We start from the raw sequence: 57496 nt of genomic DNA, 5'->3' as shown, positions 1-57496 counted from the left end.
ATGTGGCCGAAAACTGTATTGTGGTTGTATGTCTTCGTGCTCCTTCTCTCCTTGTTCCCGTTCAAAGAAGGATCGTTTGCCTATATCGCCGTGTTGAACTTATCGTATGTGTTGCAGCTGGCGATGATCGTGCAAGGATTTTCGTTTCTTTACTACGCCGCTTACAAAAAAGGGGTTGGCAAAGGTGTGGTGGCGGCAGGGACGGTTGTTTGCTTATTCCTGCCTTTTCTACTTTATCTTGTGGCGATATTCGGTATAATTGATTTAGGATTTGATTTGCGCCGCCGCATATGATAATTGGATCAGGCGAGTCATTTCTTCAGTGTAGGAGCTGACTTGAATGTCCCATTTTTATGAAAGGAAAGCGTATCGCTATCCGTTATATGCGTTAGCCGCCTTGGCGGTGCTTATGGCGATCGGCTTGTTTTACTTCCAATGGCTGCTTGGCCTCGTCGCCCTTCTTGGCGTCGGGTTTGTGCTTTATTATGTCATTGGGGCGCAACGCTCCTTGCATAAAGAGTTGGAGCACTATATTTCCAATTTGTCGCACCGGGTGAAAAAAGTAGGCGAGGAAGCGTTGATGCAAATGCCGATCGGCATTATGCTCATCGATGAAGGGGGAGAAATCGAGTGGTCGAACCGTTTTTTGGCCGCCTGCTTTAAGGAACAGACGCTTGTCGGCCGCTCTCTCGCCGAGCTTTCCGAATCGTTGGCCGCTTTTGTGAAAAGGGGAAAAACGGACGAAGAGATCGTCGAATTGAACGGAAAGCAACTGAAAGTGGTCATTCGCCGCTCGGAACGGCTTCTTTACTTTTTTGATGTTACGGAGCATTTGGAATTGAAGCGGCAGTACGAAGCGGAACGGCTGGTGCTCGCCATTATTTTTCTTGACAATTATGATGAAATTACGCAAGGGATGGACGATCAGGCAAAAAGCCAACTAAACAGCCTCGTCACTTCCGTGTTGAATCGGTGGGCGAACGACTATGGCATTTTTTTGAAGCGGACGTCATCCGACCGATTTATTGCCGTATTGAACGAACATATTCTTGGGCGGCTCGAGAAAAGCAAATTTTCCATTCTCGACGAAGTGCGAGAGCAGACGGCAAAACATCATGCCCAGCTGACGCTGAGCATCGGCATCGGCGCCGGCGTGTCCCAGCTCCCGGAGCTCGGGGCGCTCGCCCAATCAAGCTTGGACTTAGCGTTGGGGCGCGGGGGCGACCAGGTCGCGATTAAGCAAGGAAATGGAAAAGTGAAGTTTTACGGCGGCAAAACGAACCCGATGGAAAAGCGGACGCGCGTCCGCGCCCGCGTTATTTCCCATGCGCTTCGCGAACTGATTGCAGGAAGCGACAAAGTGCTCATCATGGGCCATAAATATCCCGATATGGACGCCATGGGAGCGGCGATCGGCGTTTTAAAAGTCGTCCAATCGAACCAAAAGGAAGGGTTTATCGTCGTCGATCCGGCCAAAACGGATGCCGGGGCGCAACGGTTGCTTGAGGAAATGAAAAAACATGCTGAATTATGGTCAAGATGCCTAAAGCCGGAGCAGGCGCTTGAGCTCGTCACCGAGGATACGCTTTTGATCGTCGTCGATACGCATCGTCCGTCGCTCGTCATTGAAGAGCGGCTATTGTATCGCACCGACCATATCGTCGTCATTGATCACCATCGCCGCGGCGAAGAGTTCATTGAGGCGCCGATTCTCGTCTATATGGAGCCTTATGCTTCTTCGACATCGGAACTCGTCACCGAGCTGTTAGAGTACCAACCGAAACGGATGAAGCTGACGATGCTCGAAGCGACCGCCCTGCTTGCCGGCATCGTCGTCGACACGAAAAGCTTTACGCTCCGCACCGGCTCGCGGACGTTCGACGCCGCGTCATACTTGCGCGCCCAAGGAGCGGATACGGTGCTTGTGCAAAAATTGCTGCGGGAAAGCATCGCCAACTACGTCAAACGGGCGAAATTGATCGAACGGGCGGTGATCGATGAGCATGGCATCGCCATCGCCAAAGGCGGCGAGAACGAGGTGCACGACCAAGTGTTGATTGCGCAAACGGCCGATACGCTTCTCACTTTAAGCAGCGTCGTTGCTTCGTTCGTCATTTCCAAGCGGTCCGACGGGACGGTCGGCATCAGCGCCCGCTCGCTCGGCGATGTCAACGTGCAAGTCATTATGGAACGGCTTGGTGGAGGCGGACATTTGACAAACGCCGCCGCCCAATTGTCCGAAGTGACGGTGGAAGAGGCGGAGCGGCAGCTGCGTGAAGCCATTCATGACTATTTCGAGGGGGGGAAGCCATCATGAAAGTCATTTTTTTAAAAGATGTGAAAGGAAAAGGGAAAAAAGGGGAAATCAAAGACGTCGCCGACGGTTACGCAAACAACTTTTTGTTCAAACAAGGGCTCGCCATTGAAGCGACGCCGGCGAACATCAAAGCGCTCGAGGCGCAAAAACAAAAAGAGCAGCGCCAAGCGGCGGAAGAATTGGCCAATGCGAGAAAACTGAAAGAAGAGCTCGAGAAGCTGACGGTGGAAATTCCGGCGAAAGCGGGCGAGGGAGGCCGTTTGTTTGGCTCGATCACGAGCAAGCAAATCGCTGAGGCGCTTCAGGCCCAGCACGGCTTGAAGCTTGACAAACGGAAAATCGAGCTTGCTGATGCCATTCGCTCCCTCGGATATACGAATGTGCCGGTGAAGCTCCATCCGGAAGTGACAGCGACCTTAAAAGTGCACGTCAAGGAACAAAAATAACGGTAGCGACGATGCCCCCGCCCGCTATGGCGGGGGCATTATCGACGGAAATGAAACGGGGGAAAAGGCGGTGAGACGATGAGCGAACTTTTTTCAGAACGAATTCCTCCGCAAAGCATTGAAGCCGAGCAGGCCGTGCTTGGCGCTGTGTTTTTGGATCCCACTGCGCTGACGCTCGCCTCGGAACGATTAATTCCCGAAGACTTCTACCGCGCGGCCCATCAAAAAATTTTCCACGCCATGCTTCGCGTCGCTGATAAAGGCGAGCCGGTCGATTTAGTGACGGTGACGGCGGAACTGGCCGCTTTGGAGCAGCTGGAGGAAGTGGGCGGTGTCTCCTACTTAAGCGAGCTTGCTGATTCTGTGCCGACAGCGGCCAACGTCGAATACTACGCCCGCATTGTGGAAGAAAAATCATTGCTTCGCCGCCTCATTCGCACGGCGACATCGATTGCCCAAGATGGCTATACAAGGGAAGATGAAATTGACGTTTTGCTCGATGAAGCGGAACGGAAAATTATGGAGGTTTCCCAACGGAAACATTCAGGCACCTTTAAAAATATTAAAGATGTTCTCGTACAGACGTATGACAACATTGAAATGCTCCATAACCGGAACGGGGACATCACCGGCATCCCGACCGGATTCACGGAACTCGACCGGATGACGTCCGGATTTCAGCGCAGCGACTTGATTATCGTCGCCGCCCGGCCATCGGTCGGGAAGACGGCATTCGCATTAAACATCGCCCAAAATGTGGCGACGAAGACGAACGAAAATGTCGCGATTTTCAGCTTGGAAATGAGCGCCCAGCAGCTTGTGATGCGGATGCTTTGCGCCGAAGGCAACATCAACGCCCAAAACTTGCGCACTGGCAAGCTGACGCCGGAAGATTGGGGCAAGCTGACGATGGCGATGGGCAGTTTGTCAAACGCCGGCATTTATATTGACGATACGCCGAGCATCCGCGTCAGCGACATTCGCGCCAAATGCCGCCGCTTGAAACAGGAAAGCGGCCTCGGCATGGTGGTGATCGATTATTTGCAGCTCATTCAAGGAAGTGGGCGCAACCGGGAAAACCGCCAGCAGGAAGTGTCGGAAATCTCCCGTTCGTTAAAGGCGCTCGCCCGCGAGCTCGAAGTGCCGGTCATTGCTTTGTCACAGCTGTCGCGCAGCGTTGAGCAGCGCCAGGACAAGCGGCCGATGATGTCCGATCTTCGCGAATCGGGGAGCATTGAGCAAGACGCTGATATCGTCGCCTTTTTGTATCGCGACGACTACTACAACAAAGATTCCGAGAACAAAAACATCATCGAAATCATTATCGCCAAACAGCGGAACGGCCCGGTCGGGACGGTGCAGCTCGCCTTTATTAAAGAGTACAATAAATTCGTCAACTTAGAGCGCCGTTTCGATGAGGCGCAAATTCCACCGGGGGCGTAAGACGGACCGCGCTGCCGGCGTCGAGCGCCTTTTTGTTCTTTTGGTCTTTGACTATTTCCCCGTTTACACCCGCGGCGTTGAAGAGGGAGCCTTCCTGATCATTAATAAACGAATAAAAAAGACGATATTTTCTTTTAATGTTCGTGTTTAATTGACTTTATGGCTGAAAACTGGTACACTGACAATGTTTAGACCGAGGAAACTGGAGGTGCTCGCCATGTCGTCAGTCGTTGTTGTCGGCACGCAATGGGGCGATGAAGGAAAAGGGAAAATTACAGACTTTTTATCGGAAAACGCGGAAGTCATTGCCCGGTACCAGGGAGGGAACAACGCCGGACACACGATCGTGTTTAACGGGGAGCGGTATAAGCTTCACTTAATCCCGTCGGGCATTTTTTATAAAGACAAAATTTGCGTCATCGGCAACGGCATGGTCATTGATCCGAAAGCGCTTGTCGCCGAGCTTTCCTATTTGCATGAGCGCGGCGTTTCGACCGATAATTTGCGCATCAGCAACCGCGCCCATGTCATTTTGCCGTATCATTTGAAATTGGACGGACTCGAGGAAGAGCGGAAAGGCGCCAATAAAATCGGCACGACAAAAAAAGGAATCGGGCCGGCGTACATGGATAAAGCGGCGCGAATCGGCATCCGCATCATCGATTTGCTCGACCGCGATGTGTTCGCGGAAAAGCTGGCCCGCAACTTGGAAGAGAAAAACATGTTGTTCGAAAAAGTGTACGGTACCGAAGGGTTCCGCTTCGAGGACATTTTTGAAGAGTATTACGAGTACGGCCAGCAAATCGCCCAATACGTCTGTGACACATCTGTCGTATTGAACAATGCGCTCGATGAAGGGCGCCGCGTCTTGTTCGAAGGAGCGCAAGGCGTCATGCTTGATATTGACCAAGGAACGTATCCGTTTGTCACGTCGTCGAATCCAGTCGCTGGCGGGGTCACGATCGGCGCCGGTGTTGGGCCGACGAAAATCAAGCATGTCGTCGGGGTGGCGAAAGCCTATACGACGCGCGTCGGCGACGGGCCGTTCCCGACAGAGCTGCACGATGAAATCGGCGACCGCATTCGCGAAGTCGGCCGCGAGTATGGGACGACGACCGGCCGTCCGCGCCGCGTCGGTTGGTTTGACAGTGTTGTTGTCCGTCATGCCCGCCGGGTGAGCGGCATTACGGACTTGTCGCTTAACTCGATCGACGTGTTGACTGGCATTGAAACGTTGAAAATTTGCGTCGCCTATCGCTACCGCGGCCAAGTGCTCGAAGAATTTCCAGCCAGCTTAAAAGTGTTGGCCGAATGCGAGCCGATCTATGAAGAACTTCCTGGCTGGACGGAAGATATCACCGGGGTGAAAAGTCTAGACGGGCTGCCGGCGAACGCCCGCCATTACGTCGAGCGCATTTCCCAGCTCACCGGCATCCCTCTTTCGATTTTCTCCGTCGGACCGGACCGTTCGCAAACGAACGTCGTCCGCAGCGTCTACGCGTAAGCGGCAACAGTGGACGGTGGCAGGCAGCGTATAAACAATGCAAACGACAGGCATAGATGCGCGCGCGTCTATGCTTTTTTCTTTGATCGGCTCCTCAAAATGGCAATCGGCAAAGGATGATTTCATGTTCATAACATGGTAAATTAGTAATGATAGGATTCCATCGCAAAAGGAAGGATGTGAGCGAGATGGAAAAACGCATTTTAGTCGTTGATGATGAAAAACCGATTGCCGATATTTTGCAATTTAATTTGCAAAAAGAAGGATATGAAGTCATTTGCGCCTACGACGGCGAAGAAGCGCTGCAAAAAGTCGAAGAAACGATGCCGGACTTGATTTTATTGGATATTATGCTGCCGCTGAAAGACGGCATGGAAGTATGCCGTGAAGTGCGGAAAAAGTATGATATGCCGATCATTATGCTGACAGCGAAAGATTCCGAGATTGATAAAGTGCTTGGGTTGGAGCTTGGTGCGGACGATTATGTGACAAAGCCGTTCAGCACGCGCGAGCTCCTGGCGCGGGTGAAGGCAAACTTGCGCCGCCATGCGCAAACGGCCAACCAAGAAGAAGGAGAAAACGAAACAAATGAAATTGTCATTGGCCCGCTCGTCATCCGTCCGGACGCATATGTCGTGCAAAAGAGGGGGGAAACGATTGAACTGACCCACCGCGAATTTGAACTGCTTCATTACTTAGCGAAACATATCGGCCAAGTGATGACGCGCGAGCATTTGCTGCAAACCGTCTGGGGCTACGATTACTATGGCGATGTGCGCACCGTGGACGTGACAGTAAGACGTCTGCGTGAAAAAATTGAGGACAACCCTTCCCACCCGAATTGGATCGTCACAAGACGGGGCGTCGGCTATTACTTGCGCAATCCCGAACAGGAGTCATGAGCCAGCATGAAAAAAGTAGGTCCATTCCGTTCGATTCATTTTAAGTTTGTCATCATTTATGTATTACTGATTCTCGTCGCCATGCAAATCATCGGCGTGTACTTCGTTCGCAAGCTGGAAACGGAGCTTGTGCAGAACTTTAAAAACTCATTAAACGAACGGGTGACGTTGCTCGCCTATAACGTCGAGCAGGCGATGAATCGGGAGCGCGATGAAAAAAGCCCGACATTGGAAGAAGACATCCGTTCGCTTCTTCATGATTTCGTTTCCCAAGACATTTCCGAAGTGCGCGTCATCGATGAGAAAGGGAAAGTGTTGGCAACGTCCAACCCGTATACGCAAAATATCGTCGGGAAGCGGACGACGGAAATTTACGTAAAACGTTCACTTGTTACGGGTGAAATGGTTGACCAGATGCTGCTCGATTCGAAAACAGGACATCGCATGTACATTTCGTCGACTCCGATCAAAACGAGCGGCGAAATCAAAGGTGTCATTTACGTCATCGCCTCGATGGAAAACGTCTTTTCGCAAATGCGGCAAATTAATATGATTTTGGCGACCGGGACGGGGATCGCTCTCGCCATTACCGCCGTGCTCGGCATTTTTTTGTCGCGCACGATCACCCGGCCGATTTCCGATATGCGCCGGCAAGCGCTGGCGATGACGAGGGGAGATTTCTCCCGCAAGGTCAAAGTGTACGGCTATGATGAAATCGGCCAATTGGCGATGACGTTCAATAACCTGACCAAAAAACTGCAGGAAGCGCAGGCGACGACGGAAGGGGAACGGCGCAAGCTCGAGTCCGTCTTGACGCATATGACGGATGGCGTCATTGCGACCGACCGTCGCGGGCGCGTCATTCTCATTAACGATGCAGCGTTAAACATTTTGAATGTTTCACGTGAAACAGTGCTGTCGAGTTCGATCGTCGACGTGCTTGGCATTGCCGACCAGTATACGTTTGAAACGTTGCTTGAGGAGCGCGATTCGCTCATTTTAGATTTCAGCACGGATGAGGAACTATATATTTTGCGCGCGTCGTTGTCGGTGATTCAAAAAGAGGGCGGATTTGTCAATGGGTTGATCGTCGTTTTGCACGACATTACCGAACAGGAAAAAATCGACCGCGAGCGGCGGCAGTTTGTCGCCAATGTGTCGCATGAATTGCGCACGCCGCTCACCACGATGAAAAGCTACTTAGAAGCGCTTGCTGACGGCGCTTGGCAAGATAAAGACATCGCGCCGAGGTTCATTCAAGTCGTGCAAAATGAAACGGAACGGATGATTCGGCTCGTCAACGACTTGCTCCATCTGTCCAAGCTCGACAGCAAAGACTACAAGCTGAAGAAAACGTGGATCAATTTTTCAGCCTATTTCCATAAAGTCATTGACCGATTTGAGTTGACGAAAAGCGACAACATCCGGTTCGTTCGCAAAATTCCGCGCGAGGCGATTTTTATTGAAGTTGATGAAGATAAAATTACGCAAGTGTTAGACAACATTATTTCGAACGCTTTGAAATACTCTCCGCAAGGCGGGACGATTACATTTCGCGTCCGCAAACTTTCTGATGAAATAATTGTCAGCGTCAGCGACGAAGGAGTCGGCATTCCGAAAGCCGACTTGGCAAAAATTTTCGAACGGTTTTACCGGGTCGACAAGGCCAGGTCGCGCAAATTGGGCGGTACGGGGCTTGGGCTGGCCATTGCCAAAGAAGTCGTTCTTGCCCATGGCGGGACGATTTGGGCAGAAAGCAAGGAGCATAAAGGAACGACGATTTATTTTACGCTGCCGCTAGAACGCGAGCAAAAGGATGACTGGTGCGATGTATGAAACGATCAAAACCATCGTGTTGACGTTGCTTGTGCTCATCAGCATTACCTTAACGTTTGCCTTATGGACATATCATCCGAAATACGACGTGTTGCAAAACGACGAATACATTCAACACGTCTCCGTGAGCAATACGCAAGTGGATACAGCGATGGTCGTGCAGCCAAAGCAGATTCTCATTCATAAAAACGGCGTCCCCTATGCTGTGACGAAAGACGAAGAGAAAAATGAAGTGCTGAAAGAAATGAGAAGATGGACGCTTGACGATTTCGAAGATGTTTCGTCTTCTGTTCCGCAAGGGAAGTTTTTATCGTTTTTAAATGGCAAAGAGCGGCTTGAGATCATTTACCCCGATGAGGTGCCGATCGACATATACCGATTGATTTTCACGATCGATGACAGGGGGCTCGACGGCTTGGCGTTTGACCGCCTGCTCGTCCCGCTCGGCGGGAAGGACGAGTTCCCCATCTACTTCATCGCGACCGACAAGCGCAAAATTTACAAAGCGATTGCCAGCGATGCCTCCTTATCGGCGATCGGCCGGCTGGCGAAAGAAACGAGCCATTTTCCGCGTTATTTCGCTTATCCGGTCAGCGAAACGAAGCAGTTGTATTTGCCGGAAAAAGAAGTGGTGCTCAGCAGTCTGCAATATTATACCGACGAGCTGGACGCAGACAAGTTTAAAGAAGCGCTCTTTAGCGATCCAAGCTTTGTCAAAAAAGATTTGATTCCGTTTGGCGAAGAATATACAGACGGTTCGCGGCTGATGGACGTCGATTTTCTTCAACGGATGCTGCTGTATGTGAATCCAGCGGCGCGCGTCTCGAATATGGGACAAACAGAGCAAGAAACCCATATCATCCAAAAAAGCATTGATTTCGTCAATGAGCATGGCGGTTGGACGGATCTGTATCATTTCGCCCGCTGGAGCGAGGAGGATCGAAAAGTCACGTTCCGGCTTGTCGTCAACGGCTATCCAGTCTTTAATGAATACGGCATGTCAGAAATCGTGGAGACGTGGGGAGCGTCCGATTTGATGAAATACCAGCGTCCGCTCTTCCGCCTTGAAATCGCGGATCGCAACCGCACACCAAAAACGCTGCCGTCCGGCCATGAGGTCGTCAACTGGTTCGAACAGACGAAAGGCGTTCGCAAATCGCTCATCAAAGATATCGCCATCGGCTATGAGCTCATCAAAGATCCCGAGCGGGAAAAAGTCATCCGCCTTGAACCGGCATGGTTCTACTTGTACGGACAAACGTGGAAAAAGGTGGACACGAGCGATGAGGCGGGAGGAGGGGGAACAAATGGACTGGAGTAAAACGAAGACGATTTTTATTATCGTGTTCCTCATCCTCGACTGCTTTTTAGGCTATCAGTTTATGGAAAAACGAAACAGCAGCCAGCTCGATGTCATTTTGGAAACGACGATTGAAGAGCAGCTTGAGGCGAACGGCATTACGTATGTGGATCTGCCGAAAGAAGTGACGAAAGCGGCGTATGTCAGCGGCAAAAGCCGCTCATTCACCATGGCGGATGTAAAAAAGCTGCCCGGGCAAAAAGTGAAAATCGAAGGAGAAACGAAAGTCAAAGGGACGTTCATCGATCCGGTTGCGCTGCCGATTGACGATCCATACCAGTTGCGTGAGTTTTTGCAGCGCTACATCATCGGCGGCGGGCAATATGCCTTTTGGTCGTTTGATGAAAAACAAGGAATCTTGACCTGCTACCAAGTGTATGACGGTAAGATGATTTACGGCAATGAAAACAGCAAGCTCGTCATCCATGTCAACGGGAGACGGGAAGCGCTGTCGTATGAACAGACGATGCTCAGCGACTTGGAAAAGTACGAGCGGAAGCAAGATATCGTCCCGGCGATTAAAGCCATTGAGACGTTGTACCGAAAAGGGCATTTGCAGCCGGGCGACCGCGTCACAAAAGTGGAGCTTGGCTATTACGGGCTTGTTCAATTTACTGCATCCCAAGTGTTGACTCCAACTTGGCATATTGTTGTCAATCGGAAGGAAGACTATTTCGTCAATGCGTTTGAAGGGCAAGTGATCAATGATCAAGGAAATGTGCTGGAGTGAAAGAACATGACGATGCGATTTAGTGTGCTGGCCAGCGGCAGCACCGGCAACGCCTTTTACATTGAGACAGACCGCCAGCGCCTGCTTGTTGACGCCGGTTTGAGCGGCAAGCAGCTTGAGGAGTTGTTTGCTGAGATCGGCCGCCATCCAAAGCAGCTTGATGCGCTGCTTGTCACCCATGAACATAGCGACCATATTAAAGGGCTCGGGGTGCTTGCCCGCAAGTATCGGCTGCCGGTGTATGCCAATGAAAAAACGTGGCGGGCGATGGAACAAGCGGTCGGCGACATTCCGCCCGAGCAAAAATTTGTCTTTCCGCTCGGCGCGGTAAGGACGTTCGGCGATGTTGACGTCGAATCGTTCGGCGTCTCTCACGACGCCGCCGAGCCGATGTTTTACGTTTTCCACTATGAAGGGAAAAAGCTTGCGTTGCTCACCGATACCGGCTATGTGAGCGAGCGGATCAAAAAGACGATTGAAAACGCGGATGTGTTCGTGTTTGAAAGCAATCATGACGTCGGCATGCTGCGGATGGGGAGATATCCATGGAGCGTCAAGCGCCGCATTTTAAGCGATGTCGGCCATATTTCGAATGAGGAAGCGGGTTTGGCGCTTGCTGACGTGATCGGCGACCGGACAAAGCAAATTTATTTGGCCCATTTGAGCCAAGATAACAATATGAAAGAGCTGGCGCGCATGACCGTGACGCAAGTGTTGGAACAGAAAGGCTTAGCGGTCGGCGCCCGCTTTCGTTTGTATGATACCGATCCGCGTCGGGCGACGGCACTAGCGTATGTATAAAGCCCGTTTTGCCGAAACTGAGGGAGACACATTTGTTGGATTTTTTCTCCTGTTCATGATTATAATGAGGGATGGAGACGAATGTGGAAAGGAGGGTGAGCATGGGATACTACGACGACCATTATGAGCCGTACGAACAAACGAGGAGGAAGCGGCGCAGCGGATCGTTTGTTTCCGCGCTTGTCGGCGCCGTGTTAGGAGGGCTGCTCGTCCTCATGTCCATTCCGGCGCTTTCCCGTTGGGATATCCTCCCGTATGATGTTGTGCCGAATCAAAGAGCAGAGGAAGAGCCAAAAACAGAGGAAAATGGAACTACACCGATTCGGCAGAGTGTTTCCGTAGATGTGACGACGGCGGTGACAAAGGCGATCGACCAAGTGTCGGATGCGGTTGTCGGCGTTGTCAACATTCAAGAAGCCAGCTTCTGGTCGCAAGGAGGCGAGGCTGGCGTCGGATCGGGCGTCATTTACAAGAAAGCGGGAGGCCGGGCGTTTATCGTCACGAACCATCATGTTGTTGAAAACGCCAGTCAGCTCGAAGTGAGCCTCAAAGATGGGACGAGAGTGCCGGCGAAGTTGCTGGGCAGCGATGTGCTTATGGATTTAGCCGTCTTGGAAATTGACGCGAAGCATGTGAAAAAAGTCGCCCAGTTCGGCAACTCCGATACAGTGAAGCCAGGCGAGCCGGTCATTGCCATCGGCAACCCGCTCGGCTTGCAGTTTGCCGGCTCGGTGACACAAGGCATTATTTCCGGAACGAACCGGACGGTTGAAGTCGATTTGGACCAAGACGGCGCTCCAGACTGGAATGCAGAAGTATTGCAGACAGATGCGGCGATCAACCCGGGCAACAGCGGCGGCGCTCTCGTCAATATCAAAGGGCAAGTCATCGGCATCAACTCGATGAAAATCGCCCAAGAGGCGGTTGAAGGCATCGGGTTCGCGATCCCGATCAACACGGCCATTCCGATCATTTCGGACTTGGAAAAATACGGACAAGTGCGCCGTCCGTATATGGGCGTTGAACTTCGCTCGCTGAGCGACATCCCATCGTACCATTTGCAGGCGACGCTCCATTTGCCGCCGAACGTAACGGAAGGAGCGGCGGTCATTCAAGTCGTGCCGATGTCGCCGGCCGCACAGGCGGGCTTAAAACAGTTTGATGTCATCGTGGCGCTTGACGGCGAAAAAATCCGCAACGTGCTTGATTTGCGCAAATATTTGTATACGAAAAAATCGATCGGTGACCGGATGGAAGTCACGTTTTATCGTGATGGGAAAAAACGCACGGTCACGATGAAGCTGGCGCGCGAGTCGTATTAAACGAAAGCGGATGGAGGGAGCGGAAACGCTCCTTCTTTTTTCCACAAGGAAAGGGGCGAGAATGATGATATTCACATGTGAAGAACATGTCGACATCGCCATTGATCAATATGTAGATGAAACGGAACAGGCGCCGGATCTCCTGCCTGTGGACAACAGCGAAAAACAGTGCTATTTTTGCTCGAAACAAGCTGTATATGTCGTAGGAGGATAACAGTTTTTTCACAACATGTGGATATGTGTTGTGTATATGTGGATAAATCTTGTTGATAAGCTGTTTATAAGGCAGGGGTTGTTTGTGCATATTTCCATTGTCGCTGTGGGTAAATTGAAGGAAAAATATTTAATCGCTGGAATTAATGAATATACAAAGCGTCTGTCCGCATACGCCAAAATCGACATCATCGAAGTCGCTGATGAAAAAACGCCGGAGCGGGCGAGCGAACTTGAGGAGGAACAAATCAAAGAGCGCGAGGGAGGACGGCTGCTGGCGAAAATTCCGCATGACGCCCACGTCATCGCGCTCGCGATTGAAGGGAAGATGAAATCGTCCGAGCAATTCGCCGCCCGTCTCGATGAGCTCGCCACCTACGGCAAAAGCAAAGTGGTGTTCGTCATCGGCGGCTCGCTTGGCTTAAGCAAACAAGTGATGGCGCGCGCCGATGAGACGCTGTCGTTTTCGAAAATGACGTTTCCACACCAGCTGATGCGCCTCATTTTGCTCGAGCAGATTTATCGTGCGTTTCGCATTAACCGCGGGGAACCGTATCATAAGTAAGGGAAATTTCCGTTTATTTACTAATTGAACTGCTTCACCTTAGGTTGCGCTAAGGAAAAGTCAAGGGAGAGCCGCCTAATTTATGCAACTCCCCCGCATTGGGCTGATACTTTATTTTTGCCGCTTTCTTTCGAACGGAGCAATAAATGGTCGGCATAAATGTACGCTTTTTCAATTGACATCGTTCCTTCTGCTTGACAAAAGTAAAGACCGAACGACGACGTATAGGCAATGGGACGTTTCGCCGCCATATAATCGACCAACACGGTGCTGCGGCGCACTGCTTCTCGAATCTCCTCGACAAGCCGGACGCTCTCTTCAAACGTGCGATTACGCAAAAACATCGTAAATTCTTCACCGCCGCTGCGGAACAAAAAATCGCCCTCTTTGAGAAACTGTTTCAAGGTTGAGGCGAAATGGCGGATCACCTCGTCGCCGACGGCATGGTTATACGTGTCGTTGATCGTTTTAAAATTGTCGATATCGGCGACGACGACGCCAATCCATTCACCGGATCCGTTTAGCTTGGCGATCGTTTGATCCATGTAGGCGCGGTTATGGATGCCGGTCAAAAAGTCGGTGTAGGCCATTTTTTCGAAGTGGTCGCGTTCTAGTTTATGCTGGATGCTTTGCGATTTGGAAAAAAACGAGCGGCTGACGAAGTAATTCAGCAAAAATAAGCTCAAAAGCATATCCCACCGCTGTTCTTGCAAAAAGAGAAATAACAGACCGTTTGTCAGCGCCGTTTTTCCCATGTCCATCCAGCTTCTCGTCTTAATAAAATCCAACGCCTCGCGCTGTGTCTGAATGTCGCCGGTTATATAAAAAATGATGATCAGGCAACAGTCAGTCAAAAAGGAAACGACGATGACGAGCAGGAATAAAAGCAGCCAGAAGCCAATGAACGGAATAGACTGAAACAGCGGACCAAGGAGATCGTATAAGGCAAACGCGAGCGAATTGAACGTCACAAACGAACCAATGTTGTACAATGTGTGCAGCCATTCATCGGGTTCCGCTGTTTTCAAATATTTTTTGGCTATATGTTCAGTCAAGCGAAACAACGCTTCAAAGATAAACAGCCCGAACGGGCCGGCAAATAAGCAGAAGGATAAACTGTAGTTAATGCCGTAATCAACGGGAATATTGTTTTTCGTTTTGTCTATGACGCGCAAGTGTGAATACAAGCTGGAAAACAGCCAATAAAACAGCAAAGCGATGACATAGGTGCGATCGAAGAAAGGCGGCTTTGACACAAACACAACAGCAATGGACGCGGAAAAAACAGCAAAAATAATCGGTCGTGCTCGGAGTAACATCTCGGCTCTCTCTCCTATAAATCTGACCTCTGACAACTTCGTCGTTGATGAAGTGATTCCAAAAAGAGGAAGACCGCTCACATGCCAGTGGCTTTCAGCAAAAATACGGATTATAGCAGACGATGGCGAACGGTGAATTTGGAAACCGTCTTTTTTATAGAATCAACATGTTCCCAATTGGAACAAACGAACATATGGTTATATCTATTATAGTACTATATACATAATTGTGAAAATAGACAAAATGGCATTGTTTTTCGCTTTTTTTCCACAAAATTTGACACATGAGGAGGGAAAAAGAATGAAAATCGTTATTGCTCCTGATTCATTTAAAGAAAGCCTTTCTGCGCTCGAAGTCGCCGAGGCGGTCGAGCGTGGGTTTCGCACGGTGTTTCCGGAGGCGGAATACGTTAAGGTGCCGATGGCCGACGGCGGGGAAGGGACGGTGCGGTCGCTCGTTGATGCGACCGGCGGCCGCATCGTCGAAACGGAAGTGACCGGGCCGCTCGGCGAGCCGGTGCGGGCGTTTTTTGGTTTGCTTGGCGATGGGAAGACGGCGGTGATTGAGATGGCCGCCGCCTCAGGGCTGCACCTTGTCCCGCGCGACCGGCGCAATCCATTGGTGACGACGACGCGAGGGACAGGGGAGTTGATCCTTGCAGCGCTGGATGCCGGTGCCACCCACCTCATCATCGGCATTGGCGGCAGCGCGACGAACGACGGTGGGGCCGGCATGGTGCAGGCGCTCGGGGGAAGGCTTTTGGACGAAGACGGCTGCGACATCGGTCCGGGCGGCGGCGCGCTGGCCGATTTGCATGCGATTGACCTTTCCGGTCTCGACCCGCGTCTTGGGGGAGTCCGCATTGACGTGGCGTGCGACGTCGACAACCCGCTTACCGGTCCGAACGGAGCGTCGGCCATTTTCGGTCCGCAAAAGGGGGCGACACCGGACATGGTCGCGGTTCTTGACCGGAACTTGGCGCACTATGCCGACGTCATCCGACGTGATCTCGGCAAACAAGTCGGCGACATCCCGGGAGCGGGTGCGGCCGGCGGGTTGGGGGCGGGACTGCTCGCGTTTCTCCCGGCCGAGCTAAAGCGCGGCGTGGAGATTGTGATCGAGACGGTTCAGCTCGCGGAGCGCGTCAAAGACGCTGACTTGGTCATCACCGGCGAAGGGCGGATTGACGGACAGACGGTGTTCGGCAAAACGCCGATCGGCGTTGCCAAGACAGCGAAACAGTTCGGCGTCCCCGTCATCGGCATCGCCGGGTCGTTGGGCGACGACAGCGCGGTCGTCTTAGACCATGGCATTGACGCCCTCTTTACAATTGTTCCCGGCGTCATTCCGCTCGAGAAAGCGTTGGAGCAGGCGGAACAGTATGTGACGCAAACGGCGCGGCATATTGCGTACGTATACCGTCTTGGCCAACTAGGAAAACAATCCCCCCGTTAATATTTTCGACAAAAAGAAGGGGCTGACCCAAAAAGGCGACGCCCCTTAAATCGAACACAATTTGGTCATTTTGCTGCTTATGGCAATGAGAACGAGTGTCCCGAACCTTTGGGACACCCGCGTTTATTTGCCTTTCCGTGGCCACGACGCGATCGCTTGGAGGGAGCCGCGAATGGTGAAACGGCCGAATTGATGCGGCAAAATGAAATGGTCGCCCCGGCGAAGCGGGTATGTCTGTCCTTCGCGGACGAGCTCACCTTCGCCTTTTAGGATGCTGACGATGAGAAACGGTTTCGTCTGTTCTGACGCGAACGCGTCATGGACGTCCCATTTTTGGACGCCGAAGTAGTCTCCTTCCACGAAGGTCGTCACCGTCGCGCCGGGAAATTCGGCGACATGGGGGTGGACATCGATGTCGCGATGCGGGACGGTCGTGACGTCAATCGCTTTCTCGAGATGAAGCTCGCGCTTCCGCCCTTGGCTGTCGACGCGGTCGTAATCGTAGACGCGGTAGGTTGTATCTGAGCTTTGCTGCGTCTCAAGGACGAGCGTCCCTTCGCAAAGGGCGTGGATCGTGCCGCTTGGGACATAGAAGAAGTCGCCGGGGCGGATCGGCACTTTCCGAAGTAAACGATCCCATTCCCCCGCTTCCATCATCGCGCGCAGCTCTCCTTTCGTTTCTGCATAATGGCCGTAAATCAACTGAGCGCCCGGCTTGCAGTCGATGATGTACCAACACTCCGTTTTGCCGAGTTCTCCGCCTTCATGCGTTTTGGCGTATTCATCGTCCGGGTGGACTTGGACTGACAAGTCGGCGTTGGCGTCCAAAATTTTGGTCAACAGCGGGAAGCGGTCAGACGGGAAGTGGCCGAACAAATCGCGGCGTTCCTCCCATAATTGTCCGAGCGTCATCCCGGCAAACGGTCCGCGGGCGACGACCGTCTGCCCGTGCGGATGGGCGGACACCGCCCAGCATTCCCCTGTTTGCGAAGACGGAATGTCGTAGCCGAATCGTTCGGCGAGCTTCGTGCCGCCCCAAATCCGTTCTTGGAAGACAGGGGTGAGAAAAATCGGTTCAAGGTCCATGCGTCATCCCTCCCGAAAACATCATACAACATGCAGTCCACTCTCATTTTCATCTTATCATGAAATGCGCTATCGGCAAATGAAAACGATAAGGGGGTTAGGAACATACGCTCCCAACCCCCATTGGAACTCAAGGTCGACATGCCGATTGCGACGATGTTCTGCACGCGCCGCCGTCCTGCGTCAGCGCGTCACTTCGCGTCATCAAGTTCAATGCGCGCGAGCGGCTGTTTCGCCGGTCCTTCGATAACATCGCCATCGATCGAGAAGCGCGAGCCATGACATGGGCAGTCCCATGTCCGGTCGCCGCTGTTCCACTCCAGCTCGCAACCCATATGGGTGCACGTCGTGTCGACGACATGGAGCACCCCGGCTTCGTCCTTATAGGCGCCAGCCCGCTTTCCGTTGACCGAGACAACCGCCCCTTCGCCATGCGTCAAATCTTGCGGCCGGCGGACAACCGGTTCGATCTTTCCCTCCAGCAAATGTTTGGCGACGTCAAGGTTTGTCGTGAAAAACTGCTTCATGCTTGGATCAGCGTAAAAGCGCGACGGGGAGTACAAGTCGCGGTATCGGTTGTCGCGGTCGAGGATGAGGTCAGACAAAAGCATCCCGGCGACCGTCCCGTTCGTCATCCCCCACTTCCGGTACCCTGTCGCGACATAAATGTTTGGCGTCCCTGCCGTCATCGGGCCGATGTACGGCACGTTGTCCAGCGTCGTCAAATCTTGGGCGGACCAACGGTAACGGATGTCGTTCACCGTAAACAGCTGCGAAGCGAACGAGGACAGCGCCTCGTAATGACGCATCGTCGGCACGCCTTGGCCGGTTTTATGGTTTTCGCCGCCAATTAGGATAAGCGTCTCGCTGCCTGCCGCTGCGGAGCGGATCGAGCGTTTCGGTTCATCGGCGCTTAAATACATGCCGCCCGGGTACGGTTCAGTGATCGTCACTCCCAATACGTACGACCGTTCAGCGTACATGCGCGAAAAGTAAAACCCGCCGTCGTAAAACGGAAAGTGAGAACAGACGGCGACATGGTCGCACTCAACCCGTTTTTTGTCTCGCGTAATGACTGTCATCCTTTTTCCTTGTTCAATATCCGCCGCTGGTGTGTGTTCGTAAATGGCGCTGCCAGCCTGTGTGATCGAATCGACGAGTTTGGCCAAATATTTGAGCGGATGAAATTGCGCCTGCCTCTTCATCACGACCGCTGCCGCCACCGGCAGCGGGAGCGGGATCGACTCAACGAAGGCGCCGTCAATGCCGAGCCGTTCGTACGCTTCCCATTCTTTCACTAGTTTTTGGAAAGAAGAGGAAGACATCGTATAAATATAGGCATCTTGCTCGCAAAAGTCGCAGTCTATTTGTTGTTCTTCGATCGTGCGGCGGATAAACTGGAGTGCGTCCATGCAGGCGTCATAATAGAGTCGCGCCTTTTCTGCACCGAAATGGTTGAGAAATTCATCATAGACGAGATCGTGCTGGGCGGTGATTTTCGCTGTCGTATGGCCGGTCGTGCCGTTCAGGAGCCGGTCGGCTTCCAGAAGGGCGACGCGCGCCCCTTGCGCCGACAACAAATACGCTGTTGTAATCCCGGAAATGCCGCCGCCGATGACTGCGACGTCGGCGGAAATGTCCGCATCGAGCTTCGGAAACGACGGAAGCGAAACGGAGTCGCGCCAGTAAGGCTCTACGGTGGAAGGAAGGGACGACATGATGACCTCCTCCTTGCATGTCAATGTTGTCTTCTGTAGTTTTCCTTTTATCGGGCGAACTATTCCACATATCCACAACCGTTTTCTTTTTTTGGCAACTATCCGCAAGGAGAAGGAAAGATGGTACAATAGAAAAAGAGAATCAAACTGTTTTGCAAAAATAACGTCAAAGGAAGATCGGGAGTGAATAAATATACAAATTCGTTTCATGAACGCCCCCATGCGCTGGCAGACAGCCTGATTTTAGAGCATTACAGCTTAAGTGAGCTCAATTTCGAGACCGTCAGCCATTACCGCGAGCGGTTTGCTCAGGTGAAACCGGGCCATCCGTGGAACGGGCTCGAGACAAAAGAATTTTTATACAAAATCGGCGCGTGGGGCAAGCTGCGCGACAGCAGCAAAGAAGGGCTGACGCTCGCGGGATTGTTGATGTTCAGTGAGGAGCGGATCATCACCGAGGTGCTGCCGCAATACTTTTTGGAATATCGAGAGCACACTGACGGTGAAGCGGCAGGATGGACGAAGCGGTTCACATCACAAGACGGCACATGGTCGGGCAACATTTATGATTTTTATTTTCGCGTGTTGGCTGAGCTGGAGCGTCACGTTTGGTCGGATGAAGGGCGCGCTCTGCTTGGCGAGGCGCTTGCGAATGCCATCGTTCATGCCGATTATGGGGAGGAAGGCGGCATCACCGTCGAAAAAGAGGATCGTTCATTTCGCTTTGCCAACCCGGGACGGTTTCGCATCCCGATTGAAGCGGCAATGGCGGGGCATACGAGCAATTTGCGCAACCCGAATATTTTTAAAATGTTTTTGCTGATCGACGTATGCAAACGCGCGGGATCGGGCCTCAAGCGAATGTGCGATATGCAGGAACAGGCGCTTGCTTGCCCGATCGATATCTCGCAGCAAACGAATCCAGACCGTACAATCGTTGTGTTGTGTCCGCTGCAATTTCCAGCTGAAATTAGCGCAACAATGGAAACAGAACCGGCTGGACAGCTGGAACAGTCGGAACCCGAATGGCTGGATCCGGACAGCGGACAGGAAACCGAGAGCTTCATAACTAACGAACTAAACTTCGTAAGTATAGACACCAACTCCGTCAACAACGAAGAAAACTCCGTAAATATAACCAAAAACTCCGTAAACATCGGGTCGAACTCCATAAAAAATGAGTCTGACTCCGTAAATAGAACGTCGATCTCTATAAATAAAGAGTTGAAGTTCGTAAATAGCTTGCTTAGCTCCGTAAACAACGACATCAGTATGCATGACAGCAACGAAAAAGGGGAAACGATCGACGAACGGCTATGGAAGATGGCAGAATTGGCACGGCGAAAAAAACGGTTGGCTCCAGCGGTCATGGAACAATTGATCGTTCGGTTATGCCGCGAGCGGCCGCTGCGTCTGAAAGAGCTGGCAGAGCTGCTCGAACGGACGCCGGATGGATTGCGCAACAATTATTTAGGAAAGCTGTTGGAGGAAGGGAAAATCCGCTTAAAATACCCGGATCAGCCGAATCATCCGCGCCAAGCCTACATAGCGGTTGATGAATGAAAGGATTGGAGGGTGAAAGCGAGTCATGATCCAAACGGAAATAGACCGATCGGAAGGATGGGGTCTGCGATTGCACATTTCCTGCTTTTTGTTTTAGAAAGAGGGTGTCCCGCAAGGATGGGGACACCCTCTCTTTTGATCGGACTTGTCATCCAGCTTGCTTTTCTTCGGCTTGGCCATGCTGGCGACGATGCATTCCTTTGGCGAAGTATACTGCCGTCAAAAGCAGCAGCCAGGCTGGGCCGATGATCAAAGCGATGCGCGTATCCGGGAAATACGCCATTAGGGCGGCAACGCCGATCAAAAAGGCAAGCGACACGTATGAGCTGTATGGATAAAGCGGAAGTTTGAACGTGAGACGTTGTGCTTGTTCCGCGCTCAACTGTTTGCGGAATTTCAGCTGGGACAGCAAAATGACCGCCCACGTCCAAATGGCGCCGAATGTGGCGATGCTTGTCACCCATTGGAACACTTTTTCCGATACGTAGTTCAAATATACGCCGACAAGCATGACAAGCGCAGTGGCGATCAAGGCCGCGCCCGGAATGCCGCGCTTTGTCAGCCGACCGAATGCGCTCGGCGCTTCTTGCTGTTCAGCAAGGTTAAACAGCTTGATAATAAATAATATTTTTTGAAAAAGTATTTTTGAAGCGCTTACATTATAATACTAACCGATAGATAAAGAGGTTGTAAATGAGCAATGTTTTCAAGTTATTATATATTTAATAATCTGAATAGTATTTAAAAATACATGAATTGCCTTGGCATCCTGTCATTTTGTACAATGGGAAACACAGAATACGCTAGGCTTGGAAAGGGGGATGCGTTGTGGAAGAACGGGAAGCGACATCATTTTTGGAACAGCTGCGGCAAGAAGGGCTGATCACCGAATCGACGCGTCCGGTTTGGGAAATGATTTTGCCAAGGCGGCTTCGGCGGATGTATGAGGTTTTGAATGAGCGCACCCGCTATATTACCGTCTTGATCGAAGCGGTCGATGACCCGCATAACCAAGCGGCGGTGCTGCGGACGGCGGAAGCGTTTGGCGTTCAAGACGTTCATATCGTGACGGGAAAGGCGCCGTTTTCGCCGAACCGGCTTGTGACGCGCTATGCCGATCAGTGGCTGACGCTCCACCATAAGCCAGATATCAAAACGGCCATTGCCGATTTGAAAAGTCAAGGGTATCAAGTGTATGCAAGCTATCTTGGTGAGGAGACGATTCCGGTTTCCGACATCGATCTGTCCCAACCGACAGCGCTGTTGTTTGGCAACGAGCATAGCGGCGTGTCGGAAGAGGCGCTCCGCTTGGCGGACGGAACGTTTGTCATTCCGATGTACGGCTTTGTGCAAAGCTTTAACATTTCCGTCGCCGCTGCGTTAGCGCTCTATGATGTCACCGAGCGGGCGCGCCGCCAGGCCGGCCGACACTACTATTTATTGCCTGGAGAGAAAAAGGCGTTGTATGAACAATGGATGTGGCAAACGTTAAACCCACGCATTCGCAAACAGTTGCAGCAACAAGGATATGCCATTCAAACGAACGAAGGACAGCTGGGTTCTTTTTCATAAAGAATTCAGCTGTCTTGTTTTATGGCGGGCTTTTCCGCAACTCTCCTTTCTCATCAATATTTCCCTAAACGAGGAAAACAAGTGGCGATTTGTTGAACAATGATTGAACAGTTTGTGACAAATGTTTTGCTGATTTATGAACTTTTTCGCTCATTCGTTTCAAACATTTTCAATTTTGATATGGTAGAGACAAAAGAAAATGCATGGAAGGCCCCGAAATGGTTGGGGCAGAAGAGGGAGGACCGATAGCGATGAAACGGGCGAGATGGCGCGCGGTGCTGGTTTTGCCGTTTTTGTTTTTGCTTGGGGGCTGCGTGGAGCGCACGGCCGTGCTCAATCCGCAAGGGCCGGTGGCGCGCATGCAGTATGATTTGATCATGTGGTCTGTCGGCTTTATGTTGTTCATTATTGTTGTTGTATTTACGTTGTTTGCCGTTTTTCTCATTCGTTATCGCGAGAAGCCGGAAAATGCCGGCTATGAGCCGCCGGATGAGGAAGGAAACACGTTGCTTGAAGTCGTCTGGACGGCCATTCCGATTTTGATTGTCGCTGCGCTCGCTGTTCCAACAGTGAAGGCGACGTTTGCGTTGGAAAAGCCGCCGACCGAGAACGTGAAACCGATCACGATTCATGTGACGGCGGCGAACTGGAAATGGATTTTCAGCTATCCGGAAGAAAACATTGAAACGGTCAACTACGTCCATATTCCGGCCGGTGTGCCGGTCAAATTCAAGCTCACGTCCGTCGGACCGATGAATTCGTTTTGGGTGCCGGAGCTAGGCGGACAAAAATATGCGATGGACGGCATGGAGACAGAGCTGATTTTACAAGCTGATAAACCAGGATCGTATATGGGGCGGAGCGCCAACTTTTCCGGGGAAAAGTTCGCACATATGGAATTTGAGGTTGTCGCCCAAACGGGAACGGACTTCCGCAAATGGATAAATGAAGTGAAACAAACCGCCCCGAAGCTCGATGAGGAAAAATACACACAAATTTTAAAACCGGGGCTTGTTGGGCGAATGACGTTTTCGAACACCCACTTGCAATGGATTGACCATGCGAAACAGAACAGCCATCATGGAGATGGAAAGCCAATGAAAAATGACGATCAACATGATGAAACGATGACAAACGGTCACCATCATGGGGAGTAGGAAAGGAGGAGCGAAAGATGAAATGGAGCGAGTTTTTCGTAACCGGAGAGCCGCTCATTTACGCGGCTGATGTCGCGATCGTTTTAACGATAATCGGCATTGTGTTCGTCTTGACGTATTTTAAAAAATGGAAATGGCTGTGGAACGAATGGCTCACTACCGTCGACCATAAAAAAATCGGCGTCATGTACATTATTTGCGCAGTTTTGATGCTCTTCCGCGGCGGCGTCGATGCGCTTTTGATGCGGGCGCAGCTGACGGCTCCGAATATGAAATTTCTTGATGCCCAGCACTACAATGAAATTTTTACGACGCACGGGACGATTATGATTTTGTTTATGGCGATGCCGTTCATCATCGGCTTGATGAACATCGTCGTTCCGCTGCAAATTGGGGCGCGCGACGTCGCGTTTCCATATTTGAATGCGTTAAGCTTTTGGCTCTTTTTCTTCGGTGCGTTGCTGTTTAACATTTCATTCGTCATCGGCGGATCGCCGGATGCCGGTTGGACGGCGTACTTCCCGCTTGCCGGCAACGAATTCAGCCATGGCGTCGGCAACAACTATTACGCTGTCGCTTTACAAATTTCCGGGATCGGAACATTGATGACCGGGATCAACTTCCTTGTCACGATTTTAAAAATGCGCGCGCCGGGCATGACATTGATGCGCATGCCGATGTTTACGTGGACGATTCTCATTACGTGCGTGCTCATTATTTTCGCCTTCCCGGTATTGACCGTCGCCTTGGCATTAATGACGTTCGACCGCGTATTTGGCACGCAATTTTTCACGATGGCCAATGGCGGCATGTCGATGCTCTGGGCGAACTTGTTCTGGATTTGGGGCCATCCGGAAGTGTATATCGTCATTTTGCCGGCGTTCGGCATTTTCTCGGAAGTGGTCAGCACGTTTGCGCAGAAACGGCTGTTCGGTTATAAGGCGATGGTCGGTTCGATCGTGGGCATTGCGTTTTTAAGCTTTATCGTCTGGGTGCACCACTTCTTTACGATGGGCGCAGGGCCGGCAGTGAACTCTGCCTTCTCGATCACGACGATGGCGATCGCGATCCCGACCGGGGTGAAAATTTTCAACTGGCTGTTTACGATCCGAAAAGGGAAAATTCGTTTTACAACAGCGATGCTTTGGTCGCTGGCGTTTATTCCGAACTTTGTCATCGGCGGCGTGACAGGTGTGATGCTGGCAATGGCCGCGGCCGATTATCAATACCATAACAGCTATTTTCTCATCGCCCACTTCCATTACGTGTTGATCGCGGGTACGGTGTTCGCCTGCTTTGCTGGCTTGCATTACTGGTATCCGAAAATGTTTGGCCATATTTTAAACGAGCGGCTCGGCAAATGGACGTTTTGGCTGTTTATGATCGGGTTTAACGTCTGCTTCTTCCCGATGTATTTCCTCGGGTTGATGGGGATGACGCGCCGCATGTACACGTACTCGGCTGGTCTCGGCTGGACGCCGCTCAACGTCGTCGCGACGGTTGGGGCGGTTTTGATGGGCATCGGGTTCATTGTGCTTTGTTACAACATTTATTACAGCGCCCGCTACGGCGAGCGCGACATGACCGGCGACCCGTGGAACGGACGGACGCTTGAGTGGGCGACCGCGTCGCCGCCGGTGCATTACAATTTCCCGGTGACGCCGGTTGTCGAAGATGTGGACGCGTATTGGGTGATGAAGAAAAAGTATGGCGGCTTCCACGTGAAAGAAGAAGACTTGAAGCCGATCCATATGCCAAGCAACTCAGGACGCCCGTTTTGGATGTCGGTGGCGTTTTTCGTCGCCGGGTTCGGCCTTGTGTTCAAGTGGTTTGCGTTGGCTATCGTTGGTGCGTTGTTCATTGTGCTTGGATTGATTCTCCGCTCATTTGAAGACGATGATGGCTACCATATTCCGGTTGACGAAATCAAACGGATGGAACGAGCGGCGCGGAAGGGGGCGTGACGAATGGGAGAAGCTGCACATCGCTATGAGGAAACGGTGCCGCTGGAGTATCGGACGCAAGAAAGTCGGTTGAACATATTGGGTTTCTGGATTTTCCTCGGGGCGGAAGTCGCGCTGTTTGCGACGCTGTTTGCGACGTATCTCGTCTTGTTCCAACGGACCGGCTCGGGGCCGACGGCAGCGGAGCTGTTTGAGGTAAAAGACGTTTTGATCGAAACGTTGTTGCTGTTGACGAGCAGTTTCACATGTGGGTTGGCCATTTTTGAAATGCGCCGCGGCCGCATGAGCGGGCTGATTGCCTGGCTGCTCGTGACGCTTCTGCTTGGGGTGGGGTTTATTACGGTTGAAATTCGCGAGTTCATCCATTACGTCCATGAAGGAGCGACGATGCAGACGAGCGCATTTTTATCAAGCTTTTTCGTGCTCGTCGGCACGCACGGCGCCCACGTCAGTGTAGGAATTGGCTGGATGATTTTGATCATCATCCAGCTCCTCCAGCGCGGCTTTACGCCGAAAACGGCGCGCAAAGTGTTTATCGTCAGTTTGTATTGGCACTTTTTAGACGTCGTTTGGATTTTCATCTTCACGCTCGTCTATTTGTTAGGGATGGTGATCTAACATGGGCGCAAACAGCCATCGCGAATCATTTCCGTGGAAACATATCATTGGGTTTTTGTTGTCGCTCGTCTTGACGTTTGCGGCTCTTTGGGTGGCGCTCTCGTCTGGGCTGCCGCTTAAAGCCGTGATCGTCATCATCGTCTTGTTCGCGATCATCCAAGCGAGCTTGCAGCTGTTTATGTTCATGCATGTCAACGAAAGCGACAGCGGCCGCATTCAAACATTCAACATGGCGTACAGCTTCTTTATCGCCATTGTCGTTGTCGCCGGTTCGATTTGGGTGATGCAGTTTGTGTTGTAAAGCGAGGCTGGCCGGGGATTCGGCCGGCTTTTTATGTTCAGAAGGACTTTTGTGGTTGTCATAGATGCCTGAAATGGGGGAGCCGTTGACGGAACATTGAAGAGATGGGGAGGCAACATGGTTGCATTATAGGGGGCATGATATGTGCCTAAAAAAAAGTCGTCTTGCCTCGAACAGGCAAGACGACTTTTTACAGCACTTTTGATAAAAACGCTTTCGTCCGCTCATGCTGCGGGTGGTCGAACAAGTCTTCCGGCTTCCCTTCCTCGACAATGTAGCCGCCGTCCATAAACAGGACGCGGTCGCCGACTTCACGGGCAAAGCCCATCTCGTGGGTGACGACGACCATCGTCATCCCTTCATTGGCCAGCTGCTTCATGACCGAGAGCACTTCCCCGACCATTTCCGGGTCGAGCGCTGATGTCGGCTCGTCAAACAGCATGATTTTCGGTTCCATGGCGAGCGCCCGGGCGATGGCGACGCGCTGCGCCTGCCCACCGGAGAGGGAGTCCGGGTAGACATGCGCTTTGTCTTGCAGCCCGACTTTGGCGAGCAGCTCCATCGCCTTCGCTTCCGCTTTTTCACGCGGCCATTTCCGCACTTTCATCAGTGCCAGCGTGATATTGTTCAGCACCGTCATATGCGGAAACAAGTTAAAGCGCTGGAACACCATTCCGACTTCTTCCCGCACTTTATTTAAGTTCGTGTCTTTCGCCTTTAAATTAATGCCGTCAATAATAATTTCACCTTCATCGAAATCCTCAAGCAAGTTTAAACAGCGTAAAAACGTCGATTTTCCCGACCCCGATGGGCCGATGACGACCACGACTTCTCCTTCGCGAATATGGACATCGATTCCTTTTAAAACTTGGAGCGAACCGAACGATTTTTTCAGCTGGCGTACGTCAATCATTGGGTCGAATACTTCCTTTCAAGATAGTGTGACAGTTTGCTTAACGAAAGCGTTAAGAGCAAATAGATGAACGCCACTGTTAAATACGGCTCCCAAACGCGGTAATACTCACCCGCGGCCGCTTTCCCCCAATACATGATTTCCGGGGCGGCGATGACCATCCCAAGCGACGAATCTTTAATTAAGACGATAAACTCGTTCGCAAACGGCGGAATCATTCGCTTTAACGCCTGCGGCAAAATAATGTAGCGCATCGCCTGCGCATGCGTCATCCCAAGCGAGCGGGCCGCTTCCATTTGCCCTTTGTCGATCGACTGGATGCCGGCGCGGAAAATCTCGGCCACATACGCGGCCGAGTTGAGCGACAGCGAGACGGCCAGGGAAGCGACGGCATTTGGCTGGGCGAAAAAGAGCGGCATGGCGCCGAAATGGACGAGCAAAATTTGCACGACAAGCGGCGTACCGCGGAAAAAGTTAATGTACCACGAAAACGGCAAACGAATAATCGGGTTGGACGACATTTTGCCAAGGCCGATGAACAGGCCGAGAATGAGGCCGAACACGATGCCGGCTAATGATACGCCGATCGTTACGAGCAGCCCTTGCCAAAAGTAAGGGGCGTATTCAACAATAATATCAAAACGAAAATCCATCGATCTCACCTTTCTCTACGAAAAATGCGTAACTTGCGGGTAGTTACGCATTTTCTTTGTTCGCACGCTTATTGTTGTTTTAATCGATCAAGCTTCGGTTCTTTTCCAAACCATTTTTTATAGATTTCAGTGTATTTGCCGCTGTTGATGACGTTTTTTAATGCTTCGTCCACTTTTGCTTTCAATTCGCTGTTTTTTGGGAAGATCATACCATAATATTCTGAAGCGAAGTTTTTTGGATCCTCAATGACTTGCAGTTTTTTATTGGGATTGTTTTTCACGTATTCGTTCGCCACTGCATTGTCCGTGATAACAGCATCAACGCCGCCGTTTAGAAGCTCCATAATGGCAACGACTGTTGTTTCGAATTTTTTAATATGAGGGCCTTTCCCAAAAAGCTTTTCTGCTGCTTCTTGACCAGTTGTCGCATTTTGCACGCCGATCGTTTTCCCTTTTAAGTCAAGGGCGTTTTTCACCGGGCTGCCTTGTTTGACTAAGATGACTTGTGTTGCTTCAAAGTACGGAGCTGAGAAATCATAAGATTGTTTCCGCTCGTCCGTAATCGTAATGCCGGAAATGCCCATGTCGATTTCTTTGCTTTGCAGCGAAGCGAACAGCGGATCCCAGCCGATGTTTTTTAATTCATAATCCAAGCCGGCTTCTTTCATCACCGCATCCAAAAGGTCGGCGTCAAACCCAACAATTTTTCCTTTTTGCATATATTCAAATGGTGCAAACGCCGCGTCCGTCCCGACGGTGATTTTTTGCTTCCCTTCTTTTTCAGCGCCTGACGGAGAGCTTGTTTCTGTCGACTTGCCACAAGCGGCGAGCGCCATAAACAACGCAGCAACGACCGCTACGATCAAACCTTTCTTCATTTTTAACATCCTATAAAATCCCCCTTTGGAATCATTGTCGATGAACGATTATCATACTATCAATATTTTTGTTATTATGCAATAGGTTTTATAAAAATAATTGTTTGAACATTTTGGTACTGCCGTATAAATGGGGAAAAGGCGCATTTTTCAATGTTTTTCGCCACATTAACTGAAGGGCATATGGCTAATATCATTTCGTGTGCATTTTTATAAAATAATTTTTTATGTATAAAAAGACATAAACGATTGATTTTTAATTTACAGAATATTATACCAGAAAGAGGGTAGAGTTGGCAAAGGTTTTGTCAATTTGTTTATTATAGCGGTATGGAAAAATAAATACTATTGTGTAAATACTATCAATTTCGTTATGATGAAAGTGGTGACAAGACAGTAGAGGAAGGAGAGTCCATATGGTTTTATTTTCCGTCATTGTGTATTTAGTCGGCATGCTTTGGATTGGCTATTGGGCGTATAAACGGACGTCGAATTTGTCCGATTATATGCTTGGCGGCCGGACGCTCGGGCCGGCGGTGACGGCGCTCAGCGCCGGGGCTTCCGACATGAGCGGCTGGCTGCTCATGGGGCTGCCGGGGGCGATGTATGTCGATGGGGTGAGCGCCGCCTGGATCGTCATCGGCTTGACGCTTGGCGCTTATGCAAACTGGTTGTTTGTCGCGCCGCGCTTGCGCGTCTATACGGAAGTAGCGAACGACTCGATTACGATTCCGGAGTTTTTGGAAAACCGTTTCGGCGATGCGTCGAAATTGTTGCGGATGGCATCTGGGATTGTCATTATGGTCTTTTTTACGTTTTATGTCTCGTCCGGCCTCGTTTCGGGGGGCGTTCTGTTTGAAAACTCGTTTGGTGTCAGCTACCATACGGGCTTGTGGATCGTCGGCGGCGTTGTCGTCGCTTACACGCTGTTTGGCGGCTTTTTGGCCGTCAGCTGGACGGACTTTGTCCAAGGGACGATTATGTTCATCGCGTTGATTTTAGTGCCGGTCGTGACGCTGTTCCATACAGGCGGGCCGGTGGATACGATGGAGACGATTCGCGACATCGATCCCAACTTGTTGAATATATGGAAAGGAACAAGTTTTCTTGGCATCATTTCATTATTCGCCTGGGGGCTTGGGTATTTCGGCCAGCCGCACATTATCGTCCGCTTTATGGCCATTAAGTCGGTGAAAGAAATGAAAAGCGCCCGCCGCATCGGCATGGGTTGGATGATTTTCTCGGTTGTCGGAGCGATGTTGACCGGTCTTTTTGGAATCGCTTACTTTTCGCAGCGCGGCATGAAACTTGATGATCCGGAAACGGTGTTTATTCAACTCGGACACATTTTGTTCCATCCGATTATTACTGGGTTTTTGCTGGCGGCGATTTTAGCCGCGATTATGAGCACCATTTCATCCCAGCTGCTCGTCACCTCGAGCTCGCTGACCGAAGACTTGTATAAAGTCGTGTTCCGCCGCGCGGCTTCGGATAAGGAGCTTGTCTTCGTCGGGCGTTTGTCGGTGCTCCTTGTCGCCATTGTCGCGACAGCGCTGGCGTATACGAAAAACGACACGATTTTAAACTTGGTCGGCTATGCGTGGGCTGGGTTTGGCGCATCGTTTGGCCCCGTCATTTTGCTTAGCTTATGCTGGCGGCGGATGACGAAATGGGGGGCGCTCGCCGGCATGGTCGCCGGGGCATTGACGGTCATTCTTTGGACGCAATCCGCCTACTTAAAAGGGCTGTTGTATGAAATGATCCCCGGTTTTGCCGCCAGCTTGGCAGCGATTGTGATCGTCAGCTTGCTGACGAAGGAGCCAGAAGGGAAAGTAGCTGAACAATTTGATCGATTCAAGCAGTTGCTGTCCTAAAAATAGGCAAAAGGGTGTCCCCTTGCGCAGGGGCACCCTTTTTGTCGTTTAGGACTATTTCACTTGATTCCAATCCGGGTACAAGTCGATGCGCCGGTCGCGCCATGTCGCGACCGATCCTTTTTCCCGCACTTTGCGAAGAAGCGATAAGTCGAGGTCAGCCGTAATGACCATGTCGTCGTTGATCTCGCCGGCCGCAAGCACGCCGCCGGGTGGGAACGGGATGTCGTTGGGCGTGATGACGGCCGCTTGGCCGAAATTGGCGCGCATAAAGTCGACCGTCGGAAGCGACCCGACCGTGCCGGTCGTGACGACATACACTTCGTTTTCGATGGCCCGCGCGTGGCAGCAATACCGTACGCGGTAAAACCCGTGCCGGTCATCGGTGCACGACGGACAGAAGATGACGTCCGCCCCTTTCGCGCGCGCCAGGCGAACGATTTCCGGAAACTCGATGTCATAGCACGTCAAAATGGCGATCGTCGCTTTGTCCGTTTCAAACACATGCACGCCGTCGCCTGGAGCGATATTCCACTCGTTGACCTCAGTCGGGGTGATATGCAGCTTCGCCTGGCGATGGACCGTCCCGTCCGGCGCAAACAAATGGGCGACATTGTACAGCTTGCCGTTTTGGCGGATGACATGCGTGCCGCCGATCAAATACATGCCGGTGTCTTTAGCGAGCGACACAAACAGCTCGGTGTATTTTTCGGTATAATTCGGCAAGTCATCAATCGTCGCTTGCCGTCCGTCGTCAAGCGGAATCGAGAGCAGCTGGGTGGTGAAAAATTCCGGGAACAACACAAACTCAGCGTCAAACTCTTGCGCCGTTTTGACGTAATGCGTCACTTGCGCGGCAAATTCATCAAACGAACGGATGGTATGAAGATGATATTGGACAGCCGAGACGCGCAATGGCGGCACCTTCCTTTCTATTTCTATATGGCATCTATTTTAGCGCCATGCAAATCGTTTGGAGGCATTTGCTTTTTCGGTATGCGCAGGCCTCGCTCCCTTCCTAATTCCAAGGAGGGGAGTTGCGGAAAAAGACAAGGACGAGGCCTTGTCTATTGTTCGCCGTAGCGGCGGTACGCGCCGTGATGCGTCGGCCCGACGTATTCGTTGAGCGGGAACGAGTGGCGGATGGCGGCGGTGATGAACGCTTTTGCCGTCGCAATGGCGTCTTTCACCGGCCGGCCTTTCGCCAGTTCGGCGGCAATGGCGGCCGAGAACGTGCAGCCGGCGCCATGCGTATACGTCGTGTCGATCCGTTCCGATTCAAGCAGTTCGAACGTTTGGCCGTCATAAAGGACGTCAACCGCATAGTCGTGCGGAATTTTCCGTCCGCCTTTGACGATCACATATTGAGCTCCGAGCTCATGAATGCGCCCGGCCGCCTCTTTCATGTCCTCAACCGTTTCAATGCGCGGCAGGCCGGCTAGCTGCGCCGCCTCAAACAAGTTCGGCGTCACGACCGTTGCTTTTGGTACAAGCGTTTCCCGGTAGCACACTGTATTTTCCGGATGGAGCGGCTCGTCCGCCCCTTTGCACACCATAACCGGGTCGATGACGGCGTTTTTCAATCCATGTTTTTCAATGGTGCGCGCCGCTAATTCAATGATATCCGTCGTTGGAAGCATCCCCGTTTTGAGAGCATCAACGCCAACGCCGACGATGATCGTCTCAAGCTGAGCTTCGATCGTCGCCAAGTCCACCGGAAACACTTGATGCGCCCAACGGTTGTGCGGATCCATGGCGACGATTGTCGTGATTGCCGTCATCCCGTAGACACCGAGTTCTTGGAATGTTTTCAAATCCGCCTGCAGCCCGGCGCCGCCGCTGCTGTCTGACCCGGCGATCGTTAACGCTTTTGGCATCGTCATCGTCATCACTCCTTTGTTCTACAAGATTATATCATGAAGCCGCCCTCAAGGACGAAATAGTTGTTCTACATCAACAGAAAAACCGTCAAGCGCGCGCGAATAGGCCATGCCGGTTTCTTTCCAGACGCCGGCTTGTTCATATTGTCCGTCGTCATTGAGCGAGTAGATTTGCACAACAGAGTGCATAGGGTTCACGATCCAATATTCACCGACTCCGTATTGCATATACAAGTTCAATTTGAACACGAGATCATACGCCTGGTTGGAAGGACTTAAAATTTCAATGATCAACGTTGGGACGCCGACAAATTTGCTGTCCGTTAATCCGCTTCGATCGCAGATCACGGTTAAATCAGGGACGACAATTTTCTTGCCTTCGATTCGTTCGTTCTTTAGTTCGATATCAAAAGGGGCATGAAACACTTCACACGGCTTTCCTTCTAAAAAATGGAACAGTTGGACGTACAGCCGTCCCGATAGGCGTTGGTGCTGGGTCGAAGGGGAGGGAGACATCAACACAGCGCCATCAATATATTCTAAAATACGATCGGTTGTTTCCCGCATGCGATAAAATTCTTCAAGCGATACCGCCTGTTTTCCCGGAACGTTCACGAAATCACCTTCTTTCCCGCTTTCTATTTTCATTATACACGGCCTGCTTTGCTGAACGAAAATGATTTGGCATAACGCAACAGGGGGCATACTCCCACCGCCTGCGCTCACTTGCCGAAATGGCGGCCTTGTCGGGTTAGGACGATAAAAAAAGCCGCCCGCTATGAGTGGGCGGTCATGGGAATGGACAATGATGAACAGGCGGCCGGCAGCGCGCGTTGTCGGCCGCGTCCATCACGGTTAGTTGGCGGCCAACGTTTTCCCGAGCGCTTCGCGGGCCGGGACGTAGCGATAGCCGAGGTCGCGGGCGACGGCTTCGTACGTGATTTCGCCGTTGGCGACGTTGACGCCAAGCTCGAGCGCCGGGTTGTCCGTAATGGCTTGGATGACGCCTTTGTTGGCGATTTGCAAGGCGTATGGCATCGTGACGTTCGTCAAGGCGATCGTCGAGGTGCGCGGAACGGCTCCAGGCATGTTGGCGACCGCATAATGGACGACGCCGTGTTTGACGTACGTCGGGTCGTCATGTGTCGTGACGTGGTCGCTCGTCTCGACGATGCCCCCTTGGTCGATGGCGACATCGACGATGACCGAACCCGGTTTCATCGCTTTCACCATGTCCTCGGTGACGAGCTTCGGCGCCCGCGCTCCCGGGATGAGGACGGCGCCGATGACAAGGTCGGCCTCTGCGACCGCTTCGGCGATGTTCATCGGGTTGGACATGAGCGTCGTAATTTGGTTGCCGAAAATGTCGTCAAGCTCGCGCAGGCGATCCGCGTTCAAGTCGATGATCGTGACATCTGCCCCGAGGCCGACCGCGACTTTCGCTGCGTTCGTGCCGACGACCCCACCGCCGATGATGACTACTTTGCCGCGGGCGACGCCTGGGACGCCGCCAAGCAAGATGCCTTTGCCGCCGTACGGTTTTTCTAAAAATTGCGCCCCGATTTGCGCCGCCATCCGCCCGGCGACTTCGCTCATCGGCGTCAACAGCGGCAGCGTGCGGCCGACTTGCACCGTCTCATAGGCAATGGCGATGACGCCGCTTTCTTTTAAGGCGCGCGTCAACTCCGGGTCGGCGGCCAAATGCAAATAGGTGAACAAAATGAGACCTGGGCGGAAATAGCCGTATTCGCTTGGCAGCGGCTCTTTCACTTTCATCACCATATCGGCTTGCGCCCACACATCTTCCGCTCGCTCGATGATTTGTGCTCCGGCACGGGCGTAATCGCTGTCGCTGAAACCGCTTCCAACCCCTGCCTCTTTCTCAATCAGAACCGTATGTCCAGCCTGAACGAATGACAAAACGCCAGCCGGCGTAATGGCGACACGGTTTTCGTTATTTTTGATTTCCTTTGGCACTCCAATAATCATGGATATCGTTCCTCCTCGTCAGAAGTGGCCTTACTTATAGTATAAAAGAGACGGAACGGGCCGGGCATTGTTCAAAAAAGAGAAAGAAGCGCCCGGTTTTTGTGGATTTCCACAAATTCAACCGCGCGCTTCGTATTTCGCTAATTTAATATCAATGTATAATTTGATTTTTTGATTCATGTCATTGAGATCAAGCTCGGCGATGTCGGCAATCCGCTTGAGCCGATAAGCAAGCGTGTTCGGGTGAACGTTGAGGACGTCGGCGGTTTCTTGCGCGTTTTCGTTATGGTCAAAAAACGTTTCAAACGTTTTGACCAAGTCGCTGTGGTGTTTCTGGTCGTACGATTGCAGCTTCGTTAACGCTGGGTTGGTCCATTCTCCTTGCCGCTTTTGTTCAAGCAAAAAATCAAAAAATTGGTAAATGCCAAGCTGGGCATAGCCGTAAACCGACTTGATTTCATCGCCGAGCTTTTCTTTCAGCGCCAGGACGGCGAGCGCTTCGCGGTAGCTTTTTTCAATGAGGCGATAGGCGCCGTACACGCCGCCAAACCCGCACTGCACATCGTGGATGTGAAATCGTTCTTTCATTTTGGCGGCGAACGACTCGATGAATGCATTCAGCTCTTTGAGCGGCTGGTCGGTTTTGGGCGCCGCCAGCAAAATCACATCGCGGCCGTCAGTCGTATAAAGAAGGAGCGGGAGTTGCTGGGTTGTTTGCAATAAGTAGGAAATTTGCCGCTCCATTTCGGCGATCAAATCGGCGGCAAAGCGGAAGACGACAACGGCAAACTGCGGTGCGGTCGGGATTTGCATGGCAGCGAGATGGGCGCGAATCTCGTCTTCGGCCGCGATATGGCTCGTCAGCAACTTCCAAAACAGCTCCTGCACCCGCTCTTCTTTTTTGTTTTTGCGCATATACAGCTGCAACACTTTGTTTTTCGCTGCCTTGGCGGCGAGCTTGAGCCATTCCATCTCCTCAGGCGACAGCGTCCGGTTCGTTTCCAGCACCCAGATGAAACCGATCACCTCATCGTTTTTCCAGATCGACACAGCGACGCGGCTGCCGAGGCCGACGTCATGAATCGGCGGCACGCGCACCGGCTCGCGGCTTTTGAGCAGCGCCGGGATGGCGCCTTGTTTCCATAAGCTGTTGATCACTTTTTCCGGGACGCGCCGGCTGATGATCGTCGCCGTCCGCGCCGGATCGGTGTAATCGTCATGGGCGCTGTAGGCGATGAGCCGATGGTTCGCATCTTCGATCGTCACCGGGCATTTCAGCACGTCGCTGACGCGGTCGGCAAACTCTTCAAGGCTGTCAAATTCGCCGCGGAACGGGTCGGTATAGTGAGACATATTTGTTTCCCCCGCATCGTCCATAGGATTGTAGTTTGATTTTACCACAAATAAGGGTTGCCATTGTGTATTCTATAACGGAGAGGGTTCGGTGCGCTTTCTGTCGAATTAGGGAAAGGAAATGATTCATCAAGGAGGAGACTGTTGTGAAAAAATGGGAAATCGCCGTCATTCCTGGCGACGGCATCGGCAAGGAAGTTGTGCCCGCGGCGTTGGATGTGTTAAAAACGGTTGCGGATGTCCATGGAGGGATTTCCTTTTCTTTCACTGAATTTCCATGGAGTTGCGACTATTATATGGAGCATGGAAAAATGATGCCGGATGATGGGCTGGAGACGCTGCGGAACTTTGACGCCATTTTCCTTGGAGCGGTCGGCAATCCGAAGTTTGTCCCTGATCATATTTCATTATGGGGATTGCTTCTGAAAATCCGCCGCGAATTTGAACAAGTGATTAACATTCGCCCGGCGAAATATTTCCGCGGCTTATCCTCGCCTCTGACCGAGCCGCGCGACTTTGATTTCATCGTCGTCCGCGAAAACAGCGAGGGGGAATATAGCGAAGTCGGCGGGCGCATTCATCGCGGTGAGGATGAAATCGCCATTCAAAACGCTGTCTTTACCCGCAAAGGGACGGAGCGGGCGATGCGTTATGCGTTCGAGCTGGCGCGGAAGCGGAAACGGCATGTGACGAGCGCGACGAAATCGAACGGCATTTTCCATACGATGCCGTTTTGGGATGAAGTGTTCGCCGACGTCAAGCGCGACTACCCGGATGTCGCGACCGCGTCGTACCATATTGATGCATTGGCCGCCTTTTTCGTGACAAGGCCGCATACGTTTGACGTCGTTGTCGCGAGCAACTTGTTTGGCGACATTTTGACGGACCTTGGCGGCGCTATTATGGGCAGCATCGGCATCGCCCCGGCGGCGAACATCAACGTCAACGGCAAGTACCCGTCCATGTTTGAGCCGGTGCACGGCTCGGCGCCGGACATTTACGGCAAAGGCATCGCCAACCCGATCGGGCAAATTTGGACGGCGAAACTGATGCTTGACCATTTCGGCGAAGAAGAGCTCGGCGCCCTTTTGTTGCAAACGATCGAGGATGTCACCGCTGACGGCATCAAAACGCCGGATCTCGGCGGCACGGCGACGACAAAGGAAGTGACGGAAGAAATTTGCCGGCGGCTGCGCAAACGCGGCTGATGAAGACCGATTGGGTCGGCGCGGTTGGCACTGTCCTTCCGTTTCGGTATACTGAATGTCAGACAAACCGAATAGAAAGGATGACGCCCGTTGTTCAAAAAATGGTTTGGCAAGCAGCAGCTGAAAGAGGAGACGATCACCGCGCCGCTTGACGGAACGATTGTGCCGCTTGAAGACGTGCCGGATCCGGTGTTTGCGCAAAACATGATGGGCGATGGCATCGCCATCGACCCGGCGGATGGGGATGTCGTCGCTCCGGTGGACGGGGAAATCGTCCAACTCTTTCCGACGAAGCATGCTATCGGCTTGCGTTCGGAAGCGGGTGTGGAGCTGCTCATCCATGTCGGCATCGACACCGTGTCGATGAACGGGGAAGGGTTTACCGCCTATGTCAAAGCCGGCGACCGAGTGAAACGGGGCGATCGGCTTCTTTCTGTCGACTTGCCGCTTGTGCGCGAGAAAGCGAAAAGCGCGGTGACGCCGATCATCATCACGAATGGTGATGCGCTTGAAAGTTTGGAGAAAAAAGCAGGGACATCGGCAGCAAAAGGCGAGACGGTCTTATTTCATGTCAAAATGAAATAAGGGCGGCAGGGAGGACATATGGCGTTTCGCATCCATAAGATTTTAAACAACAACGCCGTTGTCGTGCTCGACGAAGGCAAAGAGAAAATTGTCATGGGCCCGGGGATTGCGTTTCAAAAGCGGAAAAACGATCTCATCCCCCCGGGCCGCATTGAGAAAATTTTCGTCATGGAAGAAGAAAATGAGAAGTTCCAGCAATTGCTTCGCACGTTGCCAGAAGAACATATCGATATTGCCGAAGAAATTATCAGCTATGCGGAAGGCAAACTGCAAGCGCCGCTCAGCGACCATATTCATATTGCGCTGACTGACCATTTGTCGTTTGCCATCGAGCGGTTGAAGCAAGGTTACCGCATTCAAAACAAATTGCTCAATGAAATTAAAGTGCTATATAAGGCGGAGTATGAAATCGGGCTATGGGCGAAACAGTTGATCAAAGAGCGGCTTGGCATCGAGATTCCCGATGACGAGGCGGCCCATATCGCCCTTCATATTCATACGGCGAAACTCGATGCCGCCAGCATGAACAAAACGATGCGCGAGACGACGCTCATTCATGAACTCGTTGACCTTATCCAAACGGAGCTCGGCATATCGATCGATAAGGAAAGCATTTCATACCAGCGGCTGCTCACTCATTTGCGCTTTGCCTTAAGCCGCATCGAAAACGGGGAGCCGATTCATTCGATGGATGAGGAGATGCTTGCGCTCATTCAGACAAAATATGCAAGGGAATGGGCGTGTACACAAAAAGCGGCAACCTATGCAGAAAAGGAATATGGCATCCGTTTTCCGGAGGAGGAACTCGCCTATATCGTCCTCCATATCCAACGGTTGCGAAAGCGTTGACAAAAACAGCAAGTTGCCGTATAATGCAAAACAGACAACGAAATATTGCGGGATTGTAACTGCTTCGAGCAGGCAAGACCTAAAACGTATGAAGGGAACGGCAAGTGAGTCATGCCGCTAGATCGCCCTTTGTATGTTTTAGGTCTTTTTTGTTTTTCATTTCACCATCATTCAGAAGGAGAGGAGTTCACCGATGAATTATGAACACATTGCTAAACAACTCATCCCGCTCCTTGGCGGGAAAGAAAACATCATTAGCGTAACTCATTGCGCGACACGGCTTCGCCTCGTCTTAAAAGATGACAAAAAGGCCGAGGCGAAAGACATTGAAAACATTGAAGGGGTTAAAGGGGCGTTTTCCAGCTCCGGACAGTTTCAAATTATTTTTGGCACCGGCGTGGTGAATAAAGTGTATGAAGCGTTTGCCCGGGAAGCAGGGGTACAGCAAGGTGATGCTGATGCCCATCAAGAAGCCATCAAGCAAAAAATGAATCCGCTCGCCCGCTTTGCGAAGACGTTGTCAAACATTTTTGTCCCAATCATCCCAGCCATTGTCGCGAGCGGTTTGTTAATGGGTTTGCTTGGGATGATGAAGGCGTTCAAATGGGTGGCGGCAGACAGCCCGCTGTATATTTTGCTTGATATGTTTTCGAGTGCGGCGTTTATTATTTTGCCGATTTTAATCGGCTTTAGCGCGGCGAAAGAATTTGGCGGCACGCCGTTTTTAGGGGCGGTCATCGGCGGTATTATGACTCACCCGGCGCTATTAAACCCGTGGGGATTGGCCGAGGCCAAGCCAAACTATATGCATTTTCTTGGCTTTGATATCGCTATGGTCGGGTATCAAGGGACGGTCGTGCCGATTTTGCTGGCGACGTATGTGATGAGCAAAGTGGAGCGTGGATTGCGCAGAGTTGTTCCCCATGCGGTCAGTTTGCTTGTTGTTCCTTTTGTGACCGTCATTTTGACGGGATTTATTACGATTTTGGCCATTGGTCCGCTCGGCAATTTGCTTGGCGATGGGATTACGACGGTGTTGAACTTTGTTTACCATTATGGCGGTGCGTTAGCCGGCCTTATCTTCGGCGGATTGTACTCGATGATCGTCATTACCGGTGTGCATCATAGCTTTCATGCCATTGAAGCGAACTTGTTGGCGAAACTTGGGGTCAACTATTTACTGCCAATTTGGTCGATGGCCAACGTCGCCCAAGGCGGCGCCGGTTTGGCTGTATTTGTCAAATCGAAGCGGACAAAAACAAAAGAGATTGCGTTGCCGGCGGCCTTGTCAGCTTTTTTAGGCATTACCGAGCCAGTCATTTTCGGGGTGAACTTAAAATACCGGAAGCCGTTTATCGCTGCGGCCATTGGCGGCGCGCTCGGCGGAGCGTACGTCGTATTTACGAATGTAGTGGCTAATGCCTACGGGTTGACCGGCATCCCGATGATCGCCATCGTTGCGCCGGAAGGGCTCACGAACTTAATGCACTACTTAATCGGTTTTGCCATTGCCGTCGTTTCAGCGTTTGTGGCGACATGGCTCTTGAAGTTTCGCGAAGAGGAAGAGTGAGGGGCGTGTGGATGAAATCCGAACGCGAACAGAAACTTATTGAACAAGCATACGCTGAAGTCGAAAAATATGAGACTCTTGTCAATCGCGACCGGTATCGGCTTCGCTACCATCTCATGCCTCCTGTCGGGTTGATGAACGACCCAAACGGGCTGATCGACTGGAACGGAACGTATCACGTCTTCTACCAATGGATGCCGTTTCGCACCGGCCATGGCGCCAAGTTCTGGGGGCATTATACATCCCCAGACTTGGTTCATTGGCAAGCAGCGCCGATTGCGTTAGCGCCAAGCGAATGGTATGACAAAGATGGCTGCTATTCCGGCAGTGCGATTAGTTGCGATGGAAAGCTCGTGCTGTTTTACACTGGCAATGTGAAAGATGAACAAGGAAACCGCCAAACGTACCAATGCATGGCCGTATCGGAAGATGGCATTCATTTTACAAAAAAAGGCGTCGTCATTACACTTCCGGACGGATATACGGCCCATTTCCGCGACCCGAAAGTATGGCGGTATCAGGGCCATTGGTATATGATCTTGGGGGCGCAAAGCGAAAGCGGCGATGGAAAAGCGGTGCTGTTTCGTTCCGCTGATCTTTGTCATTGGGAGCATCTTGGCCCAATTGCTGGCGGCAACATGAACGGGCTTGGTCCGTTTGGCTATATGTGGGAATGCCCAGACTTGTTTCCATTAGATGGGCAAGACGTGCTCATTGTCTGCCCGCAAGGATTAAAACCGGACGGCATGCGCTACCAAAACGTCTACCAGTCAGGTTATTTTGTCGGCCGCTTCGACTACGAACGGGCCGAATTCCTTCACGGGACGTTTGAGGAGCTTGACCGCGGCTTTGAATTTTACGCTCCGCAAACGATGCTTGACCGACGCGGACGAAGAATTTTAATCGGTTGGATGGGCGTGCCGGACCAGGATGAAGACCGTCAGCCGACAGTGAGCCACCGCTGGGTGCACGCGCTCACCTTGCCGCGCGAACTTCGCCTCACTGGCGGCAAGCTGAGACAGACGCCAGTGGAAGAGCTGAAACAGTTGCGCAAACAAAAAGTAGCATATCCAAGCGCCACTGTGGTGAATGAGCTGAGGTCATGGCCGGGACTCGAGGGAGATGCGATCGAACTTCGCCTCGACAATATCGAACTGTTCGGAAGCATGATGGAAATTTACTTTCGCCATGCGGCTCGCCTTGTTTACAATAGTGACGAAGGGGTATTGACGCTTGAACGGAAAAGCTTTGTGAACGGGCTGACGGAGAAGCGGCAATGTCGATTGCCACGTCTTCGTTCGCTTCATGTTTTCCTTGATACGTCATCGATCGAACTGTTCGTCAATGATGGCGAAGAGACGTTCACTGCGCGGTTTTTTCCGCATCTGGACGACCGAACGATTTTATTTGGAACTCATGGACATCTTCATATGGACATCGAGAAATGGGAATTATAAGACGGGTTGGCACGAGCAAAGCTGCCGAGAGCAATCGCTTTTCGGCGGCTTTTTTATTACTGTTGCGGTTCATTTTGTGAGAAAATGAGCAATACGGGATTGAATTTACTTCCGTCCCCCTCTATAATGAACAGTAGACGATGTCTTTACATCGATAATGACAGGAGGATACACATGAACCAAACCGCGATTTCCCAGCGCAAGCTGTTAGGCATTGCCGGTCTCGGTTGGCTGTTTGACGCGATGGATGTCGGCATGTTGTCGTTTTTGATGGCGGCCTTGCAAAAAGACTGGAATTTGACGGCCAGCCAAGTCGGCTGGATCGGCAGCGTCAACTCGATCGGCATGGCGGTCGGAGCGCTCGTGTTCGGGCTGCTCGCCGACCGGATCGGCCGGAAAAATGTTTTCATTGTCACATTGTTATTATTCTCGATCGGCAGCGGGCTGTCGGCGCTGACGACGACGTTGGCGGCGTTTTTGGCGCTCCGCTTTTTGATCGGCATGGGGCTTGGCGGCGAGCTGCCGGTCGCGTCAACGCTCGTTTCGGAGGCGGTGCCGGCTGCCGACCGCGGCCGGGTTGTCGTGCTGCTTGAGAGCTTTTGGGCGGGCGGCTGGTTGCTGGCAGCGCTCATCTCGTATTTCGTCATACCAGTTTACGGATGGCGGACGGCGTTATGGCTGGCGGCGATTCCAGCGCTGTATGCGATCTATTTGCGCCTCCGCCTGCCCGATTCGCCGCGGTTTGCGGCCGCGCAAAAAGAGGAGACGGTGTGGAGCAATATCGTCAAAGTATGGTCCGCTCCCCATCGGAAAGAGACGGTCATGCTTTGGCTGCTTTGGTTTTGCGTCGTCTTTTCGTATTACGGCATGTTTTTATGGCTGCCGAGCGTCATGGTGATGAAAGGGTTTAGTTTAATTAAAAGCTTTGAATATGTGCTCATCATGACGCTGGCGCAATTGCCCGGCTATTTCAGCGCCGCATGGCTGATCGAGCGGGCGGGGCGGAAATTTGTCTTGGTCACGTATTTGCTTGGCACCGCATTGAGCGCCTACTTTTTCGGCACGGCCGAGTCGCTCGTTGGGCTGATGGCATCCGGCATTTTCTTGTCGTTTTTCAACCTCGGCGCTTGGGGAGCGCTGTATGCGTATACGCCGGAGCAGTATCCGACGTCGATTCGTGCGACCGGCGCCGGCATGGCGGCGGCGTTTGGCCGCATTGGCGGCATTTTTGGCCCACTGTTGGTCGGCTCGCTTGTCGCCCAAGGGGTGTCGGTGACGGCCATTTTCACGCTGTTTTGTCTATCGGTCCTTGTCGCCGTTTTGGCGGTCGCGGTGTTGGGCAGCGAGACGAAGCAACAGGAGCTTGCATGAGTAAAATCGTTGTAAGGGACATTCTAAGGCAGATCTCTAATGAGGGGTTGCGGGCTTTGGTTCGTGGCGCTCGTTAGGGGAGGCAAGACGAAATTGACAAACAAACGGCAGGGGCGGTACCTTAAGGGTAAGCCCCTTTTTTGATTGGCCAAGCTTTTGGTGGGTGTGCGCATCGACGCCCGCGGACGCCAAGGGGAAAACCAGTGCGAGAGGCGGTGAATTGATGTTATGTCCGTCCGTGTCCGTCGTCATCCCGACGTACAATCGCCCGTATCCGCTTGCCGAGCTGCTCGAGTCGTTAAGCCGGCAGACGTACAAGCCGTTTGAGGTCATTATCGTCAACGACGGGGGTGTCCCGGTTCATGATGTCGTCGCCTTGTACCCGGAGCTTGACATCCGTCTCATCGACCGCCGCGACAACGAAGGACATGTCGCGGCCCGCAACATCGGCGTCAAGGAGGCGCGCAACGACCTCATCATGCTTTGCGACGACGACGACTTAGTGTTGCCATGCCATCTCGAGCGGATGGTCACAGCGCTTCGTGACGCTGATTTTGCCTATGCCGATGCGGAAATTGTCCAGTATCGGGTGGAAAACGATCAGCGCGTCCCATCGGCCCGTTTTTTATTTGCCTATGAGTACGATTTGGAGGCGATGCGGACGTTTTCGACGTACGTCCCGTCCGGGAGCGTGTATCGAAAATCGCTCCATGACGAGATCGGCTGCTTTGACCCGACTGTCCACCATTATTGGGATTGGGACTTCTTTTTGCGCGCCGCCTCTGTTTGTCGCGTCACGCGTGTCGCGGCGGCGACGGTCTTGTATGCGTTCAGCCCGGACGGCGACAACGTGTCGCGACATATGAGCGACAAGCGGCGGCATTACTTGCGGCGGCTTTGCGAGAAGCATGGGCTTGGGGACTTGCCGGTGAAAAACTTTTGGCTCTTGCTTGACGAGCCGGAAGTCGCGAAGCGCCGGGCGAAAAGCGAAGTCATCTGGGACGGGAAGCCGATCGTGTCGCGGTTTTGGATGCAAAAAAAGCAGGATGGCGTTGACAAAAGGTTTTGGGGTTTGCTATGATAATGGACAAAATCATATATGGATCGCGATGACGGATCAATAGTAGTTAACCCTCTCTTCCCAAGCGAGCCGGGGACGGTGGAAGCCCGGCGAAGATGGTTAATGAAACGGCAGTCCGGAGCGGAAATGGCAAAAAGGGGATGCGTGATTTGCGCATCAACTAGGGTGGAACCGCGGGAGCTACGCTCTCGTCCCTAGGCGTCAGGCCTAGGGGCGAGGGCGTTTTTGATTGTTGGACATCACATTGAAGGAGGATGAACACGATGGCTGTCACAATGGAAGAAATCGTCGCACATGCCAAGCATCGCGGCTTCGTGTTTCCGGGCTCGGAAATTTACGGCGGGCTGGCGAACACGTGGGATTACGGCCCGCTTGGCGTTGAGCTGAAAAACAACATCAAACGGGCGTGGTGGAAAAAATTCGTCCAAGAGTCGCCGTACAACGTCGGGCTCGACGCCGCCATTTTAATGAACCCGAGAACGTGGGAAGCGTCTGGCCACTTAGGCAACTTCAACGATCCGATGGTCGACTGCAAACAGTGCAAAGCGCGTCATCGCGCCGATAAGTTGATTGAGAAGGCGCTCGAGGAAAAAGGGATCGAGATGATCGTCGACGGTTTGCCGCTGGCCAAAATGGATGAACTCATCAAGGAATACGACATCGCCTGCCCGGAATGCGGCAGCCGCGATTTCACGAACGTGCGCCAGTTCAACTTAATGTTCAAAACGTACCAAGGCGTCACCGAGTCGAGCGCCAACGAAATTTATTTGCGCCCAGAGACAGCGCAAGGCATTTTCGTCAACTTCAAAAACGTCCAGCGCACGATGCGCAAAAAATTGCCGTTTGGCATCGCGCAAATCGGCAAAAGTTTTCGCAATGAAATTACGCCGGGCAACTTTACGTTCCGCACGCGCGAATTTGAACAGATGGAGCTCGAGTTTTTCTGCAAACCGGGCGAAGAGCTGCAATGGTTTGAGTATTGGAAGCAGTTTTGCAAGGAGTGGCTGCTGTCGCTCGGCATGAAGGAGGATAACATCCGCCTGCGCGACCATGCGAAAGAAGAGTTGTCCCACTACAGCAACGCCACGACGGACATCGAGTACCATTTCCCGTTCGGCTGGGGCGAGCTGTGGGGCATCGCGTCGCGCACGGATTACGATTTGAAGCGGCATATGGAATACTCGGGCGAGGACTTCCATTATCTCGACCAAGAAACGAACGAGCGCTACATCCCGTACTGCATTGAGCCGTCGCTTGGCGCTGACCGCGTCACGCTGGCGTTTATGATCGACGCCTATGACGAAGAAGAGCTGGAAGACGGCACGACGAGAACGGTGATGCACTTGCATCCGGCGCTTGCGCCGTACAAAGCGGCTGTCTTGCCGCTGTCGAAAAAGCTCGCGGACGGGGCGCACCGCATTTATGAAGAGCTGGCGAAACATTTCATGGTCGACTATGACGAAACCGGCTCGATCGGCAAGCGGTACCGCCGCCAAGATGAAATCGGCACGCCGTTTTGCATCACGTACGACTTTGAGTCTGAACAAGACGGCCAAGTGACCGTGCGCGACCGCGACACGATGGAGCAAGTGCGGCTGCCGATTGGGGAGCTCAAAGCCTTTTTAGAGGAAAAAATCGCCTTTTGATGCCATGAACGCCGGGGCAGCGACGAAACCCCGGCGTTTTTTTAAGAACGTGTATGGGGATAGAACCGCTTTTTTAGAAAAAAATTCAAAAAAATAGATGGATGTTCGCTGTATATAATGGTAAAATAGAAGTATAGACTAGTTCCTGCAATGGATCAAGGGGGTTCACCATGATGGAAGGAAAACCGATTTACTACGATGGAAGCGGCCATCCGCCTGGCAATGATGAAAGCGTCATCAAAAGCGAACCGTTTACGCTCACCGATGAGATACGAAAACAAATCAGCGGCAACCCGTTTGTCGTGGAACAAAGCGAGTAACATTGCCTTGGAGAAAGGCAATTTTTTTTGCGGTCAAATTGTTTGCCAAGCGTTTCGGACCTTTATATAATTATCTTTTGTTGGAGATATTTGAATTCAAAACAATTGTATGCCGCTTCAACAAAGTGCAAACACTAAAGTGCCGAGATCATCACGAAAGGGAGTATGCATCATGACAAAAGTATTGTACATCACCGCCCATCCGCACGACGACACGCAGTCTTACAGCATGGCGGTCGGAAAAGCGTTTATCGACACATACAAACAAGTGCATCCGGATCATGAAGTCATTCATCTCGACTTATACAAGGAATACATTCCGGAAATCGACGTCGACGTGTTCAGCGGCTGGGGCAAACTTCGCTCCGGGAAATCGTTTGAAGAGCTGTCTGACGAAGAAAAAGCGAAAGTCGGGCGGATGAACGAGCTGTGCGAGCAGTTTATTTCCGCCGACAAATATGTATTCGTCACGCCGATGTGGAACTTTTCGTTCCCGCCGGTGTTAAAGGCGTATATTGACGCCGTGGCGGTCGCCGGCAAGACGTTTAAATATACGGAACAAGGGCCGGTCGGATTGCTTACTGATAAAAAAGCGCTCCACATTCAAGCGCGCGGCGGTTTCTACTCCGAAGGCCCGGCGGCGGAAATGGAAATGGGCCATCGGTATTTAAGCGTCATCATGCAATTTTTCGGTGTTCCGTCATTTGAAGGGTTGTTTGTCGAAGGGCATGCGGCGGTGCCGGAAAAGGCGGAAGAAATTAAAGCGAACGCCATCGCTCGGGCGAAAGACTTGGCGCACACGTTTTAACGGGAGGGCTGGTATTGCGCGGAAAATGGCCGCAAACTTGGCTTGGGAGCCTCTTCATCCGGAGAGGCTCCTTTTTTATTGGACAAACCAAACGGCCGTGACGTTCATATACGCTGGCGGGGAGCCGTATGGTATAGCCTGATCAATAAAGTCCCTATTTCTTCGTGAGAAATTTTCCTCGATAAATACATAAAACCCCAGCACCGAAGTACTGGGGCAAAAACCATGAATTCCCCGCTGACGGGGTGAAATGGCCTGCGACGCGGCAGGCAACTTATCATTAGGTTATGATTCTCTTGGCGATAATATGCAAAGAGAGGAACCATTTAGGCTCCTCTCCGTTGTCAAAACAAACGAATCCACGTTTTTTCACGTGTGAAATGGTCTGTGACGAGACAGACAACTTATTTTGTACTCTAAGTATAGAAAAAACCTAGGGAAATGTCAATACGTCATAAATACGTCGTCAATACATTGTAAATACGTTACAGGTCAAATACCCATTTTACACGGTTCATAATCTTATTTAAGTCATCCTCGTTTATATTGCCGATATGTTGCTTTAATCGTACTTTGTTTACGGTCGTTAATTCTTCTACCTTTACCGCGGAAGTCTGAGCTAAAAAAGGATAAACTTCCTTTCGAAGAAAGTAATGTGTCTTGAAACGAGGCACTACTTTGGTTTTCCCTTTCCGATCTGTAACGGTTTTGGTTTTTAATTTTGTAGATAAAGGAGCTACCTTAACGTTTCCGGATGTGCGGTTAATCCAGTCATTAGAAAGAACAAGCACCGGCCGCTCTCCGTTTTGTTCTGTGCCGATATTTTCCCCGAGTTCACAAGTGAAAATAGCTCCTCGTATGATCGGGCGCTTCATCTGCGTTTGCTCATTCTCAATCCATTCGTTTGCTAAAGCAATCTTCTTTGGATGCCATTCATCTAGTTTTACCTTTTTGTCCACTTTGTTTAAACGTAATCGTTCGCGTTGAATAGCATCTGATTCCATTTTATTCCCCCCTTTCCCTTCGTTTTATACCGCCACGCTCATGATTGTATCACATCTTGTCCTTAAAGTTCGGCCACGCTGCAATATTTTTTTGCGCTATACATTCCCATTATTTTGTCGTTGCAGGATATCTCCCATCACCAATAGAATGGTATTTGTCGAAGGGCATGCGGCGGTGCCGGAAAAGGCGGAAGAAATCAAAGCGAACGCCATCGCCCGGGCGAAAGACTTGGCGCACACGTTTTAACGGGAGAACGGGTATTGCGCGGAAAATGGCCGCAAACTTGGCTTGGGAGCCTCTTCATTCGGAGAGGCTCCTTTTTTATTGGACAACCAAACGGCCGTGACGTTCATATACGCTGGTGGGGAGCCGTATGGTATAATAAACCATATAGAATGAAGAGTGGGGGTTCCTCGTTGGTGAATGAATACGAACGATATCGCCTAGTGCGTCTGCACAGCGCGATGGCCGTGCTGGCGGCCGGAATGTTTGGCTTGCTTCTGTTTGCGGCCGGCCGGCTGCCTGTTTCGCCCGGATTCTATCATTCTATTCATCTTGCCTTAGGGCTCGCCGTGGTGGTCGTTTGCTGGCTTGTTGCCGTGCAAGGGTGGGCCGTGTTTCCGCATACGTTGTCGCTGGAGCGGCTGATGATGGGGGCGCTGTTTTTCTCCTCAGGCTTGTTGTTTTCGCTGCATGTTGTCTTGTCTTTTGCGTCTGACGGCGCGGAGGCGCCGCTCTTTTCGCTTGCGGCCCGATTGACGCTCGCCTGGGGGCTTCTCTTTCTGTTTTCGCGCCGCGATGAGGTGATGGAGCGGAGAAGCGGACAACGGTGGCAAGCGTTTTTCGCCGCTTTTGCTTATGCGGCGGTCGTTGGGCTATTCATCCATTGGACAGCGCCGCTTTGGCCGGGAGACGGGACAAGCCGCTGGCCGCTCTGGTGGAAGGCCGGCGAGGGAATGATCGGGTTGCTCGATGCGGGCGCCGCTTTGCTTGTATGGCGTCGTTGGCGGCAAGGGAGTTCCCGGTCCTCCCTGTACTGGCTGCTGGCGTTATGGTGGTTTGCCCTCGGTCAATGGCTGCTCATGTTTGGCGGCGGCCATGCGCTGTGGGGGCAGCTGTATGAAATGGCCGGATTTTTGTATATCGTGCGTGCAATGTACGTCGAGACGGTCGAAAAACCGTACGTGGAGCTGAAACAGCACGAACAGCAACTGGAAATGATGGCGAACGCCCTTGGCGAGGGATTGATGATGTTAAACCGCGACGGCCGGATTGTTTGGATGAACCCGGAAGCCGGCCGTTTGCTTGGCCTTGATCCGGAGGAAGCGAAAGGGAAGCCGCTGTTTTCCTTTGTCTCGCTCGCCGGGCCGGATGGCGACAAGTGGGACTGGAAGCAGCTGCGCCGTGTTGTCAAACGGCTGAAAAGCGGCGAGGTGATTCGCGTCGAGGAGGAGCCGTTTCGCCGCCATGACGGCGTGTGCCTGCCGGTCGGCTACACGCTGGCGCCGGTGATGGAAAACGGTGCCCTGACAGGGCTTGTCGCTGTTTTGCGCGACATGACGGAGAAAAAAGAGAAAGAGTGGCTCGAGCGCGAGCGGGAACAGCTCGACTTTGAGCTGTCGCTTGCCGCGAATATGCAGCGGGCGCTTTTGCAGACATCATCGAAGGCGGATTTGCCTTCGTACGTCGACATCGGTGTCCTCAGCGTCCCTGCCCGGGTGTTGAGCGGCGATTTTTATCACTTTGCTGTCCATCAAACATCGGTGTCCGTCGGCATTGCTGATGTATCGGGAAAAGGCATTCCAGCGGCGATGCTCATGACGCTGATGAAATTTATTCTGGACCGGACCGTCCATTACGGAACGCAGCCGCACGTATATCTTGACCTGCTGAACCGATTCGCCTACGACTACACCGAGCCGTCGATGTTTGTCACGATGTTTGTCGGCAATTACAACGAAAAAACGCATACGTTCTCGTACGCGTGCGCCGGGCACGAACCGGCGCTTTGGTATCGGGCGAAAACGAAGCAATGCGTGCCGCTAGGCGCCAAAGGCTGCGCGCTCGGCTTGTTTCCGCAATTTTCATTTGAGACCAAATCGGTTGTGCTCGAACCAGGCGATTTTGTGCTGCTGTACACCGACGGGGTGACGGAAAAGCGTACCGAAGAGGCGGACGATGACTTTTCCGTTCTCGCCGCGATGGTCGCCCGCGTCAACCTTGATCAGCCGGCGCCGGAGATCGTGCGCGAGTTGTACGAGCATATTCAAGCGTATCATCAATACGAACAAAAAGATGACCAAACGTTGTTGCTGCTGCGCCGCCGCTAGCATGGGCAGTTCGACCGCTTGATGCGTCCGGCGGCGCGATGTTTGACCGTTATGGCGAATAGGCGGCGAGCTGCCGCTTCAATTTCGCGATGGCCCGCTTTTGAATGCGGCTGATTGTCATTTGCGAGACGCCGAGCCTCTCGGCTAACGAGCGCTGCGTTTCCCCGCGCCGGAAGATGGCGTCGATGACGATTTGTTCTTGCTCGCTCAGTTTGCCGATCGCCTGCTCTAAATCCATTCGCTCGATCAGTGACTCGATTTCGTTCGTTTCATCAGCGACGAATTCACCGATCGTCGTCGCATCCTTTTCCCCGTCTTGCACCGGGGCATCGAGCGAAACGGCTTGGTAATGGTCCCGTCCGGCCAAAATTTCGATCGTTTTTTCGACCGATAAGCCTAAGTGGCCGGCGATCTCATCGAGCGTCGGCGACCGTTCGAGCTTGACGGTCAGCTCATCGATCGCCTGCTGCACTTTGCTTCCTTTTTCTTTCACCTTGCGCGGCACTTGGATGTACCATGCTTTGTCGCGCAAATAGTTTTTCATATAGCCGATCAAGCTTTTCATGGCGTATGACTCAAAGCTTGTTCCTTGTTTAGGGTCGTAATGGTCAAGGAGACGCAAAAACGACAGCCGTCCGATTTGAAACAAGTCTTCGTAAAAGTCAGGGCGGCTGCGCGCCATTTTTTTCGCTGCGGCCGCAATGAGCGGCTCGAAGCGCACGAGCAAGGCGGTCGCCGCTTCTTCCGTTTTTGTTTGTTGATAGGCGGAAATGAGGGCGTCAAGCTTGCTCTTGGACAGAGGAGGGGGATATACAGTCATGGGCATGCTCTCCTTCGCCGCGATGGCGGAATTTCGTCAGGCGGACTTCCGTTCCGCCCTTTGTGGTGACGGTGACATCGTCCATGAGCGCTTCCATCAAAAACAGGCCGAGGCCGCCAGCTTTGACGTCTTCAAGCGGCTTTGCGGACAGGGGCGCTGCTTGTTTGGACACCCGTTTGTAATCAAACCCTTTGCCCTCGTCTTTAATGATGATCGAAAGCGCATCGGCGCGCATCTCAAAGCGAAGATGAATGATGCCACCCCTTCCGTTGTACGCATGCAAAACAGCGTTGTTGCACGCTTCTGAGACGGCCACTTTCATATCTTCAATCTCTTCATAGGAAAACCCCATCTTGGCGGCCAGCCCGTATAGCGTCAAACGCGCGACATCGATAAACTGCGCATCAGCTGGAATCGACAGCTGTACGACGGTTTCATGCTCTTTCATGATTGGCCCCCGATCCTTTCTGTCGTCTGATCCATTTCCGAAAAGAAGTAAGATACACCTGTTAAATCGAACAAACGTTTCACTTTTGGCGGCACATTTTCAATCATAAACGGCGCTTCTTGTTTTTTGCGTGTTTTCAGCAGTGCGACAAACATCCCGATGCCGGTGCTGTCGATATACGACAATTCTTCAAGGCGGATGACAAGCGGTTTTGATGCGTCATGAGCAAGCGGTTCGACGGCGCGTTGAAACTGTTCGGCCGTCGCTAGATCAAGCTCCCCTTTTATGTATACAACATGCCGATCCGGCTGTTCATCATGCACGATATGAAATCGTTTCCTGTCCATAGCCGTTCACCTCACATAATCAATGAGTTAGCTGGATGATGGTACGGGAAGGTTGTCCACCTTGCAATGTTTACACTACTATACCCATATTTTATACTATATGAAACAGGAAAGGGCAGGGGAACGCGATGTTCACAAAGTGGAAAGAATGGGCAAGGGTGCTGAAACGAGACATATTCGTCTTGTATTCTGCGGTTCGCGACCGGCGCGTTTCCATCTGGCTGCGGCTGTTTATGTTGGTCGTTGTGGCGTATGCGTTCAGTCCGATCGATTTGATTCCCGATTTCGTTCCGGTTCTTGGGTATATCGATGATTTGCTGCTTGTGCCGCTTGGCATTTACATAGCGCTCAAATGGCTGCCGAAAGACGTCGCTGCCGAACATCGGGCGCGGGCGGAAGAGCTTGCCAAGCACGGCAAACCGACAAATTGGGCCGCTGGGGTGCTGATCATTTTTTTATACGTGCTGCTTGGCGTCTGGCTGCTCCGCTGGTTGATTTCGTGGACATTTTGATTTTCTCTTCAATATTTTGATGGCTGCGGCAGGGGATTGGCGCATTTCCTGTTGGGGAAACAGGTTTCGCTATGGTTGCCTCAATCTGAACATTCACTTCGCTTTGACGCTGGTGTCTTTTTGGCTACAATGATAAAAGGGAAAAAGCCGATGGCAAAGGAGTTGCTCGCAATGCCGATTCTCAAAAACGACTGGGCTCCGCTGCTTGAAGAGGAGTTTCAAAAACCATACTACTTGAAGCTGCGCGAATTTTTGAAAGTAGAGTACCGAACGCGGACGATCTATCCCGATATGCACGATATTTTCAACGCCCTTCATTATACACCGTATGCAAACGTCAAAGTCGTGCTGCTCGGGCAAGATCCGTACCACGGCCCGGGGCAGGCGCACGGGCTTAGTTTTTCCGTCAAGCCGGGCGTGCCGGTGCCGCCGTCTTTGGTGAACATTTTTAAAGAGCTGCATGATGACCTTGGCTGCTATATACCAGATAACGGCTATCTCGTGAAATGGGCCGAGCAAGGGGTGTTATTGTTAAACACGGTGCTGACCGTCCGCCGCGGCCAGGCGAACTCCCACCGCGGCAAAGGGTGGGAACAATTCACCGACCGCGTCATTGAACTCGTCAATGAAAAAGACGATCCGGTCGTCTTTTTGCTTTGGGGCCGGAACGCTCAGGAGAAAAAAGAACGGATTACGAATCCGCGCCATCTGATTATTGAAGCGCCGCACCCGAGCCCGTTTTCCGCCGCACGCGGCTTTTTCGGCCATCGCCCGTTTTCGCGGACGAACGCGTTTTTGATGAAATGCGGACGCGAACCGATCGACTGGCAAATCGAAAACATCGGCGTCCGTGCTGAATAAGGAGGGGAGAATGATGTCCATCTCGTTTGCGGCCGTTATCGCCAAGATGGAAGATGAGTTGCGGAAAGCCAAGTCCGTGAACGACCTGCAGCGGGTGCGTGAACACGTCGCCGCCATTCGCGTTTTATGCGATTTGATGTTGGAAGCAACAAGCCATCCGCAGCCGTCCGCTTCGTCTGCCGCAGCCGGGCCGCTTGTCGTCGGCGGGCCGATTTCGGTTGCTGGCGGGCTTTCGCTTGGGGGTGTTTCCGTCGGAGGACGTTCTCCCGACATTGACGATGAGGCGAACGGGGAGTCGTTGTTGGATTTTTGAGGGGGCAACGAAACACCGTGGAAAACGGTCTTCTCCACGGGGAATGTTGATCAACAGAACTCCGTTGAATCGCTTGCCTTTGTTTGCGCCAAAAAACAAGAAGCGGTTCACCGGCTTGGACGCGGGTCTTGCCGGTGGCGCTCCCGATTGACCGGTTCTGTCGAGTGAAGTGGCTGACATTCATTAGTAATTTGTTGTCGGGGAACATTCCCATTATATTATGAATGAGGGAAAACAATCTTTAATTAGAAAGGCGGAACAGCTATGAAAACATTCGTCCTTCTCGGTGCGCTCAATGCGTTTTTGGCTGTGGCGTTGGGAGCGTTTGGCGCGCACGGGCTTGAAGGGAAGATTCCGGATCGTTATTTGGAGATTTGGAAAACGGCGGTCCAATACCAGATGTTCCACGCATTAGGGCTGCTTGTTGTCGGATTGCTCGCTGGCAAGGCGCCAAATGTCGGGCTGATCGGTGCGGCGGGCTGGGTGATGTTCGCCGGCATCGTGTTGTTTTCCGGGAGCTTGTACGTATTAAGTGTAACGCAGATTAAGCCGCTTGGCGCGATCACTCCGTTTGGCGGCGTCGCTTTTTTGGTCGCCTGGGTGATGATCGGTTATGCGGCATTAAAATGGTTGTAAACGGAGCGCAGGAGCGGAGCGCTCCGTTTTTTTGCCGCCGTCCCTCTCCGCTCTATAGCGAAAGCCATAGACTCAACGTCAACAACAGTCCAACGGCCCAATGATGGCGGGCGGCCCATTTCATGCCGCTTCTTTCCTCGGTTCGACTAGCGCCGGGGCGGAAACAGAGACGAAGCCGGATGGCAAGCGGCATCGCGAGCCCTGTGACCGCGGCAAGCAAAGGAACGATATGCCAAACGATCAAAGCAGCAATGGACAAGTAGGCGGAGACGAGAAGAAGCCCGAGAAGGCGCACGGCGTTGTTCCGTCCGAGCCGGATGGCTAATGTGCGGCGAAACGGCCGGTCTTTTTCGATGTCGCGGATGTTGTTTGTCAAAATCATCGAGGCGATCAGCAAGGCGAACGGGATGGACAAGGCAAACAGAGCGGTGTCTGGAACATGCCCTTGTACGGCATAAGCGAGTGCGGTCACGACCGGCCCCATGCAAACGGCGGCGGTCAACTCACCTAAACCGAGCGAGGCGAGCGGACGCGGCCCGGCTGAGTAGGCGATCCCGCAGATGATCGCTGCGGCGCCGATCCACGCGATGGCTGGATCGCTTTGCCACGCCAAGTACGCGCCTAACGCAACCGCGACGGCCAGCATGGCGCCAGCAACGGCAGGGATCGAGCGATGGGCAGGTCCATGGCCATGCCCGTTCGTCCATTTGTCATCGTCTTGGCCGCGCAACCGATCAAAATAGTCATTCAGCATGTTGACGGCTGACTGAATCAGCACAGAGGCGGCTAACATCGCCAGCAGCACCTCGATCCGAACGGCGCCCTTTTTCGCCGCCAGCGCGGTGGCGGCCAGCACAGGGCTGATCGTTCCGCTCCATGTCGGCGGGCGCATTAAGTGAAGCCATGAAAAACGGTAAACCCAATGCCGATCTTCTTCACGATGTTCATATCGCAATGCGAACCCCTCGTTTCCGTTAGGAGAGTAAAAGCATGCATACGATGAGCACGACAAATCCGGCCGCTTCGACCGACTGAACGGCAATGATCGAGGTCATCGCTTTTTTTAACGGCGCATCGTCACCGCCATTGGCTTGGCGCCAAAGGTCTTCATTGGAAAACACCGTCATCGCCTTGCGATGCCTGTGAGAAGGGCGGTCAGCCATACACGGCCATAGGCGGTCTGCCATACATCTGCCCAACGGTTGATCGGTCCGGCGGCTGTGCCAAGCCATATGCCAGTGGCGATGACGACGGCACTTGCCGCGGCGAGCGGCCGATGCGACCACTGCATGAGCGAGCGGAAAAATTGCCGGCGCTCAAGAGGCGGCATGAATTGGGAGGCTGGATACACTGCCCAGCCGATGAATGCCACGCCCCCCACCCACATGATCGCCGCGATAAGATGTACCCCCAGCAGGAAATCACGCGACGTCCAAACCATCAGTAGACACCTCTTTTGTGTCATTTACCACCATTATATAAGGCCGTGTAGTAGCAGCTTGTGATGGCCATCACGTCAACCAAAAAAAGAAGGTTGCCATCGGCAACCTTCTTGTCAAAAGACAGTTTTTCCGTTTAGCGTGGAGAATACGTAGCAAGCGGTGTTGCGGCTGTAGCACCGGCAAACGGATATTCGTAGGCGATTTCTCCTTCAAACGTGACGTAATCGAGGTAAATCATCGGGATCAAATAGCGTGTGCCTGTTTGTGGGTCGCTTAAAATGACATGGTCACGTCCAGCCGCTTCAATGACGCCGCGAAACACCTTGGCATTCCACTCACGGTTGTTTTCAAACGTCGCATAGATAGTGGCGACTTTTCCTTTGTTTAACCGTAAAATGTTTTCAATGTACGATTCTTCAATCGGCAGCATCCCTGGAATCGATGGGCCGGTGGTGGTCGGCATCGGTGTCGGGGCCGTAAACGTCGGCGCCTGCAAACCGAACGTCGGAGCGGCGGCTGTCGCCGGTGTCATCGTTGGAGCGGCAGCCGCTTGCGGATAGTAATAATACGGGTACGCCGCCGGATAGTACGGCTGCGGATACGGATAGCCGTATGGATAGGATGCATACGGTTGTTGCCGTTCTTGACCGAACGGCGAATAATAAAATGATTGTTGCTCCTCATCAAGTGGATAAAATTGATTTTCTGGATTGTTCGGCATAAAGAACCCTCCTCAATATTAAGAATAGACACGTGGGCAGTCGGATGGAGTCGGTGCAAAAAAGCAATGCGATTTGTAGCGGCCGACGTTCCACTGGCCAAACCATTGCGGTGGGCACGGTTGACCTTCAGGTGGTTTAAAAAACCAAAGGGCGTTTGTCGCTGGGTGGTAGCGCCAACCGCGGAGCACTTGGCGGGCTAGGCCTATATCCACTTCGCGCGCCCGTTGGTAAAAGTACCCTTTTTGCACCGCCTCAAAGCCGCCCGGGCTTTGAAACACCATTTGCCGGATAGAGCGGATGCCGCGGAAGTCAAGGCAGTCGGCGATGACGCGGTTGACGCCGACGTTGCCGACCATGAGCATCCCAAGCCGCCCGTCTCCTTCCGCTTCGGCTCGCATGAGCCGAGCCAACAACTTCACTTCCTCTTCTGTGTGGGCTACAATGGAGGGAGCGATCTGACCCATATCGTCACCTCAGTCGTTGTGAATTTCGACAGTAATAGGCTATTGATGGAACAGGAAAATGGTGACAGACAGACAGGCGATTTCTCGGAGGAATTTCTGATTTATATGTATGGGGCAGTTGGGCTGGATATGACAGAAACAGGGGAGGTTGACCAAAAAGGGAAACCCGTTGCGCAAGAAAGACCCGTAACATGATGTGCAAAGGGATGACGGCGGAAGAAATCGCTCGTTTGGCTGACCTTTCAGGGGGAGGAGCTCGCCGGTTGCTTGAAGAACAGGAAAATAAGCGAAGGGGCCCTGCCGCGTTTGGGCCCCTCTTTTTTATACATGGAAGAACGAAGGAACTTTTTCCACCGACAAGCGAGTGCCGACGAAAAATGAACCAAACTCGCCAAAGCGGGCGCTCACTTCATCAAAGCGCATTTCATAGACGAGCTTTTTGAACTGGAGCGCATCATCTGAAAACAAGGTGACGCCCCATTCAAAATCATCCAAGCCGACGGAGCCGGTGATGATTTGCGTCACTTTGCCGGCGTATTTTCGGCCGGTCATGCCGTGGGCGCGCATGAGTTCGCGCCGCTGTTCCATCGACAACATGTACCAGTTGTCGTTGCCTTGGCGCCGCTTGTCCATCGGATAGAAGCAAATGTAGTTCGTTTTCGGCAAAATTGGATACAAACGGCGGCGCACCTCTGGAATTTGGTACGGATCTTCGCTGCCGGACGCCAAGTAGTTGCTCAACTCCACGACTGAAACGTACGAATACGCAGGTAATAAATAGTCGGCGAGTTTCGTTTTGTTAAGCGCTGTTTCGATTTCATGCAGCTCATCCAGCGTCGGCCGCAAAATCATGAACAAAATATCGGCTTTTTGCCCGACGATCGTGTAGACGGCATGGCTTCCTTGCTTCTCGCTTTCCGTCGTCTCCCATTGGTCGACAAGCGCTAAAAACTCACTGATCGCTGCCT

At 52.3% G+C, this 57496-nt stretch carries 57 protein-coding genes and 2 pseudogenes (2 of these 59 running past the window's edge); 37 read left to right on the top strand and 22 right to left on the bottom strand.

Annotated elements, in window-relative coordinates:
* The 13 genes from GHH_RS17615 to rlmH all read left to right on the top strand — a co-directional run.
* Positions 1-294, top strand: the end of a protein-coding gene (locus GHH_RS17615; RefSeq protein WP_011232943.1) for a YybS family protein. The gene continues 633 nt to the left of window position 1, outside the view; 294 of the gene's 927 nt are visible here — the last part of the coding sequence; its start codon lies beyond the left edge, outside the window; it ends in the stop codon at positions 292-294.
* A gap of 46 nt (positions 295-340) precedes the next feature.
* Positions 341-2317, top strand: a complete 1977-nt coding sequence (locus GHH_RS17610; protein ID WP_015376125.1) for a DHH family phosphoesterase — start codon at positions 341-343, stop codon at positions 2315-2317.
* Complete coding sequence (rplI, locus tag GHH_RS17605) at positions 2314-2763, top strand: 50S ribosomal protein L9 (RefSeq protein ID WP_015376124.1); 450 nt, start codon at positions 2314-2316, stop codon at positions 2761-2763. The genes GHH_RS17610 and rplI overlap by 4 nt, the downstream gene beginning before the upstream one ends.
* Before the next feature lie 78 nt (positions 2764-2841).
* The gene (gene dnaB / locus GHH_RS17600) at positions 2842-4206 is read left to right on the top strand and encodes a replicative DNA helicase (protein WP_013146699.1); all 1365 of its coding nucleotides are present in this window, start codon (positions 2842-2844) and stop codon (positions 4204-4206) included.
* A gap of 217 nt (positions 4207-4423) precedes the next feature.
* Positions 4424-5710, top strand: coding sequence for an adenylosuccinate synthase (locus GHH_RS17595; RefSeq protein WP_015376123.1), 1287 nt, complete (start codon positions 4424-4426; stop codon positions 5708-5710).
* Positions 5711-5898: 188 nt separating this feature from the next.
* Positions 5899-6612, top strand: coding sequence for a response regulator YycF (gene yycF / locus GHH_RS17590; protein WP_011232938.1), 714 nt, complete (start codon positions 5899-5901; stop codon positions 6610-6612).
* A gap of 6 nt (positions 6613-6618) precedes the next feature.
* Complete coding sequence (gene walK, locus GHH_RS17585; RefSeq protein ID WP_015376122.1) at positions 6619-8448, top strand: cell wall metabolism sensor histidine kinase WalK; 1830 nt, start codon at positions 6619-6621, stop codon at positions 8446-8448.
* Positions 8441-9769 (top strand): YycH family regulatory protein, encoded by a 1329-nt coding sequence (locus tag GHH_RS17580; RefSeq protein WP_015376121.1) that lies wholly within the window; start codon positions 8441-8443, stop codon positions 9767-9769. The genes walK and GHH_RS17580 overlap by 8 nt, the downstream gene beginning before the upstream one ends.
* Entirely contained in the window at positions 9756-10538 is a 783-nt protein-coding gene (locus GHH_RS17575) for a two-component system regulatory protein YycI (protein ID WP_013146696.1), read from the top strand. The genes GHH_RS17580 and GHH_RS17575 overlap by 14 nt, the downstream gene beginning before the upstream one ends.
* 6 nt (positions 10539-10544) lie before the next feature.
* A complete protein-coding gene (locus tag GHH_RS17570) occupies positions 10545-11339 on the top strand; it encodes an MBL fold metallo-hydrolase (protein ID WP_013146695.1) in 795 nt (264 codons plus the stop codon).
* A gap of 101 nt (positions 11340-11440) precedes the next feature.
* On the top strand, positions 11441-12661 hold the full coding sequence (locus GHH_RS17565) for a S1C family serine protease (protein WP_015376120.1): 1221 nt from the start codon (positions 11441-11443) through the stop codon (positions 12659-12661).
* Positions 12662-12722: 61 nt separating this feature from the next.
* Positions 12723-12875, top strand: a complete 153-nt coding sequence (locus tag GHH_RS18660) for a CxxH/CxxC protein (RefSeq protein ID WP_011232932.1) — start codon at positions 12723-12725, stop codon at positions 12873-12875.
* 84 nt (positions 12876-12959) lie between these two features.
* Positions 12960-13439: a 23S rRNA (pseudouridine(1915)-N(3))-methyltransferase RlmH gene (gene rlmH / locus GHH_RS17560; RefSeq protein ID WP_041468625.1), complete on the top strand. Its 480-nt coding sequence runs from the start codon at positions 12960-12962 to the stop codon at positions 13437-13439.
* 80 nt (positions 13440-13519) lie between these two features.
* Here the strand turns inward: rlmH and GHH_RS17555 are convergent, their stop codons facing one another.
* Complete coding sequence (locus GHH_RS17555) at positions 13520-14758, bottom strand: GGDEF domain-containing protein (protein ID WP_013146692.1); 1239 nt, start codon at positions 14756-14758, stop codon at positions 13520-13522.
* 301 nt (positions 14759-15059) lie between these two features.
* Between GHH_RS17555 and GHH_RS17550 the strand changes: the two genes are divergently transcribed.
* Positions 15060-16214 carry a glycerate kinase gene (locus tag GHH_RS17550; protein ID WP_015376119.1) on the top strand — a complete coding sequence of 385 codons (1155 nt, stop codon included), beginning with the start codon at positions 15060-15062 and terminating at the stop codon, positions 16212-16214.
* A 123-nt stretch (positions 16215-16337) separates the two neighbouring features.
* Here the strand turns inward: GHH_RS17550 and manA are convergent, their stop codons facing one another.
* Together manA and GHH_RS17540 are read right to left on the bottom strand one after the other, a co-directional pair.
* Positions 16338-17300, bottom strand: a complete 963-nt coding sequence (manA, locus tag GHH_RS17545) for a mannose-6-phosphate isomerase, class I (protein WP_015376118.1) — start codon at positions 17298-17300, stop codon at positions 16338-16340.
* A gap of 191 nt (positions 17301-17491) precedes the next feature.
* Entirely contained in the window at positions 17492-19018 is a 1527-nt protein-coding gene (locus GHH_RS17540) for an FAD-dependent oxidoreductase (protein ID WP_015376117.1), read from the bottom strand.
* A gap of 183 nt (positions 19019-19201) precedes the next feature.
* Between GHH_RS17540 and GHH_RS17530 the strand changes: the two genes are divergently transcribed.
* Entirely contained in the window at positions 19202-20581 is a 1380-nt protein-coding gene (locus GHH_RS17530; RefSeq protein WP_015376116.1) for an ATP-binding protein, read from the top strand.
* Between the two features lie 148 nt (positions 20582-20729).
* On the opposite strand, the pseudogene GHH_RS17525 reads toward GHH_RS17530, so the two are convergent.
* Positions 20730-21191, bottom strand: a pseudogene (locus tag GHH_RS17525) (amino acid permease); the annotation flags it as partial.
* A gap of 218 nt (positions 21192-21409) precedes the next feature.
* Between GHH_RS17525 and GHH_RS17520 the strand changes: the two are divergent.
* The 5 genes from GHH_RS17520 (at position 21410) to qoxD (ending at position 26193) form a co-directional block, all read left to right on the top strand.
* The gene (locus GHH_RS17520) at positions 21410-22153 is read left to right on the top strand and encodes an RNA methyltransferase (protein WP_015376115.1); all 744 of its coding nucleotides are present in this window, start codon (positions 21410-21412) and stop codon (positions 22151-22153) included.
* 245 nt (positions 22154-22398) lie between these two features.
* The gene (qoxA, locus tag GHH_RS17515; RefSeq protein WP_371198503.1) at positions 22399-23310 is read left to right on the top strand and encodes a cytochrome aa3 quinol oxidase subunit II; all 912 of its coding nucleotides are present in this window, start codon (positions 22399-22401) and stop codon (positions 23308-23310) included.
* Between the two features lie 17 nt (positions 23311-23327).
* On the top strand, positions 23328-25274 hold the full coding sequence (gene qoxB, locus GHH_RS17510; RefSeq protein ID WP_015376113.1) for a cytochrome aa3 quinol oxidase subunit I: 1947 nt from the start codon (positions 23328-23330) through the stop codon (positions 25272-25274).
* 3 nt (positions 25275-25277) lie between these two features.
* Positions 25278-25892: a cytochrome aa3 quinol oxidase subunit III gene (qoxC, locus tag GHH_RS17505; protein WP_015376112.1), complete on the top strand. Its 615-nt coding sequence runs from the start codon at positions 25278-25280 to the stop codon at positions 25890-25892.
* A gap of 1 nt (position 25893) precedes the next feature.
* Positions 25894-26193, top strand: a complete 300-nt coding sequence (gene qoxD / locus GHH_RS17500) for a cytochrome aa3 quinol oxidase subunit IV (protein WP_015376111.1) — start codon at positions 25894-25896, stop codon at positions 26191-26193.
* 190 nt (positions 26194-26383) lie between these two features.
* Here the strand turns inward: qoxD and GHH_RS17495 are convergent, their stop codons facing one another.
* The 3 genes from GHH_RS17495 to GHH_RS17485 form a co-directional block, all read right to left on the bottom strand.
* The gene (locus tag GHH_RS17495; protein ID WP_015376110.1) at positions 26384-27106 is read right to left on the bottom strand and encodes an amino acid ABC transporter ATP-binding protein; all 723 of its coding nucleotides are present in this window, start codon (positions 27104-27106) and stop codon (positions 26384-26386) included.
* The gene (locus GHH_RS17490; protein ID WP_011232918.1) at positions 27103-27759 is read right to left on the bottom strand and encodes an amino acid ABC transporter permease; all 657 of its coding nucleotides are present in this window, start codon (positions 27757-27759) and stop codon (positions 27103-27105) included. The genes GHH_RS17495 and GHH_RS17490 overlap by 4 nt, the downstream gene beginning before the upstream one ends.
* A 68-nt stretch (positions 27760-27827) precedes the next feature.
* The gene (locus GHH_RS17485) at positions 27828-28646 is read right to left on the bottom strand and encodes a basic amino acid ABC transporter substrate-binding protein (RefSeq protein ID WP_015376109.1); all 819 of its coding nucleotides are present in this window, start codon (positions 28644-28646) and stop codon (positions 27828-27830) included.
* Positions 28647-29053: 407 nt separating this feature from the next.
* Between GHH_RS17485 and putP the strand changes: the two genes are divergently transcribed.
* Positions 29054-30511, top strand: coding sequence for a sodium/proline symporter PutP (gene putP, locus GHH_RS17480; protein WP_015376108.1), 1458 nt, complete (start codon positions 29054-29056; stop codon positions 30509-30511).
* A gap of 54 nt (positions 30512-30565) precedes the next feature.
* On the opposite strand, the gene GHH_RS17475 is transcribed toward putP, so the two are convergent.
* From GHH_RS17475 to GHH_RS17455, 5 genes are all read right to left on the bottom strand, one after another.
* Entirely contained in the window at positions 30566-31426 is an 861-nt protein-coding gene (locus GHH_RS17475; protein ID WP_015376107.1) for a carbon-nitrogen hydrolase family protein, read from the bottom strand.
* A 152-nt stretch (positions 31427-31578) separates the two neighbouring features.
* Positions 31579-32394 carry a pyridoxine/pyridoxal/pyridoxamine kinase gene (gene pdxK, locus GHH_RS17470; RefSeq protein WP_015376106.1) on the bottom strand — a complete coding sequence of 272 codons (816 nt, stop codon included), beginning with the start codon at positions 32392-32394 and terminating at the stop codon, positions 31579-31581.
* 45 nt (positions 32395-32439) lie between these two features.
* Positions 32440-33039 carry a Uma2 family endonuclease gene (locus GHH_RS17465; RefSeq protein WP_015376105.1) on the bottom strand — a complete coding sequence of 200 codons (600 nt, stop codon included), beginning with the start codon at positions 33037-33039 and terminating at the stop codon, positions 32440-32442.
* 207 nt (positions 33040-33246) lie between these two features.
* Positions 33247-34380 (bottom strand): alanine dehydrogenase, encoded by a 1134-nt coding sequence (gene ald, locus GHH_RS17460; protein WP_015376104.1) that lies wholly within the window; start codon positions 34378-34380, stop codon positions 33247-33249.
* 117 nt (positions 34381-34497) lie between these two features.
* Positions 34498-35733, bottom strand: a complete 1236-nt coding sequence (locus GHH_RS17455; protein WP_015376103.1) for a CdaR family transcriptional regulator — start codon at positions 35731-35733, stop codon at positions 34498-34500.
* Between the two features lie 146 nt (positions 35734-35879).
* Between GHH_RS17455 and GHH_RS17450 the strand changes: the two genes are divergently transcribed.
* The 10 genes from GHH_RS17450 to GHH_RS17410 all read left to right on the top strand — a co-directional run bounded on the left by GHH_RS17450 (position 35880) and on the right by GHH_RS17410 (position 46628).
* Positions 35880-36941 (top strand): tartrate dehydrogenase, encoded by a 1062-nt coding sequence (locus GHH_RS17450; RefSeq protein ID WP_015376102.1) that lies wholly within the window; start codon positions 35880-35882, stop codon positions 36939-36941.
* Positions 36942-37031: 90 nt separating this feature from the next.
* Positions 37032-37526, top strand: a complete 495-nt coding sequence (locus GHH_RS17445) for a PTS glucose transporter subunit IIA (RefSeq protein WP_015376101.1) — start codon at positions 37032-37034, stop codon at positions 37524-37526.
* Positions 37527-37544: 18 nt separating this feature from the next.
* On the top strand, positions 37545-38375 hold the full coding sequence (locus GHH_RS17440; protein ID WP_015376100.1) for a PRD domain-containing protein: 831 nt from the start codon (positions 37545-37547) through the stop codon (positions 38373-38375).
* 193 nt (positions 38376-38568) lie between these two features.
* On the top strand, positions 38569-39945 hold the full coding sequence (locus GHH_RS17435) for a PTS mannitol-specific transporter subunit EIICB (protein ID WP_015376099.1): 1377 nt from the start codon (positions 38569-38571) through the stop codon (positions 39943-39945).
* 11 nt (positions 39946-39956) lie between these two features.
* Positions 39957-41402 (top strand): sucrose-6-phosphate hydrolase, encoded by a 1446-nt coding sequence (locus GHH_RS17430; protein ID WP_015376098.1) that lies wholly within the window; start codon positions 39957-39959, stop codon positions 41400-41402.
* Between the two features lie 174 nt (positions 41403-41576).
* On the top strand, positions 41577-42773 hold the full coding sequence (locus tag GHH_RS17425) for an MFS transporter (protein WP_015376097.1): 1197 nt from the start codon (positions 41577-41579) through the stop codon (positions 42771-42773).
* A gap of 223 nt (positions 42774-42996) precedes the next feature.
* Positions 42997-43854 carry a glycosyltransferase family 2 protein gene (locus GHH_RS17420; RefSeq protein ID WP_015376096.1) on the top strand — a complete coding sequence of 286 codons (858 nt, stop codon included), beginning with the start codon at positions 42997-42999 and terminating at the stop codon, positions 43852-43854.
* 263 nt (positions 43855-44117) lie between these two features.
* A complete protein-coding gene (locus GHH_RS17415) occupies positions 44118-45500 on the top strand; it encodes a glycine--tRNA ligase (protein ID WP_015376095.1) in 1383 nt (460 codons plus the stop codon).
* A 170-nt stretch (positions 45501-45670) separates the two neighbouring features.
* Positions 45671-45820 (top strand): hypothetical protein, encoded by a 150-nt coding sequence (locus GHH_RS19265; RefSeq protein ID WP_011232896.1) that lies wholly within the window; start codon positions 45671-45673, stop codon positions 45818-45820.
* 172 nt (positions 45821-45992) lie between these two features.
* On the top strand, positions 45993-46628 hold the full coding sequence (locus GHH_RS17410; protein WP_015376094.1) for an FMN-dependent NADH-azoreductase: 636 nt from the start codon (positions 45993-45995) through the stop codon (positions 46626-46628).
* A 485-nt stretch (positions 46629-47113) separates the two neighbouring features.
* Here GHH_RS17410 and GHH_RS17405 read toward each other — a convergent pair whose 3' ends face one another.
* The gene (locus GHH_RS17405) at positions 47114-47632 is read right to left on the bottom strand and encodes a type II toxin-antitoxin system PemK/MazF family toxin (protein WP_015376093.1); all 519 of its coding nucleotides are present in this window, start codon (positions 47630-47632) and stop codon (positions 47114-47116) included.
* A gap of 151 nt (positions 47633-47783) precedes the next feature.
* Here GHH_RS17405 and GHH_RS18650 point away from each other — a divergent pair.
* Together GHH_RS18650 and GHH_RS17400 are read left to right on the top strand one after the other, a co-directional pair.
* Positions 47784-47879 (top strand): annotated as a pseudogene (locus GHH_RS18650) (FMN-dependent NADH-azoreductase); the annotation flags it as partial.
* 173 nt (positions 47880-48052) lie between these two features.
* On the top strand, positions 48053-49963 hold the full coding sequence (locus tag GHH_RS17400; RefSeq protein WP_015376092.1) for a SpoIIE family protein phosphatase: 1911 nt from the start codon (positions 48053-48055) through the stop codon (positions 49961-49963).
* A gap of 49 nt (positions 49964-50012) precedes the next feature.
* Here the strand turns inward: GHH_RS17400 and GHH_RS17395 are convergent, their stop codons facing one another.
* Genes GHH_RS17395 through GHH_RS17385 form a run of 3 tightly spaced genes read right to left on the bottom strand, consistent with a single transcriptional unit; the run spans position 50013 to position 51578 of the window.
* A complete protein-coding gene (locus GHH_RS17395) occupies positions 50013-50783 on the bottom strand; it encodes a sigma-70 family RNA polymerase sigma factor (RefSeq protein ID WP_015376091.1) in 771 nt (256 codons plus the stop codon).
* Positions 50743-51231 carry an anti-sigma B factor RsbW gene (gene rsbW / locus GHH_RS17390; RefSeq protein ID WP_015376090.1) on the bottom strand — a complete coding sequence of 163 codons (489 nt, stop codon included), beginning with the start codon at positions 51229-51231 and terminating at the stop codon, positions 50743-50745. Before rsbW ends, GHH_RS17395 begins: the two co-directional genes overlap by 41 nt.
* On the bottom strand, positions 51228-51578 hold the full coding sequence (locus GHH_RS17385; protein WP_013146655.1) for an STAS domain-containing protein: 351 nt from the start codon (positions 51576-51578) through the stop codon (positions 51228-51230). The genes rsbW and GHH_RS17385 overlap by 4 nt, the downstream gene beginning before the upstream one ends.
* A gap of 128 nt (positions 51579-51706) precedes the next feature.
* Here GHH_RS17385 and GHH_RS17380 point away from each other — a divergent pair, with 128 nt between their 5' ends.
* The 4 genes from GHH_RS17380 (at position 51707) to GHH_RS17365 (ending at position 53900) form a co-directional block, all read left to right on the top strand.
* On the top strand, positions 51707-52090 hold the full coding sequence (locus GHH_RS17380; protein ID WP_015376089.1) for a YkvA family protein: 384 nt from the start codon (positions 51707-51709) through the stop codon (positions 52088-52090).
* A gap of 171 nt (positions 52091-52261) precedes the next feature.
* Positions 52262-52951, top strand: a complete 690-nt coding sequence (locus tag GHH_RS17375) for a uracil-DNA glycosylase (RefSeq protein WP_013524842.1) — start codon at positions 52262-52264, stop codon at positions 52949-52951.
* A gap of 13 nt (positions 52952-52964) precedes the next feature.
* Complete coding sequence (locus GHH_RS17370; RefSeq protein ID WP_015376088.1) at positions 52965-53264, top strand: YwdI family protein; 300 nt, start codon at positions 52965-52967, stop codon at positions 53262-53264.
* Positions 53265-53528: 264 nt separating this feature from the next.
* Positions 53529-53900, top strand: a complete 372-nt coding sequence (locus GHH_RS17365) for a DUF423 domain-containing protein (RefSeq protein ID WP_015376087.1) — start codon at positions 53529-53531, stop codon at positions 53898-53900.
* Positions 53901-53952: 52 nt separating this feature from the next.
* On the opposite strand, the gene GHH_RS17360 is transcribed toward GHH_RS17365, so the two are convergent.
* The 6 genes from GHH_RS17360 to hemQ all read right to left on the bottom strand — a co-directional run.
* Positions 53953-54855 carry a prenyltransferase gene (locus tag GHH_RS17360; protein ID WP_014196992.1) on the bottom strand — a complete coding sequence of 301 codons (903 nt, stop codon included), beginning with the start codon at positions 54853-54855 and terminating at the stop codon, positions 53953-53955.
* Between the two features lie 19 nt (positions 54856-54874).
* Positions 54875-55021: a hypothetical protein gene (locus GHH_RS19605; protein WP_236612579.1), complete on the bottom strand. Its 147-nt coding sequence runs from the start codon at positions 55019-55021 to the stop codon at positions 54875-54877.
* Between the two features lie 2 nt (positions 55022-55023).
* Complete coding sequence (locus GHH_RS17355) at positions 55024-55341, bottom strand: hypothetical protein (RefSeq protein WP_236612578.1); 318 nt, start codon at positions 55339-55341, stop codon at positions 55024-55026.
* A 134-nt stretch (positions 55342-55475) separates the two neighbouring features.
* Positions 55476-56063 carry a spore coat protein GerQ gene (gene gerQ / locus GHH_RS17350; RefSeq protein WP_015376086.1) on the bottom strand — a complete coding sequence of 196 codons (588 nt, stop codon included), beginning with the start codon at positions 56061-56063 and terminating at the stop codon, positions 55476-55478.
* An 18-nt stretch (positions 56064-56081) separates the two neighbouring features.
* A complete protein-coding gene (locus tag GHH_RS17345) occupies positions 56082-56528 on the bottom strand; it encodes a cell wall hydrolase (RefSeq protein ID WP_011232884.1) in 447 nt (148 codons plus the stop codon).
* 321 nt (positions 56529-56849) lie between these two features.
* Positions 56850-57496 carry the 3' portion of a hydrogen peroxide-dependent heme synthase gene (gene hemQ, locus GHH_RS17340; protein WP_011232883.1) on the bottom strand. Its footprint extends 100 nt past the window's final position, so 647 of the gene's 747 nt are visible here — the last part of the coding sequence; the start codon falls outside the window, past its right edge — the gene reads right to left on this strand; it ends in the stop codon at positions 56850-56852.

The organism is Geobacillus sp. GHH01 (assembly GCF_000336445.1).
Lineage (GTDB): Bacteria > Bacillota > Bacilli > Bacillales > Anoxybacillaceae > Geobacillus > Geobacillus zalihae.
The sequence above is the reverse complement of the archived record's forward strand: the minus strand, read 5'-3'. Positions and strand labels throughout refer to the sequence as shown.

Excerpts from the sequence above, each read along its gene's own strand:
- GHH_RS17610 (WP_015376125.1), top strand. The coding sequence starts at position 341 with ATGTCCCATTTTTATGAAAGGAAAGCGTATCGCTATCCGTTATATGCG.
- rplI (WP_015376124.1), top strand. The coding sequence starts at position 2,314 with ATGAAAGTCATTTTTTTAAAAGATGTGAAAGGAAAAGGGAAAAAAGGG.
- dnaB (WP_013146699.1), top strand. The coding sequence starts at position 2,842 with ATGAGCGAACTTTTTTCAGAACGAATTCCTCCGCAAAGCATTGAAGCC.
- GHH_RS17595 (WP_015376123.1), top strand. The coding sequence starts at position 4,424 with ATGTCGTCAGTCGTTGTTGTCGGCACGCAATGGGGCGATGAAGGAAAA.
- yycF (WP_011232938.1), top strand. The coding sequence starts at position 5,899 with ATGGAAAAACGCATTTTAGTCGTTGATGATGAAAAACCGATTGCCGAT.
- walK (WP_015376122.1), top strand. The coding sequence starts at position 6,619 with ATGAAAAAAGTAGGTCCATTCCGTTCGATTCATTTTAAGTTTGTCATC.
- GHH_RS17580 (WP_015376121.1), top strand. The coding sequence starts at position 8,441 with ATGTATGAAACGATCAAAACCATCGTGTTGACGTTGCTTGTGCTCATC.
- GHH_RS17575 (WP_013146696.1), top strand. The coding sequence starts at position 9,756 with ATGGACTGGAGTAAAACGAAGACGATTTTTATTATCGTGTTCCTCATC.
- GHH_RS17570 (WP_013146695.1), top strand. The coding sequence starts at position 10,545 with ATGACGATGCGATTTAGTGTGCTGGCCAGCGGCAGCACCGGCAACGCC.
- GHH_RS17565 (WP_015376120.1), top strand. The coding sequence starts at position 11,441 with ATGGGATACTACGACGACCATTATGAGCCGTACGAACAAACGAGGAGG.
- GHH_RS18660 (WP_011232932.1), top strand. The coding sequence starts at position 12,723 with ATGATGATATTCACATGTGAAGAACATGTCGACATCGCCATTGATCAA.
- GHH_RS17555 (WP_013146692.1), bottom strand. The coding sequence starts at position 14,758 with ATGTTACTCCGAGCACGACCGATTATTTTTGCTGTTTTTTCCGCGTCC.
- GHH_RS17550 (WP_015376119.1), top strand. The coding sequence starts at position 15,060 with ATGAAAATCGTTATTGCTCCTGATTCATTTAAAGAAAGCCTTTCTGCG.
- manA (WP_015376118.1), bottom strand. The coding sequence starts at position 17,300 with ATGGACCTTGAACCGATTTTTCTCACCCCTGTCTTCCAAGAACGGATT.
- GHH_RS17540 (WP_015376117.1), bottom strand. The coding sequence starts at position 19,018 with ATGTCGTCCCTTCCTTCCACCGTAGAGCCTTACTGGCGCGACTCCGTT.
- qoxB (WP_015376113.1), top strand. The coding sequence starts at position 23,328 with ATGAAATGGAGCGAGTTTTTCGTAACCGGAGAGCCGCTCATTTACGCG.
- qoxC (WP_015376112.1), top strand. The coding sequence starts at position 25,278 with ATGGGAGAAGCTGCACATCGCTATGAGGAAACGGTGCCGCTGGAGTAT.
- qoxD (WP_015376111.1), top strand. The coding sequence starts at position 25,894 with ATGGGCGCAAACAGCCATCGCGAATCATTTCCGTGGAAACATATCATT.
- GHH_RS17495 (WP_015376110.1), bottom strand. The coding sequence starts at position 27,106 with ATGATTGACGTACGCCAGCTGAAAAAATCGTTCGGTTCGCTCCAAGTT.
- GHH_RS17490 (WP_011232918.1), bottom strand. The coding sequence starts at position 27,759 with ATGGATTTTCGTTTTGATATTATTGTTGAATACGCCCCTTACTTTTGG.
- GHH_RS17485 (WP_015376109.1), bottom strand. The coding sequence starts at position 28,646 with ATGTTAAAAATGAAGAAAGGTTTGATCGTAGCGGTCGTTGCTGCGTTG.
- putP (WP_015376108.1), top strand. The coding sequence starts at position 29,054 with ATGGTTTTATTTTCCGTCATTGTGTATTTAGTCGGCATGCTTTGGATT.
- pdxK (WP_015376106.1), bottom strand. The coding sequence starts at position 32,394 with ATGACGATGCCAAAAGCGTTAACGATCGCCGGGTCAGACAGCAGCGGC.
- GHH_RS17465 (WP_015376105.1), bottom strand. The coding sequence starts at position 33,039 with ATGAAAATAGAAAGCGGGAAAGAAGGTGATTTCGTGAACGTTCCGGGA.
- ald (WP_015376104.1), bottom strand. The coding sequence starts at position 34,380 with ATGATTATTGGAGTGCCAAAGGAAATCAAAAATAACGAAAACCGTGTC.
- GHH_RS17455 (WP_015376103.1), bottom strand. The coding sequence starts at position 35,733 with ATGTCTCACTATACCGACCCGTTCCGCGGCGAATTTGACAGCCTTGAA.
- GHH_RS17440 (WP_015376100.1), top strand. The coding sequence starts at position 37,545 with ATGGCGTTTCGCATCCATAAGATTTTAAACAACAACGCCGTTGTCGTG.
- GHH_RS17435 (WP_015376099.1), top strand. The coding sequence starts at position 38,569 with ATGAATTATGAACACATTGCTAAACAACTCATCCCGCTCCTTGGCGGG.
- GHH_RS17430 (WP_015376098.1), top strand. The coding sequence starts at position 39,957 with ATGAAATCCGAACGCGAACAGAAACTTATTGAACAAGCATACGCTGAA.
- GHH_RS17425 (WP_015376097.1), top strand. The coding sequence starts at position 41,577 with ATGAACCAAACCGCGATTTCCCAGCGCAAGCTGTTAGGCATTGCCGGT.
- GHH_RS17420 (WP_015376096.1), top strand. The coding sequence starts at position 42,997 with ATGTTATGTCCGTCCGTGTCCGTCGTCATCCCGACGTACAATCGCCCG.
- GHH_RS17415 (WP_015376095.1), top strand. The coding sequence starts at position 44,118 with ATGGCTGTCACAATGGAAGAAATCGTCGCACATGCCAAGCATCGCGGC.
- GHH_RS19265 (WP_011232896.1), top strand. The coding sequence starts at position 45,671 with ATGATGGAAGGAAAACCGATTTACTACGATGGAAGCGGCCATCCGCCT.
- GHH_RS17410 (WP_015376094.1), top strand. The coding sequence starts at position 45,993 with ATGACAAAAGTATTGTACATCACCGCCCATCCGCACGACGACACGCAG.
- GHH_RS17405 (WP_015376093.1), bottom strand. The coding sequence starts at position 47,632 with ATGGAATCAGATGCTATTCAACGCGAACGATTACGTTTAAACAAAGTG.
- GHH_RS17395 (WP_015376091.1), bottom strand. The coding sequence starts at position 50,783 with ATGACTGTATATCCCCCTCCTCTGTCCAAGAGCAAGCTTGACGCCCTC.
- rsbW (WP_015376090.1), bottom strand. The coding sequence starts at position 51,231 with ATGAAAGAGCATGAAACCGTCGTACAGCTGTCGATTCCAGCTGATGCG.
- GHH_RS17385 (WP_013146655.1), bottom strand. The coding sequence starts at position 51,578 with ATGGACAGGAAACGATTTCATATCGTGCATGATGAACAGCCGGATCGG.
- GHH_RS17380 (WP_015376089.1), top strand. The coding sequence starts at position 51,707 with ATGTTCACAAAGTGGAAAGAATGGGCAAGGGTGCTGAAACGAGACATA.
- GHH_RS17375 (WP_013524842.1), top strand. The coding sequence starts at position 52,262 with ATGCCGATTCTCAAAAACGACTGGGCTCCGCTGCTTGAAGAGGAGTTT.
- GHH_RS17370 (WP_015376088.1), top strand. The coding sequence starts at position 52,965 with ATGTCCATCTCGTTTGCGGCCGTTATCGCCAAGATGGAAGATGAGTTG.
- GHH_RS17365 (WP_015376087.1), top strand. The coding sequence starts at position 53,529 with ATGAAAACATTCGTCCTTCTCGGTGCGCTCAATGCGTTTTTGGCTGTG.
- GHH_RS17355 (WP_236612578.1), bottom strand. The coding sequence starts at position 55,341 with ATGGTTTGGACGTCGCGTGATTTCCTGCTGGGGGTACATCTTATCGCG.
- gerQ (WP_015376086.1), bottom strand. The coding sequence starts at position 56,063 with ATGCCGAACAATCCAGAAAATCAATTTTATCCACTTGATGAGGAGCAA.
- GHH_RS17345 (WP_011232884.1), bottom strand. The coding sequence starts at position 56,528 with ATGGGTCAGATCGCTCCCTCCATTGTAGCCCACACAGAAGAGGAAGTG.